44 protein-coding genes, 1 tRNA gene, 4 pseudogenes and 1 riboswitch (2 of these 50 running past the window's edge) are annotated in these 57,671 nt (G+C 68.1%); of the genes and pseudogenes, 25 read left to right on the forward strand and 24 right to left on the reverse strand.

Features of this window, described 5'->3' with window-relative positions; all coding sequences use genetic code 11:
* Nucleotides 1-861 carry the 3' portion of an ATP-dependent helicase gene (locus ACUYTF_RS10270; RefSeq protein WP_449279723.1) on the forward strand. 816 nt of this gene lie to the left of the window's left edge, so only the last 861 of its 1,677 coding nucleotides appear in the window; its start codon lies off the left edge, out of view; it ends in the stop codon at nucleotides 859-861.
* Here the strand turns inward: ACUYTF_RS10270 and ACUYTF_RS10275 are convergent.
* Nucleotides 851-1,732, reverse strand: a complete 882-nt coding sequence (locus ACUYTF_RS10275) for a hypothetical protein (protein WP_434144136.1) — start codon at nucleotides 1,730-1,732, stop codon at nucleotides 851-853. The genes ACUYTF_RS10270 and ACUYTF_RS10275 overlap by 11 nt on opposite strands.
* Nucleotides 1,733-1,896: 164 nt before the next feature.
* A complete protein-coding gene (locus ACUYTF_RS10280) occupies nucleotides 1,897-3,291 on the reverse strand; it encodes a zinc-dependent metalloprotease (protein ID WP_434144137.1) in 1,395 nt (464 codons plus the stop codon).
* A gap of 150 nt (nucleotides 3,292-3,441) precedes the next feature.
* On the opposite strand from ACUYTF_RS10280, the gene ACUYTF_RS10285 reads away from it, so the two are divergent.
* Nucleotides 3,442-4,581 carry a S16 family serine protease gene (locus ACUYTF_RS10285; protein ID WP_434144138.1) on the forward strand — a complete coding sequence of 380 codons (1,140 nt, stop codon included), beginning with the start codon at nucleotides 3,442-3,444 and terminating at the stop codon, nucleotides 4,579-4,581.
* Nucleotides 4,582-4,696: 115 nt separating this feature from the next.
* A complete protein-coding gene (locus ACUYTF_RS10290) occupies nucleotides 4,697-7,693 on the forward strand; it encodes a UPF0182 family protein (RefSeq protein ID WP_434144139.1) in 2,997 nt (998 codons plus the stop codon).
* Nucleotides 7,694-7,824: 131 nt separating this feature from the next.
* Here the strand turns inward: ACUYTF_RS10290 and ACUYTF_RS10295 are convergent, their stop codons facing one another.
* Nucleotides 7,825-8,394 carry a hypothetical protein gene (locus tag ACUYTF_RS10295; protein ID WP_449279724.1) on the reverse strand — a complete coding sequence of 190 codons (570 nt, stop codon included), beginning with the start codon at nucleotides 8,392-8,394 and terminating at the stop codon, nucleotides 7,825-7,827.
* A gap of 322 nt (nucleotides 8,395-8,716) precedes the next feature.
* Nucleotides 8,717-8,790 (reverse strand) — tRNA-Met (locus ACUYTF_RS10300).
* A gap of 146 nt (nucleotides 8,791-8,936) precedes the next feature.
* Here ACUYTF_RS10300 and ACUYTF_RS10305 point away from each other — a divergent pair.
* The 3 genes from ACUYTF_RS10305 to ACUYTF_RS10315 all read left to right on the forward strand — a co-directional run bounded on the left by ACUYTF_RS10305 (nucleotide 8,937) and on the right by ACUYTF_RS10315 (nucleotide 15,449).
* Complete coding sequence (locus ACUYTF_RS10305; protein WP_449279725.1) at nucleotides 8,937-11,309, forward strand: hypothetical protein; 2,373 nt, start codon at nucleotides 8,937-8,939, stop codon at nucleotides 11,307-11,309.
* A 51-nt stretch (nucleotides 11,310-11,360) separates the two neighbouring features.
* The gene (locus ACUYTF_RS10310) at nucleotides 11,361-12,947 is read left to right on the forward strand and encodes a S1C family serine protease (RefSeq protein WP_449279726.1); all 1,587 of its coding nucleotides are present in this window, start codon (nucleotides 11,361-11,363) and stop codon (nucleotides 12,945-12,947) included.
* Nucleotides 12,948-13,052: 105 nt separating this feature from the next.
* Nucleotides 13,053-15,449, forward strand: a complete 2,397-nt coding sequence (locus ACUYTF_RS10315) for a CDP-glycerol glycerophosphotransferase family protein (protein ID WP_449279727.1) — start codon at nucleotides 13,053-13,055, stop codon at nucleotides 15,447-15,449.
* Between the two features lie 23 nt (nucleotides 15,450-15,472).
* Here ACUYTF_RS10315 and ACUYTF_RS10320 read toward each other — a convergent pair whose 3' ends face one another.
* Entirely contained in the window at nucleotides 15,473-16,555 is a 1,083-nt protein-coding gene (locus ACUYTF_RS10320; RefSeq protein WP_449279728.1) for a glycosyltransferase family 2 protein, read from the reverse strand.
* A gap of 98 nt (nucleotides 16,556-16,653) precedes the next feature.
* Here ACUYTF_RS10320 and ACUYTF_RS10325 point away from each other — a divergent pair, with 98 nt between their 5' ends.
* A complete protein-coding gene (locus ACUYTF_RS10325) occupies nucleotides 16,654-17,904 on the forward strand; it encodes a CDP-glycerol glycerophosphotransferase family protein (RefSeq protein ID WP_449279729.1) in 1,251 nt (416 codons plus the stop codon).
* Nucleotides 17,905-17,939: 35 nt separating this feature from the next.
* Here ACUYTF_RS10325 and ACUYTF_RS10330 read toward each other — a convergent pair whose 3' ends face one another.
* Both ACUYTF_RS10330 and ACUYTF_RS10335 read right to left on the reverse strand, forming a co-directional pair.
* Nucleotides 17,940-18,680, reverse strand: coding sequence for an ATP-binding cassette domain-containing protein (locus ACUYTF_RS10330; RefSeq protein WP_434144149.1), 741 nt, complete (start codon nucleotides 18,678-18,680; stop codon nucleotides 17,940-17,942).
* A gap of 1 nt (nucleotide 18,681) precedes the next feature.
* Entirely contained in the window at nucleotides 18,682-19,470 is a 789-nt protein-coding gene (locus tag ACUYTF_RS10335; RefSeq protein WP_449279730.1) for an ABC transporter permease, read from the reverse strand.
* A gap of 64 nt (nucleotides 19,471-19,534) precedes the next feature.
* On the opposite strand from ACUYTF_RS10335, the gene ACUYTF_RS10340 reads away from it, so the two are divergent.
* The 3 genes from ACUYTF_RS10340 to ACUYTF_RS10350 are packed head-to-tail and all read left to right on the forward strand — an operon-like array spanning nucleotide 19,535 to nucleotide 22,343.
* Nucleotides 19,535-20,497, forward strand: coding sequence for an ATP-binding cassette domain-containing protein (locus ACUYTF_RS10340; RefSeq protein ID WP_434144151.1), 963 nt, complete (start codon nucleotides 19,535-19,537; stop codon nucleotides 20,495-20,497).
* Nucleotides 20,467-22,035, forward strand: a complete 1,569-nt coding sequence (locus ACUYTF_RS10345; RefSeq protein WP_449279731.1) for a hypothetical protein — start codon at nucleotides 20,467-20,469, stop codon at nucleotides 22,033-22,035. The genes ACUYTF_RS10340 and ACUYTF_RS10345 overlap by 31 nt, the downstream gene beginning before the upstream one ends.
* Nucleotides 22,036-22,067: 32 nt before the next feature.
* The gene (locus ACUYTF_RS10350; protein ID WP_449279732.1) at nucleotides 22,068-22,343 is read left to right on the forward strand and encodes a DUF3039 domain-containing protein; all 276 of its coding nucleotides are present in this window, start codon (nucleotides 22,068-22,070) and stop codon (nucleotides 22,341-22,343) included.
* A 343-nt stretch (nucleotides 22,344-22,686) separates the two neighbouring features.
* On the opposite strand, the gene ACUYTF_RS10355 is transcribed toward ACUYTF_RS10350, so the two are convergent.
* The 4 genes from ACUYTF_RS10355 to ACUYTF_RS10370 form a co-directional block, all read right to left on the reverse strand.
* Entirely contained in the window at nucleotides 22,687-24,009 is a 1,323-nt protein-coding gene (locus ACUYTF_RS10355; protein WP_449279733.1) for a nicotinate phosphoribosyltransferase, read from the reverse strand.
* A gap of 62 nt (nucleotides 24,010-24,071) precedes the next feature.
* Entirely contained in the window at nucleotides 24,072-27,527 is a 3,456-nt protein-coding gene (locus ACUYTF_RS10360; RefSeq protein WP_449279734.1) for an error-prone DNA polymerase, read from the reverse strand.
* A complete protein-coding gene (locus tag ACUYTF_RS10365) occupies nucleotides 27,527-29,125 on the reverse strand; it encodes a DNA polymerase Y family protein (RefSeq protein ID WP_449279735.1) in 1,599 nt (532 codons plus the stop codon). The genes ACUYTF_RS10360 and ACUYTF_RS10365 overlap by 1 nt, the downstream gene beginning before the upstream one ends.
* A complete protein-coding gene (locus tag ACUYTF_RS10370) occupies nucleotides 29,122-29,784 on the reverse strand; it encodes a hypothetical protein (RefSeq protein ID WP_449279736.1) in 663 nt (220 codons plus the stop codon). The genes ACUYTF_RS10365 and ACUYTF_RS10370 overlap by 4 nt, the downstream gene beginning before the upstream one ends.
* An 87-nt stretch (nucleotides 29,785-29,871) precedes the next feature.
* Between ACUYTF_RS10370 and ACUYTF_RS10375 the strand changes: the two genes are divergently transcribed.
* Nucleotides 29,872-30,195, forward strand: a complete 324-nt coding sequence (locus ACUYTF_RS10375; RefSeq protein WP_434144165.1) for a DUF2469 domain-containing protein — start codon at nucleotides 29,872-29,874, stop codon at nucleotides 30,193-30,195.
* A 150-nt stretch (nucleotides 30,196-30,345) separates the two neighbouring features.
* Nucleotides 30,346-30,876, forward strand: coding sequence for a M23 family metallopeptidase (locus ACUYTF_RS10380; RefSeq protein WP_449279737.1), 531 nt, complete (start codon nucleotides 30,346-30,348; stop codon nucleotides 30,874-30,876).
* 12 nt (nucleotides 30,877-30,888) lie between these two features.
* Here ACUYTF_RS10380 and ACUYTF_RS10385 read toward each other — a convergent pair whose 3' ends face one another.
* The gene (locus tag ACUYTF_RS10385; protein WP_449279738.1) at nucleotides 30,889-31,821 is read right to left on the reverse strand and encodes a tyrosine recombinase XerC; all 933 of its coding nucleotides are present in this window, start codon (nucleotides 31,819-31,821) and stop codon (nucleotides 30,889-30,891) included.
* A gap of 4 nt (nucleotides 31,822-31,825) precedes the next feature.
* Complete coding sequence (dprA, locus tag ACUYTF_RS10390) at nucleotides 31,826-33,070, reverse strand: DNA-processing protein DprA (RefSeq protein ID WP_449279739.1); 1,245 nt, start codon at nucleotides 33,068-33,070, stop codon at nucleotides 31,826-31,828.
* 1,221 nt (nucleotides 33,071-34,291) lie between these two features.
* Between dprA (ACUYTF_RS10390) and ACUYTF_RS10395 the strand changes: the two genes are divergently transcribed.
* The 3 genes from ACUYTF_RS10395 (at nucleotide 34,292) to ACUYTF_RS10405 (ending at nucleotide 36,469) form a co-directional block, all read left to right on the forward strand.
* Nucleotides 34,292-35,725: a hypothetical protein gene (locus tag ACUYTF_RS10395; RefSeq protein ID WP_449279740.1), complete on the forward strand. Its 1,434-nt coding sequence runs from the start codon at nucleotides 34,292-34,294 to the stop codon at nucleotides 35,723-35,725.
* 117 nt (nucleotides 35,726-35,842) lie between these two features.
* The gene (locus tag ACUYTF_RS10400) at nucleotides 35,843-35,983 is read left to right on the forward strand and encodes a hypothetical protein (protein ID WP_449279741.1); all 141 of its coding nucleotides are present in this window, start codon (nucleotides 35,843-35,845) and stop codon (nucleotides 35,981-35,983) included.
* Between the two features lie 81 nt (nucleotides 35,984-36,064).
* A complete protein-coding gene (locus ACUYTF_RS10405; RefSeq protein WP_449279742.1) occupies nucleotides 36,065-36,469 on the forward strand; it encodes a hypothetical protein in 405 nt (134 codons plus the stop codon).
* A 98-nt stretch (nucleotides 36,470-36,567) separates the two neighbouring features.
* On the opposite strand, the gene ACUYTF_RS10410 is transcribed toward ACUYTF_RS10405, so the two are convergent.
* The 3 genes from ACUYTF_RS10410 to ACUYTF_RS10420 all read right to left on the reverse strand — a co-directional run bounded on the left by ACUYTF_RS10410 (nucleotide 36,568) and on the right by ACUYTF_RS10420 (nucleotide 38,824).
* Nucleotides 36,568-37,527: a hypothetical protein gene (locus ACUYTF_RS10410; RefSeq protein ID WP_449279743.1), complete on the reverse strand. Its 960-nt coding sequence runs from the start codon at nucleotides 37,525-37,527 to the stop codon at nucleotides 36,568-36,570.
* A 189-nt stretch (nucleotides 37,528-37,716) separates the two neighbouring features.
* Nucleotides 37,717-38,562: a hypothetical protein gene (locus ACUYTF_RS10415; RefSeq protein WP_449279744.1), complete on the reverse strand. Its 846-nt coding sequence runs from the start codon at nucleotides 38,560-38,562 to the stop codon at nucleotides 37,717-37,719.
* Between the two features lie 16 nt (nucleotides 38,563-38,578).
* Nucleotides 38,579-38,824: a hypothetical protein gene (locus tag ACUYTF_RS10420; RefSeq protein WP_449279745.1), complete on the reverse strand. Its 246-nt coding sequence runs from the start codon at nucleotides 38,822-38,824 to the stop codon at nucleotides 38,579-38,581.
* A 257-nt stretch (nucleotides 38,825-39,081) separates the two neighbouring features.
* Here ACUYTF_RS10420 and ACUYTF_RS10425 point away from each other — a divergent pair, with 257 nt between their 5' ends.
* The 4 genes and pseudogenes from ACUYTF_RS10425 to dprA (ACUYTF_RS10440) all read left to right on the forward strand — a co-directional run bounded on the left by ACUYTF_RS10425 (nucleotide 39,082) and on the right by dprA (ACUYTF_RS10440) (nucleotide 41,316).
* On the forward strand, nucleotides 39,082-39,447 hold the full coding sequence (locus ACUYTF_RS10425; RefSeq protein WP_449279746.1) for a single-stranded DNA-binding protein: 366 nt from the start codon (nucleotides 39,082-39,084) through the stop codon (nucleotides 39,445-39,447).
* Nucleotides 39,444-39,821: a hypothetical protein gene (locus ACUYTF_RS10430; RefSeq protein WP_449279747.1), complete on the forward strand. Its 378-nt coding sequence runs from the start codon at nucleotides 39,444-39,446 to the stop codon at nucleotides 39,819-39,821. Before ACUYTF_RS10425 ends, ACUYTF_RS10430 begins: the two co-directional genes overlap by 4 nt.
* Nucleotides 39,818-40,402 carry a DUF4192 family protein gene (locus ACUYTF_RS10435; RefSeq protein ID WP_449279748.1) on the forward strand — a complete coding sequence of 195 codons (585 nt, stop codon included), beginning with the start codon at nucleotides 39,818-39,820 and terminating at the stop codon, nucleotides 40,400-40,402. The genes ACUYTF_RS10430 and ACUYTF_RS10435 overlap by 4 nt, the downstream gene beginning before the upstream one ends.
* Nucleotides 40,403-40,608: 206 nt before the next feature.
* Nucleotides 40,609-41,316: pseudogene (dprA, locus tag ACUYTF_RS10440) on the forward strand (DNA-processing protein DprA).
* Between the two features lie 56 nt (nucleotides 41,317-41,372).
* Here the strand turns inward: dprA (ACUYTF_RS10440) and ACUYTF_RS10445 are convergent.
* The 8 genes from ACUYTF_RS10445 to ACUYTF_RS10480 form a co-directional block, all read right to left on the reverse strand.
* A complete protein-coding gene (locus ACUYTF_RS10445; protein WP_449279749.1) occupies nucleotides 41,373-41,735 on the reverse strand; it encodes a DUF6508 domain-containing protein in 363 nt (120 codons plus the stop codon).
* Between the two features lie 20 nt (nucleotides 41,736-41,755).
* On the reverse strand, nucleotides 41,756-42,292 hold the full coding sequence (locus ACUYTF_RS10450; protein WP_449279750.1) for a DUF1643 domain-containing protein: 537 nt from the start codon (nucleotides 42,290-42,292) through the stop codon (nucleotides 41,756-41,758).
* Nucleotides 42,289-42,867, reverse strand: coding sequence for a recombinase family protein (locus ACUYTF_RS10455; RefSeq protein ID WP_449279751.1), 579 nt, complete (start codon nucleotides 42,865-42,867; stop codon nucleotides 42,289-42,291). Before ACUYTF_RS10455 ends, ACUYTF_RS10450 begins: the two co-directional genes overlap by 4 nt.
* 181 nt (nucleotides 42,868-43,048) lie before the next feature.
* Entirely contained in the window at nucleotides 43,049-45,073 is a 2,025-nt protein-coding gene (locus tag ACUYTF_RS10460; RefSeq protein WP_449279752.1) for a hypothetical protein, read from the reverse strand.
* Nucleotides 45,074-45,253: 180 nt separating this feature from the next.
* The gene (locus ACUYTF_RS10465) at nucleotides 45,254-45,751 is read right to left on the reverse strand and encodes a hypothetical protein (RefSeq protein ID WP_449279753.1); all 498 of its coding nucleotides are present in this window, start codon (nucleotides 45,749-45,751) and stop codon (nucleotides 45,254-45,256) included.
* A 110-nt stretch (nucleotides 45,752-45,861) separates the two neighbouring features.
* Nucleotides 45,862-45,979: riboswitch (SAM riboswitch) on the reverse strand.
* A gap of 792 nt (nucleotides 45,980-46,771) precedes the next feature.
* Nucleotides 46,772-49,921 (reverse strand): type I restriction endonuclease subunit R, encoded by a 3,150-nt coding sequence (locus ACUYTF_RS10470; RefSeq protein WP_449279754.1) that lies wholly within the window; start codon nucleotides 49,919-49,921, stop codon nucleotides 46,772-46,774.
* A complete protein-coding gene (locus tag ACUYTF_RS10475; protein WP_449279755.1) occupies nucleotides 49,921-51,087 on the reverse strand; it encodes a hypothetical protein in 1,167 nt (388 codons plus the stop codon). Before ACUYTF_RS10475 ends, ACUYTF_RS10470 begins: the two co-directional genes overlap by 1 nt.
* Nucleotides 51,084-52,658 carry a class I SAM-dependent DNA methyltransferase gene (locus ACUYTF_RS10480; RefSeq protein WP_449279756.1) on the reverse strand — a complete coding sequence of 525 codons (1,575 nt, stop codon included), beginning with the start codon at nucleotides 52,656-52,658 and terminating at the stop codon, nucleotides 51,084-51,086. Before ACUYTF_RS10480 ends, ACUYTF_RS10475 begins: the two co-directional genes overlap by 4 nt.
* A 251-nt stretch (nucleotides 52,659-52,909) precedes the next feature.
* Here ACUYTF_RS10480 and ACUYTF_RS10485 point away from each other — a divergent pair.
* From ACUYTF_RS10485 to tsf, 6 genes and pseudogenes are all read left to right on the forward strand, one after another.
* Nucleotides 52,910-53,125, forward strand: a pseudogene (locus tag ACUYTF_RS10485) (transposase); the annotation flags it as partial.
* 64 nt (nucleotides 53,126-53,189) lie between these two features.
* Nucleotides 53,190-54,136: pseudogene (locus tag ACUYTF_RS10490) on the forward strand (IS3 family transposase); the annotation flags it as partial.
* 91 nt (nucleotides 54,137-54,227) lie between these two features.
* Nucleotides 54,228-55,577: an IS30 family transposase gene (locus tag ACUYTF_RS10495; protein ID WP_449279840.1), complete on the forward strand. Its 1,350-nt coding sequence runs from the start codon at nucleotides 54,228-54,230 to the stop codon at nucleotides 55,575-55,577.
* 4 nt (nucleotides 55,578-55,581) lie between these two features.
* Nucleotides 55,582-55,875: pseudogene (locus tag ACUYTF_RS10500) on the forward strand (integrase core domain-containing protein); the annotation flags it as partial.
* 548 nt (nucleotides 55,876-56,423) lie between these two features.
* Entirely contained in the window at nucleotides 56,424-57,278 is an 855-nt protein-coding gene (rpsB, locus tag ACUYTF_RS10505) for a 30S ribosomal protein S2 (RefSeq protein WP_449279757.1), read from the forward strand.
* Between the two features lie 69 nt (nucleotides 57,279-57,347).
* Nucleotides 57,348-57,671 carry the beginning of a translation elongation factor Ts gene (gene tsf, locus ACUYTF_RS10510; protein ID WP_449279758.1) on the forward strand. 507 nt of this gene lie beyond the right edge of the window, so only the first 324 of its 831 coding nucleotides appear in the window; it begins with the start codon at nucleotides 57,348-57,350; the stop codon falls past the right edge of the window.

Below are 57,671 nucleotides of genomic sequence, written 5' to 3' on the forward strand. Positions count from 1 at the left end.
GAGTTTCCGCAGGCGCGCCAGATCAGGCTCGAACGCAACTACCGCTCGCGCGAGCCGATCGTGCGGGTCGCGAACCGGTTGATGCGCGACCGGCCCGGTGCGCTGCACCTGCGCGCGACCCGTGAGGAGCCGGGCGCGAAGCCGCAGTTCGAATGGTTCGCCACCGAGCAGGAGGAGGCCGCGGGGGTGGCGGAGTCGATCGCCGCGGCGATCTCCGCCGGCACTCCGGCCTCGGACATCGCGGTGCTCTACCGTACGAACTCGCAGTCCGCGCGCTTCGAGGAGCAGCTGCGCAGGCTCGGCATCGCGGTGCGGGTGCACGGGGCGCAGCGCTTCTTCGACCGCGCCGATGTGCGGCAGGCCGCCATGCTGATCCGCGGCGAATCGAAGGTCGCCGACGACCGTCCGCTGTTCCAGATCGTGAGCGACGCGCTGCGCGTGCTGGGCTGGACGGCGCAGGCGCCCGAGGGCGCCGCCGAACGCGACAAATGGGAGGCGCTCTCGGCGCTGCTCTCCCTCGTGGACGAGATGCCGACGGGCACGGGGATCGCGCAGTTCGCCGACGAGCTGACGGCGCGCCAGAAGGCGCAGCACGAGCCGACCCTCGACGCGGTCACGCTGAGCGCCGTCCATGCGGCGAAGGGGCTGGAATGGGCGCTGGTGCATCTCGTCGGGATGACGGAGGGGCTGCTGCCGATCGCCCATGCGCAGACCGAGGAGGATATCGCGGAGGAGCGCCGGCTCGCCTATGTCGCCTTCACGCGTGCGCGGGATGCGCTGCGCGTCTCCGGCGTCGCCGGTGGGGCCCGCACGCCGCGCGAGCCGTCCCGCTTCCTCTCGGAGTCGGGCATCATCGCCTGACGGGGGCGGCTTCGGCTGCGCCGGCCCCGCCTGAGGCGAAATCGGTTTCGATCGGGTCGCGGCAGCTGCACCCCGGGTGGGGCGGCACCGACTCCTCCCGTGCGGGGCCGACGGGCCGGCCGTGCACGACAGGGATCACCCAGCGGGTGCGCCGCGCCGCCGCCGCACCCGCCCGCCAGTCGCGGACCAGTCTCGAGATGTAGGCCGCCGCCGCTTCGCTCGCCGCGGCGGTCTCGCTGCGCGGGACCTTCCCGTGCAGCTGGATCGCGAGCACGGGGAGGGCCGGGTCGCGCGCGACGAGCCCGAGCGAGACGCAGCTGTGGCAGGGCGACCCGTCGGGCTCGACGATCGGCCCGATCTGCACGACGCGGTCGCTGAAGCGCAGGAGCAGGTGGGGCACGCCCATCGCCCGCCAGCGCTGGGCCCGTTCGAGCGGCTCGAGGTAGCGTTCGACGTGCACGACGAGATCGCACTTCTCGGCCCGGGCCTCGGCATCGACGTCGCAGTGCTCGAGCGCGCCGAGCACGGTGCGCAATCCGGGCGCCTCCCGGCCCTCATCGGAGACGACGAGGCGCAGGCGCGGCGGAGCGCCTTCCTGCGCGCCGCCGCCGCGCAGCGCGCGCTCGCGCCGCAGGGCCGGTCCGAGCGCGGACATGAGGTCGCGGTAATCGCGAGGTGAGACACCGCGCTTGCGCGCTTCCTCGCGCAGCTTGCGGGTCGGGATGCCGGTGCAGAGCGCGCCGAGGAGGCGCTGCACCGCAGCCGGCGGGCGCACGATACGTGCTGCAGCGCGCTCGAAGCCGATGCGCACGGTATCGGCGTCTTCCCAGCACAGCGGGAGGTCGGGGTCGATGCGGGTGATCTCGGTCATATCTCGAGTCTGCGCGAGAAAACCGATGTCCGTAGGTTATCCACAGCCGGATCCGAGAAATCCGCGATCCGCTCGGTCCGGTCGAGCTGTGGAGGAAGGTCGGCCCGGCCGCAGGCCCGCAGCGACGCCGCCGAACTGCGCTGCAGGTCGGCTACGCGGGCCGACTATGCGGTCCCGGACGAGCCGGGCGCCCCGTCCTCGCCGTCCTCGCCCTCGTGCGGCGGCAGTTCGCCGTCGAGCAGCTGCGCGAGCTGCGCGTCGAAGTCGTCGTCGCTCGACTGGGGCCCGGTGCCCGCGAGCCCGAGCCGCTCGAGCAGCCGCGCCGGGTGGTCGAGCTCCTCCGCGGTCGGCAGCAGGTCGGGATGCGCCCACAGGCCATCGCGGGTCGCCGCATCGCTGCGCTCGGCGACCAGCCGCCAGGCGGCCGCCGCATCGCGCAGCCGGCGCGGCCGCAGCTCGAGCCCGGCCAGCGCGCTGAGCGCGTGCTCCGCAGGGCCCCCCGCGGCGCGGCGCCGGCGCACCATCTCGGCGATGCCGTCCGCTCCCGGAAGGCGCTTCGCCGCATCGGCGGTGACGACGTCGACCCAGCCCTCGACGAGGGCCAGCATCGTCTCGAGCCGCGCATGGGCGGCCTGCTGCTCCTCCGTCTTCGGCGGGATCAGCGCACCGCCCGCGATGAGCTGCTGGATCTGCTCGGGGTGCGACGGGTCGATCTCGTGGGCCATCTCCTCGATACGATCGGTATCGATGCGGATGCCGCGCGCGAAATCGGTGATCGCTGTCACCAGGTGCAGACGCAGCCATTTGGCATGGCGGAACAGGCGGGCGTGGGCGAGTTCGCGCACCGCCAGGTACAGCGTCACCGCCTCGGCATCCTGGTCGAGGCCCTCGGCGAATGCGGCGACTCCGCCGGGGAGCAGCGCACCGCCCTCGCGGCCCTCGCCGGAGATCAGGGGGATGCCGATGTCGCCGGCCGAGACCACTTCGCCCGAGAGCTTGCCGACGACCGTGCCGAGCTGCACCGCGAAGAGCGCGCCGCCGACGCTGCGCAGCATCGGCGCGGCGCCCTGCAGCGCACCGCTGAACTCCTCGGGCATCTGGGTCTGCAGCGCGTCCATCAGCGCCCGACTGATCGATTCGGCGACCGGCTCGGCGAAGCTGATCCAGGTGTCGACCGTCTGCTGCACCCATTCGATGCGCGAGAGCGTGCGCGGCGAGTCGGCGGTCGCGCCGAGCTCAGTGACCTCGTCGAGCCAGAGCGTCGCTACGGGGAAAGCACGCATCGCAGGGGCGGGGTCGGCGCTCGTGCCGCCCGCGCCGGCGACATCGATCGCCGTGCGACGGGTGACCGACCAGTCGATGCCATCGCCCGGCCGCTGCATCGCGCCCTGCAGCGTGGAGAAGAGGCCCTGCAGCGTTGCCGGGTCGCCCGGAATCCCTGCGGCCTTCGCGAACTGCTCCGCATCGAGGCCGCCCTCGGGCATCCCCTGGCCCGACAGCATCTCCCGCAGAATGCGCTGCAGCTCTTCGAAATCGTCGCCGTTCTCGTTCGCGCCCATGCCGAAATCTCCTCGTCCTCGTCGCATCAACGGTACGGCACAGAGCCCGGTTCCACCTGCTAGATTGACCGCTGCAGCGCCAATTCCCATTGCGCCCACTGCGAACAGATGCCCGGGGCCCGAGCGCCCGATCCCTGTCGAGGAGCAGCAGTGCACGAATCCGAGCCCGCGCAGGGTCGCGAACGCGAACGGCGTCGATCGCGCGCGCTCCTCGTCACCGCGACCGCCGCGTGCGCCGTGCTGCTCACCGGAGTCATCCCCTCGCCCTACGCGATCGAACGGCCCGGCCCCACCGTGGACGTGCTCGGCAGCGTCGCGCTCGAGGGGGAGGAGCCGCGGCCGGTCATCGAGATCGACGGAGCGGCGCGCGAAGCCGAGCACGCCTCCGGGGCCGACGGCGCAGACGCGTCGGGCCGGGGATCGTTGCGCCTCCTGACCGTCTCCATCTCGGGCAGCCGCGAACGCCCGAAGAGCTGGCTGTCGCTGCTCCCCGGGCTCATCGACCCGGCGCAGGAGATCAAGCCGGTGGACGAGCTCTACCCCGAGGGGGTGAGCGAGAAAGCGCGCACCGAGCAGAACATGGTGCTCATGGAGAACTCCCAGGAGCAGGCGGCGGCCGCGGCCTTCGCCCATCTCGGGGAGGACGTGCCGGTGACGCTCACCGTCGCGGGCATCGCCGAGGGGAGCCCCGCCGAGGGCGTGCTCGAAGAGGGCGACGTGCTCGTCGAGGTCGCGGGGGAGTCGGACTTCGACTTCGCGCAGCTGCGCGAGAAGATCGTGGCGAACGGCGCGGACCGGCCACTCGCGCTCGCCGTCGAGCGCGACGGCGCCCGTGTCGATGTCGAACTGGTGCCGGGCGTGCCCGACGGCGGGGGAGAACCGATGATCGGGGCGGTGCTGCAGTCGGAGTACTCGCTGCCGCACGAGGTCGATATCGCGCTCGCCGATATCGGCGGCCCCAGCGCGGGCCTCGTCTTCGCCCTCGGCATCATCGACCTCATGTCGGCGGAGGCCCCGCTGGCGGGGATCGATGCCGCGGGCACCGGCACGATCGATGCCGCCGGCAACGTGGGTCCCATCGGCGGGCTCGAGCAGAAGATGTGGGCGGCCTCCCGGGCGGGCAGCCGCCTCTTCCTCATGCCGGTCGGCAACTGCGTCGACCTCCCCGAGCGCATTCCGGGCGAACTCGAGGTCGTGCCGGTAGCGACGCTCGAGGAGGCGGTCGCCGCGGTCGAGACGGTGGCGGAGGGCGGCACGCCCGCCGGTATCGAGGCCTGCGGCGCACCCTGATCGCAGGTCGCACCGAGCGTTCGCCGTCGGCGTGCGGAAGTTGTCAGTGGCGGCCGCTAGGCTGGTCGGGATCGCTTCGCAGTCGCGCGATCCCGCGCGAGGAAAGTAGAGGGACGTGACCGAGCAGAACGCTGCCCAGACGACGAATAGACGCCGGATGTCGCCATTGGCGATCACGATCGTGCTGGTCGTGATCCTCATCCTCGGCTTCCTCGGATTCGCCGCGGTGATGTCCGAGGTGCTCTGGTACCGCCAACTCGGCTTCCTGCCCGTGCTGACGACGCAGTGGATCGCCGCGGGCATCATGTTCCTCGTGGGCTTCCTCGGCATGGCCGTGCCCCTCTTCCTGTCGATCGATATCGCCTACCGCACGCGCCCGGTCTACGCGCGGCTCACGGCCCAGCTGGATCGGTACCAGGAGATCGTCGAACCGCTGCGCCGGGCGGTGAAGTGGCTGCTGCCCGCCGTCATCGGGCTCTTCGCCGGCTTCACGACCGCGGCGAGCTGGCAGCGCGTGCTGCTCTGGCTCAACAGCGCCCCCTCGGGCGAGAAGGATCCGCAGTTCGGCCTCGACGTCTCGTTCTACCTCTTCGATCTGCCCGTGCTCCAGGGCATCGCCGGCTTCGCCTCGGGCGTGGTGCTGATCTCGCTGATCGCGGGCGTCGGCACCAGCTACCTCTACGGCGGCATCGCGTTCTCGGGGCGCAATGTGCGCATCTCGAAGGCCACGCGCATCCAGACCGCGGTGCTCGCGGTCGTCTACCTGCTGCTGCAGGGCGGCAGCCTCTGGCTCGACCAGTACCGGGTGCTCAACGATCCGACCGGGCTCATGACCGGTGCCATGTTCCAGGACGTGCACGCGGTGATCCCGGGCAAGCAGATCCTCGCGGGCATCGGCGTGCTCGTCGCGCTGCTCTTCCTCATCACCGCCTTCACCGGCAAGTGGCGGCTGCCCGTGGTCGGCACCGCGCTGTTCCTCGTGTCGAGCATCGTGCTGGGCATCGGCTACCCGTGGTCGGTGCAGCAGTTCCAGGTCAAGCCCGATGAGAAGAGCCTCGAGGCCGACTACATCCAGCGCAATATCGACGCGACCCGCGCGGCCTACGGCATCGAAGACGTGAAGACCGAGCGCTACGACGCCGTCACCGACGCCGAGCCGGGCGCGCTGCGCAACGACGCAGTGACCACCGCGAACATCCGCATCATGGATCCCGAGATCATCTCGCGGACCTTCGCACAGCTCGAGCAGAGCAAGCAGTACTACAAGTTCCCGAACTCCCTGAACGTCGACCGCTACGAGATCGACGGCCAGGTCGAGGACACGGTGTCGGCCATCCGCGATATCGACATCTCGGGCCAGAACGGCTGGTACAACCGCACCCTCGTCTACACGCACGGCTACGGCCTCGTGGCGGCGTACGGCAACCAGCGTTCGCCGGGCGGCGAACCCGTCTTCCTCGAAAGCGGCATCCCGACCGCCGGCAAGCTCGGCGAGTTCGAGCCCCGCGTCTACTTCGGCATGAACTCGCCCGAGTACTCGATCGTGGGCGGCGACCGCAAGAAGTCGATCGAGATGGACTACCCGGCCGACGCCGAGAGCAACGCGGAGGCCGCGGCCGACGAGACCGCCGATTCGGCTCCGGCCGAGGAGACCCCGGCCGCCGACGAGCAGACCACGACCGAGGACTCGGGCGAGGGCAGTTCGCGCCAGAACCTCACCACGTTCTCGGGCGACGGCGGCCCCGAGCTGTCGAGCCTCTTCACGAAGCTCGTCTACGCGCTGAAGTTCCAGGACCTCGAGGTGCTGCTCTCCGGTGCGGTCGTCGACGGCTCGCAGATCCTCTACGACCGCAACCCCGTCGAGCGCGTGCAGAAGGTCGCCCCGTATCTGACGGTCGACTCTGCCCCGTACGCCTCGGTCGTCGACGGCAGACTCGTCTGGATCATCGACGGCTACACGACCTCCGCCGACTACCCGTACTCCGAGGTGCAGGACATGAACGCGCTGACGGTCGACGCCGATAACGAGCGCGTGAGCATCGCGCCGAAGCCGGTCAACTACATCCGCAACTCGGTGAAGGCGACCGTCGACGCGTACGACGGCTCGATCTCCCTGTACGCGTGGGACAGCGAGGATCCGCTGCTCAAGGCCTGGGACAAGGTGTTCCCGGGCATGCTGCAGGACGTCTCCGAGATGAGCGGCGACCTGCTCAGCCACGTGCGCTATCCGACCGACATGTTCAAGGTGCAGCGCGAGATGCTCGCCACGTACCACGTGACCGATCCCGGTGCGTACTATTCCGATGAGGACGCGTGGATCACCCCGTCGAACCCGGTCAGCCAGAGCAGCGATGGCGAGCAGGCGCCCGCGCAGCCGCCGTACTACCTGACGCTCGCAGCGGGGGCGAACGAGGAGCCCGAGTTCTCGATCTACTCCACCTACATCCCCGACGCCCGCGGCGAGGGCGCCCGAGACATCCTCACGGGATACCTCGCGGCGAATTCGAACGCCGGCAGCGAAGACGGCAAGGTGGCGGAGAGCTACGGCACGCTGAAGCTGCTCGAACTGCCGAAGGGCAACACTCTGCCCGGCCCCGGCCAGGTACAGAACAGCTTCAATACCGACCCCAAGGTCTCGACCGACCTCAACATCCTCGACCAGCGCGGCACCAAGGTGCTGAGCGGCAACCTGCTCACCCTGCCGGTGGGCGGCGGCCTGCTCTACGTGCAGCCCGTGTACATCGAGGCGTCGTCGGGCACCCGGTTCCCGCTGCTGCAGAAGGTGCTGGTCTCGTTCGGCGACGACATCGCGTTCGAGGACACGCTCGACGCCGCCCTCGACGAACTCTTCGGCGGCAACTCGGGCGCGAGCGCCGGTGACGGCGGGGTCGAGGACGCGCCTGCCGACGACGGCGGGGCCACGCCGCCCGAGGAGCCGTCGACCGGGGCGGGCTCCGGCGACAGCGGGGCGTCGCTGAAATCGACGCTGCAGGACATGCAGCAGGCGATCGAGGATCGCGACGCGGCGATGAAGGACGGCGACTGGGCCGCCTACGGCGAGGCCGATGCGCGCTTGCGCGCGGCGATCGAGGCGGCACTCGCCGCGGAGTAGCCCGCCGCGAGGGCAGGCACAGAGGCCGCTGTCCCGGAACGCGCAAGCGGACCGGGACAGCGGCCTCTGGCGTCGACGCACCCCGGAACCGATGATCGCCGCCGAGCGACCGCGTCGGCGGGCTTCTGCGTCTAGACGAGTTTCGGGAGCTGGATCGGCTCGGAGAACTTCATCGCATTGACGCTCTGACGGCATTCCGAGACGCGCGCGCCCGACGCCTGCGCGACGAGCGACACGAAGCCGTGCAGCACAGCTTCCGAGAACGGCGGGGTGCTCATGCGGAAGATCGCGTCGCCGTGCGCGTCGAGCAGCAGCACCGCGGCACCGCCGCCCTGGCCGAGCACCGTCGGGTAGAGCACGACGCCGTGCACCGATTCGAAGGGCACCGGGCGAGCCCCGGGCAGCGGAACGCGCATGGTGATGCCGGTGCCGGTGATGACGAATGCGCGCAGCGGCAGCACGGCCGCGGCGATGCCGAACACGATCGTGCCGACGATGCCGCACCCGTAGGCGAGCACCGTCAGGTTCGCGGGCACCGAGCCCAGCACCGCCATCACGAGCACGGCGATGCTCGCTGCGGCCATCACGATGCTGCCCGCCATCAGGGCCGTGGTGCGCCGCGGATTGCCGCGATACACGCCGGGAGGGAGCGGGGCGGCGGTATCCGCGGCTGAGATGGGGCGGTAGCTCAGGTTCTGCACGGGGCTCAGGCTACCAGCGAACCGAGAGGCCGTTCGGGAGCGACCTCTGCGACGTGATTTCGGTCGATGCAGCCGGATCGTCCACGTGGTCGCAATGCTCCTCCACATGGGGAAGCGTTGCATGGGTCGCAGGAGCCTCGGTCGCGGCGTGTCGGTGGCGTGTCACCGGCGTGTCGCGGGGCACCGGTTCGCGGGCCGTCGCCCGCATCTTCGGGTTGCCGTGCCGGTTCCGCGGGGGAGGCCGGGTGGTGTCCGGGGCGGAATGCAAAAGGCTCCTGATCAAGTTATCCCTGATCAGGAGCCTTTCTGTGTCGCATATCCGTTGCGGGGGCAGGATTTGAACCTACGACCTCCGGGTTATGAGCCCGGCGAGCTACCGAACTGCTCCACCCCGCGGCACAAGAAATAACTATACATGGCTTCCGGGTGCATGCCAAATCGGGGTGGAAACGGGGCTGTGGAAACCGCGGAACGCGACCCGCGGGGCTCCAGCAGCATGGGCGCTGCGGCGCAGACGGTGCCGCGGTGAGGAGTGAATGAAGATGATCTTGCACAGAGGGATCGCGCGGCGGCGCCTCTGCCCGAGCCGGGCGATCGCAGCACTCGCGGTGTTCGCCGTCATGCTCTGCGCGGCGGTGTTCGCGCACGGTGCACCGGCACAGGCGGCGGTGTCGCAGTACACCGTGAGCTTCGGCGGCTGGGTGGTCGGCGGGTTCGTGAGCTCGAACGGCCAGCTCGTCTACTGCGTCGAGCCCGGCGCGTTCGAGCCGAGCGGGCCGCAGCACCGCCCGGTCGAGGCGACGACGCTGCCCGGTTTCTCGGCGAATCAATCCGACGGGACGGGGTGGGACGGCTGGGTCGCCGGCACTCCGGTGAGCGGCGACGCCCTGCGACGGATGAACTGGCTGCTCACGACCTACGGGCAGACGGCGGACCCGGATATCGCCGCGGCCGTGCAGTTCGCGGTCTGGTTCCTCCGCGAGGACCCCGGTGCGAACGACTGGCTGGTGCACCATGTGCGCTGGGTGCAGGCCCACGGCGGTACCTGGCACACCGATCGGGCGTACGGCATGGTCGACGAGGCCTACGCGGCGGTGGCGGCCAGCATGGCCGAACCGGACGGCGCCGCGTTGTCGATCGCCCTGGGCGAGGAGTTCGCGACCGGAACGGTGGCGTACCCGGCGGGCACGACGCGCGTCGATATCGACGGAGCCGCATTCGATGGCGGCGCCCCGTCGATCGGCGTGGGGCCCGCTGCCGGCCTGGCGGCCTGGCGCGCTGTGCTCCACGAGGACGGCTGGGAGAGCGGGCGCACGGTGCGGACGTCCGGGGAATGGGTGCGCGAGGTGACGGAATGGCCGGCCGCCCTGATGCTGCACACCGCCGTCGTGCCGGGGCAGCAGGCGCTCGGTTCGATGGTCGGGCCGGTCACAGCGAACCGGCAGCTCGTGCTCGAGCCCGCGGAGATCCATATCGAATCGCAGTTCCACCCCGTGCTCGCGACTCAGGTCGAATCGCGCTTCGTGAGTCCCGACGCGGGAAGGTTCGCCGACCGCGTGACCTTCGCCGCGAGCGATGACTCGCCCGCGCCCTGGGCGGCGCGCGGTCTCGCCGGCGGGGCCGTCGAATACGCGCCCATCGCGGCGCAGGGCGTGCTCTACGGGCCGTTCGCAGACCCGATCGACACGTCGGACGCCGCGCCGGAGGGCGCCCCGGTCGCGGCCCGGGCGGAGATCATCGCGGACCGCGGCCCCGGAGAATACCTGGCGGTCGCGGACACCGCTCCGCGCGAGGCCGGCTACTACTCGTGGGTCTGGAGCATCGACGAGGCACTGCAGGCACCGGAGGTGCGCGCGGCGGCCCTGCTGCCCGAGGGGTACCGGTTCACCGACCGCTTCGGCCTCGCCGAGGAGGGGCAGATCGTTCCGATGTCTCTGCGGTGGAGCACGGCATTGGACGAACAGGAGCTGCCGCTCGACGACCTGGTGCTGCGCGATCGGATGGCGCTCTCCGTGCTCCAGGGATCGTGGCTGAACGATGCGCAGGGCGCCCCGCTTCCGATCGTGCTCAGGTTGACGGCCTACGCGATCGGCACGGAGCCCGAACGCCGGGCCGCGCCTTCCGAAGGAGCGGTCGAAGTCGCCCGCGAACTGGTGACCGTGTCGGCGCCCGGCGAGATCGAGGCGCCGCCCATACCCCTCCCGTTCGATACCCGCGGATGGGTGACCGTGCAGGCGTGCCTGTTCGCGGAAGACCAGAGCGAAGCCGTGCTCGGCCACGTCGAGGAGTGGTGCGACGACTTCGGAGTGCCGGAGGAGACGGCGCGGATCTCGGAACCGGAGGTGAGGACCGAGGCGCAGCCCGAAGCGACCGTCGGCGAGGCCTTCCACGACACCGCCATCATCGCAGGGAAAGTGCCCGCGGGGGCCGACCTCGGCTTCGTCTACTACCTCGAACCGCGCGCGGGTGCACCGAAATTCGACGCTTCCTGGAATCCGGTGACCGACGAAGAGGGGGCCGCCGCGACGTGGAGCGCCGCCGAGCTGGCCGCACTGTCCGAGGAGGAGCGGTGCCTCGCGCAGCCGGTCGCCGTGACGGCCCGCGTCGCGGTGCCGGGGCCGGGACGCGTCGATTCGCCATCGGTCCTCGCACGGTCGGCCGGGACGGGGTACTGGGTCGAAGACCTGGCGATGCCGCACCCGGAGACCGGCGAGTCCGTCGAACTGCACCGCGGGGCCTGCGGTGTCGCGAACGAACGCACCGTCGTCTCCGAGCGGATCGAGCCCCTGGCCTCCACCGGCGGCCTCGATTCGAGGCTGCTGCTGTTCGGCGCGGCGCCCGTCGCCGGCGCCGGCCTCATCGCACTGCTCGCGGCGCGCAGGCATATGCAGCGCCTGTCCAGTTCACGCAAATGAATTTCATAAGTTCGGTGGGCAGGCTGTTCTCAACGAGGAAGGGAACCGCCGATGAGCACCACCCCCGGACAGGAATCGTCCGCACCGAACCCGAACGACGGCAACCGCGCGGAGCAGGACTCGGGCGTTCAGCCCGAGTCCGCTTCGGCCGGTCTCACCCAGCCGACGGCACCGCTGCCCGACGCTTGGACCCCGGGCCAGCCGGTCGATCCGGCCGCTCCGAACCCGGCCGCTCCGAACCCGGCCGCTCCGCAGCCCGGCTCCGAGCAGACGTCCGCCGCCGTGCAGCATGCGAACCCGGCAGCGACGCAGCCGGAGTACGCGGCGCAGCAGGCCGGAACCGGTGCGGCGGCGGCCGCGCAGCCGCCCTACATCGCACCGCAGGCGAGCCCGGGCGGCTCCGCGAACCAGGCGCATCCGCGCAGCCGCTCGGGCATGCTGATCACCGGTCTCGCGCTCGGTGCGCTGATCGGCGGCGTGGTCGGCGGCGGCGTCTCGGCGATCGTCTCCTCGAACGTCGCGCAGCCGCAGGCGACCGTGCAGGGCGGCGGCACGCTCACCCTGAGCAACGGGGAGACCGCCACGAACATCTCGGGCGTCGCGGCCGTCGCGACGCCGAGCGTCGTCACGCTCGAGGTCGCGGGCGCCAACTCCGCGGGCTCCGGCTCGGGGGTCATCTACCGCGAAGACGGATACATCCTGACCAATGCGCACGTCGTCACGCTCGACGGAGCCGCCGGAACGGATGCGACCGTGCGGGTGAAGCTCAGCGACGGACGCATCCTCGACGGCGATATCGTCGGAGTCGACCCCTACGCCGATCTCGCCGTGGTCAAGATCGACGCCGATTCCCTGCCGGCGGTGAAGATCGCCGACTCCGACAAGCTCAACGTCGGCGACCTCACGGTCGCGATCGGTGCGCCGATGAATCTCGCCAACACCGTCACCAGCGGTGTGGTCAGCGCGGTCGACCGCGGTATCTCCGTCGGCAGCCCCCTCATCCCGCAGGATCCGGCGCAGGAGGACCAGTCCCAGGACAACGGGGACAACGGCTACGGCTTCCCGTGGGACTTCCGCTTCGGGGTGCCCGACGAGAACGGCGGCGAACAGCAGCAGCAGTCGGGCGGCACGGTCACGCTGCCCGTCATCCAGACCGATGCCTCGATCAATCCGGGCAACTCGGGCGGCGCCCTGCTCAACGGCAAGGGCGAGCTCATCGGCATCAACGTCGCGATCGCCTCGCCGACGAGCGCGAACGGCACTGCCGGCAGCGCCGGCCTCGGCTTCGCGATCCCCTCGAACCTCGCGACGCGCGTCGCCGATGCGCTCATCGACGGCGAGCAGCCCTCGCACGGCCTGCTCGGCGCCTCGATCGCCGATTCCAGCCAGGACACCGACGCCGACGTGAACCACGCCGGCGGGCTCATCGTCGACCTCGCGAAGGGCGGAGCCGCCGAGACCGCGGGGCTGAAGGTCGGCGATGTGGTCACCGCGATCGATGGGACCCCGGCGGCCGACGGCACCTCGGTCTCCGCGCTGGTGCGCATGCACGCCGGCGGGAGCGAGGTCAAGATCGACTACACGCGCGACGGCGTGTCGGGCGAGGCGACTGCCACGCTCGGCCAGCTCGAATGGTAGCGCGCCCGGTGCGCGGGTAGACGCGTGGCACGACGGCGGTGCGGCGACCCGAGGGTTCGCCGCACCGCCGTCGTGCTGTAAGCCGGGTGCCCTACAGTAGGTGCAATGAGCACCGGCGAGTCCAGCACGAAGAACAGCAGGTTCAAGAAGCTCTTCTCGCTTCTCGGCTACCTGCTCGCCTTCGTCTGCGCGGTGTTCGTGCCGCGCCGTGAGGGCAGGTGGGCGTTCGGCAGCTGGATCGGCGTCGGCGAAGGCGCCCTCGCCGTCGCGCGCGAGCTCCGGGACAGCGACCCCGACGCGCAGATCACCTGGATCGTCGCCGACGAGGCGGAGGCCGAGCGCGCGGCCGCGGAAGGATTCGCTACCGCGGTGCGCAGCAGCTGGGCCGGGTTCGTCGCGACGATCACCGCCCGGCAGATCGTGATCACCCACGGCTATCGGGATGTGAACCGCTTCGGCATCGCCGGGGCCTCGATCACGCATCTCGGCCACGGAGCCCCGATCAAGAACCTGCACCACCACATCGGTGCGATGACCGACGGCCCGGGCTTCATGAAGTCCGTGCTGCGCCGCGTGTACCGCATCGGCGCCGAGCGCGTCTCGCTCTACGTCGCCGGGTCGGTCACGGTCGCCGAGCGGCTGCGCGAGGCGAACCGCGTCGCGCCGGGCCGGGTGAGCGCCCTCGGCGACCCGCGCGACGACGTGCTGTGCGCCCAGGCGCGGCACCCGCATCTCGCAGCCGCCGCCCGTGCCGAGGTGCGGCGCCTGCTCGGCCTCGCCGAGGAGCGCATCGACCCGGGGGAGCGACCCGAATCGCTCGTGCTCTACGCGCCGACCTGGCGCGACGGCGAAGCGGATCCGGCGGTGCCGACCGCGGAAGAGGCCGAACTGATCCGCGCCGGCCTCGCGGCGCTCGGGGCCAGACTCGTCATCCGCTCGCATCCGATGGGCAGCGGAGCCTACGACGCCGTCTTCGGCGCCTCCGCCGAGGCGAGTCGGGTGCACGCCCTGCCCGCGAAGATCGCCCCGGACATCACTCCGTTGCTCGGCGCATTCGACGCGGTCATCACCGACTACTCGTCGATCGCGATCGACTACGCCCTGCTCGGTCGGCCGATCATCTGGTTCGCCCCCGACCTCGCGCACTACTCCGCGACGCGCGGGCTCTACGAACCGCTGGAGGTGACGGCCGCGGGGCGCGTGCTCGATTCGTGGAGCGCGACGTCGGATCGTCTGGGGGAGGTGCTGCGCCCCGGCGTGGCGGCCCGCGATGCTGCGAGCGAAGCGCGGTCGCTCGCAGCCCGGTTCCACGCGTACCCCGACGGCGGTGCCGCCGCGCGCGTGCTCGCCGAGATCCGCAGGCTCGCGCTCCCCGCGGAGCAGCGCGTCGACGCCGGCGTCTTCTTCGAGAGCTTCGAGGGCCGGCAGGCGGCCTGCAATCCGCTCGCGATCGATGCGGAGATCGTCGAGCGCTTCCCAGACCTGGTGCGCTACTGGAGCGTGACGAGCGAGCGCGTCGCAGTGCCCGCGGGCGCCGTGCCGCTGCTCGTCGGGGGCGCCGACTGGGTCGCGGCTCGAAAGCGAGCGCGCCTCCTCGTCGTGAACGACTGGCTCGGTTCGGGGTTCCGCCGCGGCCGCTCCCAGACCGTGCTGCAGACCTGGCACGGCACCATGCTCAAGCACCTCGCGCTCACCCGCCCGAACACCGGGCTGCAGACGCGCATCGCGACGCGGCGCGAGAGCCGCCGGTGGAGCCTGCTGCTCTCGCAGAACCCGCATTCGACCGCGCAGTTCGCTCGCAGCTACGCCTATCGCGGCGAGATTCTCGAAACCGGGTACCCCCGCGACGATCGTCTCGCGCGGGCGGTCGTGCCCGCGGTGGCGGCCGGGCACGGGCCCGAGCGCATCGACATCGTCGTGGAGGCGGCGCGCCGTGCGCTCGGCATCCCTCAAGGCGCCCGTGTGCTGGCGTACACGCCGACCTGGCGCGAAACGCGGCGCGGGGAGGCGAACGGGCTCGTCGACCTGCTCGACGTGCACGCGCTCGCCGAGGAGCTCGACGCGCCCGGTGATCCCTGGGTAGTCATCGTGCGCGGCCACAGTCGCACCCTCCGGTTCGGCCGCTACCTCGGCACCGATTCCCGCGTCATCGACGTGTCGCGGCACCCCGACATCAACGACGTCATCCTTGCGGCAGACCTGCTCGTCACCGACTACTCGTCGATCATGTTCGATGCCGCGGTCGCCGCGGTGCCGCTGGCGTTCTTCGTGCCCGATCTCCGCGACTACCGGGACCGCGAGCGCGGGTTCACCTTCGACTTCGCAGCGAGCGCGCCCGGGCCGCTGCTGACCACGCGCGCCGAGGTCGTCGCCGCGGCGCGGAACGGGGTGCCGTTCACCGCGGAGTACGCGCAGTGGCGCGAGCGCTTCACGCCGCACGACGACGGGTTCGCCGCCGCGCGGGTGGTCGATGCGCTCGTCGCGCGCGGCGCGCTCGGCTGACGCCCCGGGGCGTCTCCGGACGCTCAGATCCGCGAGCGGTCGACGACCTTTCCCTGGCCGAGGATGCGTCCGCCGCCGAACACGATGCCGCGCAGGAAGCCGGAGCCCCAGCTCACGTGCATGGTCATGAGCGTGGCCGCGGTGAGCAGACGGTCGAGGAATCCCTGCCGTTCGCCGAAGCTCTGCCGGCCGATGCGCAGCGTCGCATAGCCGATACCGAGCAGGTAGAGCGCGGCGGGCACGAGCAGCACCAGCCACCAGGACGCCCACGGCAGCACCCGTGCGATGAACAGCACCAGGGCGACGAGGCTCACGGCGAGGGCGATGACGAGGGTGCCCGGGGCGAAGAAGCGCCACGGATTCGCCCGACCGTATCGGCGCACGAGCACGGCGCGCCAGGTGCCGGTCGCGAAGAACTGCCGGGCGAGGTCGGCGAACGAGGAGCGCGGGCGGTACGTGACGCCGAGCACCGGTTCGAACCAGACGAGGTAGCCGGCGCGCCGGATGCGCAGATTGAGCTCCCAGTCCTCGCCGCGCAGGATCTCGGGGTCGTAGCCGCCGACCTCGTCGAGCGCTTCCCGGCGGAAGATGCCGAGGTAGGCCGATTCCGCCGGCCCCGGGGTGCCGTCGCCGTGATAGGCGCCGCCGCCGAGACCGAACGGGCTGTTGTAGCCGCGCGCGATCGCGCGCTGCACCGCCCCGTCTCCGGCGGCGCGCATGACACCGCCCACGTTCGCGGCGCCTTCGCGGCGGAGCGCTTCGATGCCGCGCGTCGTGTAGTCGGGCGTCAGCTCGGAGTGCGCATCGACCCGCACGATGACCGGGTGGCGGCTCGCCGCGACGGCGTGGTTCAGCCCGTGCGGAATGTCGCGCTCGGGGTTGGGGACGGTGCGTACCCGCGCGTCTTCGGCGGCGAGCGATGAGGCGATCTCGTCGCTGCGATCCCTGGACGGGCCGAGCGCGAGCACGATCTCCTTCTCACCCGCATAGTCCTGCGCGAGGATCGTGCGCACCGCGCGCTCCAGGAAATCCTCCTCGTTGAGCACGGGCATGACATAGCTCACTCCGGGAAGATCCGGCAGCTCGGGGAGGGGGGTGCGCGCCATGCCACGATCCTCCCACACGCCGCACCGGAAGCAGCCGGGAACGGCGCCGGAGCCGGTGCCTGAGGATACTCAGGGGGACCGCACGATATTCTCGAGGGATGCAGATCGTGAAAGATGCCAAGCGCGCGACCCGGCTGGTGAAGCGGGTACTGAAGGGTCGGCGGGCCTACGCCGAACTCATGCGGACGATCGAGCAGCGCGGGCCGCTCACTCCGGGCAAGTACCGCGTCGGCGTCTACTTCGCCGATAGCGACGTCAACATCTACCAGATGCGGCAATGGTACGCACCGCTCCAGGAGCTCTCGAAGACCCGCCCGGTGCTCGTCCTCGCGCGCAACGCCGCGGGCGCCCGGGCCCTCATGGACGAGAGCGGCCTCGATGTCGCCTTCGTGCGCAAAGTCACCGATATCGAAGACGTCGTCGAGCAGCAGCCGCTCGACGTGATCCTCTACGTGAACCAGAACACGCGCAACTTCCAGATGATGCGCTACGGCCATCGCTGGCACGTGTTCATCAATCACGGCGAGAGCGACAAGATGTACATGACCAGCAACCAGCACAAGGCGTACGACTACGCACTGGTCGCCGGCGACGCCGCACGCGCCCGGCTCTCGCAGGCGCTCTGGGACTTCGACGTCGAGACCCGCACCATCGCGATCGGCCGGCCGCAGACCGATCATCTGAGCGGCGAGCCGCCGTTCGCCCCCGACGGCCGCACCGTCGTGCTCTACGCGCCGACCTGGGAGGGCGACCGCCCGGCCGCCTACTACGGCTCGGTCGCGAGCCACGGCGAAGAACTCGTGCGGCGCCTGCTCGCCACCGGTCGGCACCGCGTCGTGTACCGGCCCCACCCGCGCAGCGGCGTTGTGAACTTCGACTTCGGCGCCGCCAATCAGCGCATCATCGCCATGATCGAAGAGGCCAACCGCGCCGACCCGTCGGCGCAGCACGTCTACGACACCGCCCCCGCGCTCGGCTGGCAGCTCAGCCTGCCCGACGTCGCGATCTGCGACATCTCCGCAATGGTGTACGACCGCCTCGCGACCGGCAAGCCGATCATGGTCACCCGACCCGTCGATCCCGAGGCCGAGATCGATACCGGCGGCTATCTGAGCGTCTGCGAATGGCTGCGGGCCGACGACACCTCCGACATCGCGAGCGTGCTCGACCGCGTCATCGGCGACGACGCCGCGCGCGAGCGCCTGGTCGAGTGGTCGAGCCGCTACTTCGGCGACACCGCACCCGGGGCGCCCACCGCGAGGTTCCACGCTGCCGTCGAGACGCTGCTCGCGCGCGCCGACCGGCATCGCGCAGCCGATGCGCGGCGCGGCGCGGCGAACGCAAGCTGACTCGAGCCGCCCCGGGCCTCGCCCGGGGCGCGCCGTCAGGCCGGGTGGTCGGCGTTGTACTGCTCGAGCACGGCGTCGATCGGGCCGTCGAGCACGAGCCTGCCGCTGTCGAGGTACAGCCCGCGCTCGCAGAAGCGCCGCAGATCGCGCTCGTTGTGCGAGACGAGGAAGAGGGTCTTTCCCTCGTCGAGCATCTCCTGGATGCGCTTGTAGCATTTCGCCCGGAACGCCTTGTCGCCGACGGCGAGCACCTCGTCGACGAGCAGTACGGGCTCGTCGAGCTGGGAGACGACGGCGAAGGCGACGCGCACCTTCATGCCGCTCGACAGGTGCTTGAACGGCGTGTCGATGACATCCGACGCTCCGGCGAAATCGATGATCGACTGGAACCGTTCGGAGATCTGCTTGCGGCTGAGGCCGTGCAGCGCCGAGGTCAGCATGACGTTGTCTCGCACGGTGAGGTCTCCCACGAAGCCGCCGGTGAGCTCGATGAGCGGGGCGACGCCGCCGAGCACCTCCACCCGGCCCTCATCGGGCAGCAGCACCCCTGCGACGAGTTTCAACAGGGTCGATTTGCCCTGGCCGTTGCGACCGACGACGCCGATGGCCTCGCCCGCCCGCACCGTGAATTCGACGTCGCGCAGCGCCCAGAATTCGCCCGGCATCGCCCGGCGCATCCGCCCGGCGAACAGGTCCTTGAAACTGCGGCGCGAGCCCCGGTTGCGCCGGAAGCGCACGCCGAGCCCCGAGGCGGTGATGATCGGTTCGTTGCTCACGTCACAGCTCCTTCAGCACGCCGCCCACCGAGCGGCGGAAGATGATGATGCCGCACACGAGCAGCAGTGCGGTGATGACCGCGCTCGAGCCGATCAGGCCCCAGTCGAGCTGGTCGGGGAAGAAGCCCGCGCGGAACAGCGAGAAGACGCCCGACAGCGGGTTGAGCCAGGCGAGCGGCGCCGCGAATTCCGGGAGGTCGCCCGCGCCGTAGATGACCGGCGACGCGTAGAAGAGCACGCGCAGCAGCAGTTTCATCGCGCGCTCGAAGTCCCGGAAGAAGACGGTGAGCGGTGCGACGATGAGGCCGATCGCCAGGATCAGCACCGCCAGCAGCAGCACGCCGAGGGGGAAGAGCACGAGCTGCCAGCCGACCGTCGCGCCCGAGGTGATGGCGAAGAGCACGAGCACCGGAATGCTGAGCAGGAACTCGACGCCCTTCGATGCGACGATCCGGCCGATCCAGATCCAGCGCGGCAGCGCGATCGACCGCACGAGCTTCACGTCGCGCAGGAAGGCGCGGGTCGAATCGCTGACCGCGCCGTTGAACCACACCCACGGCAGCATCGCGGTGAGCAGGAAGACGATGTACGGGGCTTCGCCGACCGTGCGCTGGAACACCTGGGTGAAGATGAACCAGTAGATCAGGCTCATGAGCAGCGGGTCGAGGATCGACCAGAGGTAGCCGAGCAGCGACGTCGAATAGCGCACCTTCAAGTCGCGTCGGGCCAGCAGCCACAGCGAAGACCAGGCGCTCGCGCGCCTCGGGGAGTGCTCGGTGGATGAAGTCACGGAATCTATTCTGCCGGTTCCCGCCTGGAGGAAGTACCCGGGGATGTTTTGGTAGATTAGAGGGGTGCCGCCCGAGACCCATTCAACCGCGCCCGCTTCAGCGCCCGATCTGGCGACCCGAGACGCCGATCGAGCCCCGCAGGATCAGCCCGCCGAGACGACCAGCGCCCCTTCGGACCATGCACCGCGCACCGGTCGCATCCAGGTGCCCACGCCGTCGGTCGTCCGTGCGCGCGAGCGCGGCCGCATCGCTGCCCAGAACCCGGTGGTGCTGCGCACCGAATTGCTGACCAAGACGTACGGCTCGCTCGTCGCCGCCAACGAGGTGTCGGTCGACGTGCACGCGGGCTCGTTCACCGGATTCGTCGGCCCGAACGGTGCCGGCAAGACCACGACCCTGTCGATGATCAGCGGACTGCTGCGCCCGACCTCCGGGCGCGTGACGGTGAGCGATGTCGATGTCTGGGCCGACGGCCCCGCCGCCAAGCACCTGATCGGCACGCTGCCCGACCGTCTGCGTCTGTTCGACCGTTTGACCGGTGCTCAGCTGCTCTACTACTCGGGCGTGTTGCAGGGCGTCGAGGAGTCGGTGCTCGCGCAGCGCTCGGGCGAGCTCGCCGAGGCGTTCGGGCTCGAGTCTGCGCTCGGACGCCTGGTCTCCGACTATTCGGCGGGCATGCAGAAGAAGATCGCGCTCGCCTGCTCCATGATCCACGCCCCTGCGGTGCTGGTGCTCGACGAGCCGTTCGAGGCCATCGACCCCGTGTCGGCGTCGAACGTCACCGAGATCCTCGAGAAGTACGTCGCGGGCGGCGGAAGCGTCATCATGTCGAGCCACAGCCTCGATCTCATCCAGCGCATCTGCGACCACGTCTCGATCATCGTCGACGGCAGCGTCATCGCTCAGGGCACGGTCGACGAGGTACGCGACGGCGTCAGCCTGGAGGAGCGCTTCACCCGGTTGACCGGGTTGAACGATGCGAAGAAGGGACTCGAGTGGTTGCACGGCTCTTTCGACTCCGAGTAGCGCTGCTCGGCGGCGGATTCCGGGGGTCGTTCTCGAAGGGCCTGCGCGCCGTGCTGCTGCTGGTCGTGCTCGTCGTCGCGGCGGTCGCGCTCGCGGCGCTGCCCGAACTGTTGATCCACGAAACGGCCGACCGCTCCGTCGTCGACACGGTCATCGGCGGGCTGCTGCTCGTCGGCGTCTTCATCGTCCCGTTCTTCGAGAACCGCCGCCTGCTCGGTTCGCGGCAGTTCGCGCAGTTCCCCGCGGGCTCCGGCTCGGTCGCGTTCTCGCTGCTGATCACATCGGTCGTCACGATCCCGTTCCTGCTGCTGGCCGTCTGGCTCGTCGCGCTCGCGGTGCTGCGCCCCGAATGGCGCGAGCCCGGGTGGGCGGTACCGGTGAGCTTCGTGCTCGCGGCGCTGCTCGCCATGTGCAGCGTGCGCGTGACGGCCGGCCTCTCGACGCTGCTGGTCGGCGCGCGCCACTCCGGGACGCTGCGCACCATCGGCGCGCTGCTCGCCATCGCCTTCCTGCCGGTTGGCGTGTTCGCGGTGACCACCTCGCTCGTGCCCGGCACGCGGGGCTTCTCGGATGCGGCCGAAGTGCTGTCGTGGACGCCGTTCGGCGCGCCGTTCGCGGCGCTGCCGCTGTTCGCGGCCGGCGACGAATCGGGCGGGTTCGCGCGCCTCGCGATCGCCGCCGCCGCAGTCGTGCTGCTCTTCGCTCTCTGGATGCTCATCGCGGCCGTCGCGAACCAGCGCATCGACAAGCCGATCGATCCGGGGGTCGCGCGCAGCGGGCTCGGCTGGTTCGAACGCTTCCGCGCTCGCCCGGCGCAGGCCATCGCCGCGCGAGAGCTCACCTACTGGTCCCGGGATCCGCGATATCGCGTCGCGCTCTTCGCGATCCCCGTCGCACCGGTGATCATGCTGATCGCCTTCTGGGTCGCCGGCGTCGATCTGCATACGCTCGCACTGGTACCGCTGCCCGTCATCCTCCTGTTCCTCGGCTGGTCGCAGCACAACGACGTCGCGATGGATTCGACCGCGATCTGGATGCACGTCTCGAGCGGTACGCGCGGGCGAGCCGATCGCGCCGGGCGTCTCGCGCCGGTCATGATGGTCGGCATCCCGCTCGCGCTCGTCGGCTCGAGCATCACGGTGACGCTGCTCGGCGACTGGCACGTGCTGCCGGCGGTGCTCGGCATGAATCTCGGCGTGCTGTTCGCGGCGTGCGCGTCGTCGAGCGTCTTCTCGGTGATCATGCCCTATCCCGCGACGCGTCCCGGCGACAGCCCGTTCGTGCAGCCGCAGTGGTCAGGTTCGGGCTCGGGCCTGTCGCAGACCCTCTCCATGACGGTCGCGCTGCTCCTGTCCGTGCCGGTCGTGTGGGTGTCGATCACGGCGATCGTGCAGGTCGACTTCCTCGACAACCTGTGGGCGCTGCTCGTCGGCGTCGGTTACGGCCTCGGCGTACTGCTGCTCGGGATCCTGCTGGGCGGCTGGCTCTTCGATCGCAGCGCCCCCGAACTGGTGGCGGTCACCCAGGTATTCGACTGATCCGCTCCGGCGGGAAGGCGTACAATCGCGGTATGGGAATCTTCACGCGGAACGACTCGGAACCCGCTGGCGGCGGCACGGACGTGCTCGATCGCGAACTCGAGAAGCTGCTCGAGGATGCGCAGATCGAAGACGGCGATCACGAGCGCTTCTCGCACTACGTCCCGAAGGACAAGATCCTCGAATCGGCGATGACCGGCAAGCCCGTGCGCGCGCTCTGCGGCAAGAAGTGGACGCCCTCGCGCGACCCCGAGAAGTTCCCGGTCTGCCCCGACTGCAAGAAGGTCTACGAGCGCATGAAGAAGTGACGGACGCGGTCCGTCATCCTGCGCGAGCGCAGCGAGTCGCAGGATCCCTGTCAACGGTCCCCGGTGCGGGGGAAGCAGCGACCGGGAGTCGCGAGACGCTCATCCGGGACGGACCGTCCCGTCCTCGCCGATCACCTCGAGCGGACCCTCCTCGGGCGTCGGCGGCTCGAACCTCTCGAAGTACTCGGTCGCCGTCTGCGCGGTGAGCGGCCAATCGCCCGCCCATCTGCCGTGCCGGTCGCAGATGCTTGGCGTAGGTGGTCTTCCCGGCTCCGCCCGGCCCGCACATCATGACGACGCGTGAGCCGGGAGTCCCGTTCGCCGCCGTCCGTCCGGGGCGCGCTCAGCGGTACTCGGTCGGAATCGCGGGGTCGCCGCGGGTGAGGCTCATCGCGACTGCCGGCAGCTCGGCGACGCAGGCGCGGTGGCGCTCGCGGGCGGCGGCGATCCCTGCAGAGCCGATGTGCTCGGGGATTCCCGCGCCGGCTTCGACGAGCGGCACCAGCACCTCGCGGCTGCGCGCCTCGAACTCGACCCCCTCGGCCTCGCCCGCGGGGCCGTCGCCCAGGAAGATCATCTCGGCCTCGGCGGTGCCGCGGGCGTTCAGACGGCGGCGCACGCTCTTGCGTCCGCCGACGGAGGCCTTGTCGGCCGACTTCTTCGCGACCGACACCCACTCGCCGGCGCCGTTCTCGTGCGCGACGAGCTTGTAGACCATGCTCATGGTCGGCGTGCCCGAACCGGTGACGACCGAGGTGCCGACGCCGAAGCTGTCGACGGGGGAGGCCGCGAGGGCCGCGACGGTGTGCTCGTCGAGGTCGTTCGTGACGGTGATGCGGGTCTGCGTGGCGCCGAGCTCGTCGAGCAGGCGGCGTACGCGCCCCACGACGACCGGCAGATCGCCCGAGTCGATGCGGACCGCGCCGAGACCCGTGCCGGCGACCTCGATCGCCGTGCGCACGCCCTGGTCGATGTCGTAGGTGTCGACGAGCAGCGTGGTGCCGGTGCCGAGCGCCGCGACCTGCGCGGCGAACGCCTCGCGCTCGGAGTCGTGCAGCAGCGTGAAGCTGTGGGCCGCGGTGCCCATCGTGGGGATGCCGTAGCTGCGGCCGGCCTCGAGGTTCGATGTGGCGCTGAAGCCCGCGATGTAGGCGGCGCGGGCCGCGGCGACGGCGCTGCGCTCCCCGGTGCGGCGCGACCCCATCTCGGCGAGGGGCTTGCCCTGCGCGGCGAACGCCATGCGCGATGCGGCCGTCGCGATCGCGGAGTCGGCGTTGAGGATGCTGAGCGCGAGGGTCTCGAGCAGCACGCCCTCGGCGAAGCTCGATTCGACGACGAGGATCGGGGAGCCCGGGAAGAAGGCCTCGCCTTCGGCGTAGCCCCAGATGTCGCCGCTGAAACGGAAATCGGCGAGCCAGTCGATCGTGCGGTCGGTGACGATGCGCTGCTCGCGCAGATACTCGAGCTCGGCATCGCCGAAGCGGAAGCGCTCGATCGCCTCGAGCAGGCGTCCGGTGCCGGCGACGACGCCGTAGCGCCGGGCGCCCGAGAGCCTGCGGGCGAAGAGTTCGAACACGCTGCGCCTGTGGGCGGTGCCCGCGCCGAGCGCGGCATCGACCATGGTGAGCTCGTAATGATCGGTGAGGAAAGCCGTCGAGGTGTGCACACGCTCAGTGTAGTGCGGGCGGCCCGGTCGGGGCATCGCGGGGCGCCCCGCGGATGAGACCGTCACTGGAAGTCCCGCGAGGAGACCCCTGCGGGCGAGGCGAGCGGCTCGAAGGACTCGGCGATGATGTTCACGATGCCCTCGGGCGAGCGTTCGAGCACGCCCGAGACGATGAGGGCGGGGGAGGAGACGGCGACGAGGCGGTAGCGCGCCCACACCTTCGCCCAGGCGAGCACGTTCGCGGTGCCGGATTCGTCTTCGAGGGTGAGGAAGGTGATGCCGCCCGCGGTGCGGGGGCGCTGTCGGTGGGTGACGAGCCCCGCGATCTCGATGAGGGAACCGGGCGCCGCCTCCCGCAGCCGGTCGGAGCGCACCACACCGCGCGCATCCAGCCCCGCGCGCAGCAGCGCCAGGGGATGCGCGCCCGACACGACGCCGCTGCTCCAGAGATCGAGCGCCGTCTCCTCCTCCGCGCTCAGCGCGGCGAACAGCGGCGGCTGCACGTGCACCGCGATGCCTGGGAGATAGCGTTCGCGGTTGTCCGCCGCGGGGCCCGACGCCCAGAGCGCCTCGCGGCGGTCGATGCCGAGCCCGCGGCATGCGCCCGCCGATGCGAGGGCCTCGAGACGGGTGCGGTCGAGGTCGGCTCTGCGGGCGAGATCGGCGAGGTCGGCGAAGGGGCCGCCGCTATCCCGCGCCTGCACGATGCGCCGTGCCGTCTCCGTCTCGATGCCGCGCAGCTCCGATAGCCCCAGTCGCACCGCGAAGCGGCCGTCGCGCCGGTGCGCCCCGCTCGTATCGGGCGCGTCGGGGGAGAACGGGGGGATCGGGGGCTGCTCGCGGCCGGCGCATGCGGGGAGACCGGTCGGGGGCGCCGGGCCGTCGACGGTCGCACCGGGGCGTTCGGGGCGTTCGGGATGTTCGAGTCGTTCGAGGCCGGCCGCGACGCCGGAGTGCTGCACGTCGGCGGGGCGCACCTCGACGCCGTGGCGGCGCGCATCCTCCACCAGCGACCGGGGCGAGTAGAAGCCCATCGGCTGCGAGCGGAGCAGGCCGACGAGGAACGCCGCGGGGTAGTGCAGCTTGCACCACGAGCTGACGTAGACGAGCAGGGCGAAGCTGATCGAGTGGCTTTCGGCGAAGCCGAAGTCGGCGAAGGCCGCGATCTGGTCGTAGATGCGCTGCGCCTCCTCGCCGACGATGCCGTTCTCGGCCATTCCGGCGAAGAGCTTCTCCTTCAGCCGGTCGATGCGCTCCTCGCCGCGTTTGGAGCCCATGGCGCGGCGCAGCTGGTCGGCGTCTTCGGCCGTACCCCCGCCGACGGCGGTGGCCATCTGCATGAGCTGCTCCTGGAAGACCGGGATGCCGAGGGTGCGCTCGAGCACCGGGACGAGCCTCGGATGCGGGTAGGTGGCCGGTTCGGCGCCCGCCCGCCGCCGCATGTACGGGTGCACCGCGCCGCCCTGGATGGGCCCCGGCCTGATGAGCGCGATCTCGATGACGAGGTCGTAGAACTCGCGCGGCCGCAGCCGCGGGAGCGTGTTCAGCTGGGCGCGGCTCTCGAGCTGGAAGATGCCGATCGCGTCGCCGCGGCAGAGCATGTCGTAGACCGCGGGCTCCTCCCGGGGGATGGAGTGGAGCGTCCATGCTTCGCCCGTGCTCGCGGCGATGCCGTCGAGCGTCTTCTGCAGCGCGCTCAGCATGCCGAGGCCCAGCAGGTCGAACTTCACGAGCCCCATCGCGGCGCAGGAGTCCTTGTCCCACTGCAGCACGGTGCGCCGCTCCATGCGCGCGTGCTCGATCGGGCAGACCTCGCCGACCGGCCGCTCGGTGAGCACCATGCCGCCCGAGTGGATGCCGAGGTGCCGCGGGGCCTTGAGCAGGGCGTTCGCGAGCGCGCGCACGTTCTGCGGCACGGCGCCCGCGTGGTCGTCGTCGAGGGCGCCGTGGCGTTCGAGCCCACGGCTCCAGGCCCGCTGCTTGCCCGGGCCGTGGCCGAGCGCCTTCGCCGCGTCGCGCACGGCGGCCTTGGGGCGGTACGAGATGACGTTCGCGACCTGCGCGGCGTTGCGGCGGCCGTATTTCTCGTAGACGTACTGGATGATCTCCTCCCGGCGCTCCGAATCGAAGTCGACGTCGATGTCGGGCTCCTCGTCGCGCAGGCTCGACAGGAACCGTTCGAAGGGCAGCCTGTACCTGATCGAATCGACCTCGGTGATGGCGAGGGCGTAGCAGACCGCCGAATTCGCGGCCGAGCCACGGCCTTGGCAGAGGATGCCGCGGTCCCGGGCCTCCCGCACGATGTCGTGCACGATGAGGAAGTAGCCGGGGAAATCCTTCATCTCGATGACCTCGAGCTCGCGCTCGAGCCGGGCCCGGTGCGCTTCGGGCATCGGGTCGCCGTAGCGCTCGGCGGCCCCCCGCCACACGAGCCGGCGCAACCAGCTCATCTGGGTCTGACCCGCGGGCAGGTCGAGCTTCGGCAGCTTCGGGCGTGCGGCACGCAGCGGGAAGGCGAGTTCCTGCGCGAGCGGAACGGTGCGGGCGACCGCATCGGGGAACTCGGCGAAACGGCGCAGCTGGGCCGCCCCGCTGCGCAGGTGGGCGGCGCCCGTGGCGGGGAGGTGCGCGTCGAGCTCGTCGAGGCTGCGGCGCGCGCGCACCGCCGCCATCGCCTCGGCGAGCGGTGCGGCAGACCGGGTCGCGTAGTGCACGTTGCCCGTGGCGACGGCGGGCAGGCCGCGCGCTCGGGCGAGGGCGGCGAGCCGTGCATTCATGCCGTCGTCGCCGGGGTGGCCGTGGTGGGTGAGCTCGATGAACACGTTGCCCGTGCCGAAGAGGTCGACGAGACGGTCGACCTCGGCGAGCGCCTGCGTTTCGCCGGCCTCGCGGGTCGCGCCGCGTTCGAGCGCGCGGCGCACCGTCCCCTTGCGACAGCCGGTGAGGATCGCCCACTCGCCGCCGCCGGCCGCGGCGACGGCCTCGAGATCGTAGAGCGGGCGGCCCTTCTCTCCGCCCGCGAGCTGCGCCTCGGTGATCGCCCCGGCGAGCCGATGGTAGCCGGACGCGCCGCGGGCGAGCACGAGCAGATGCGACCCGCCCGGGTCGGCGACGCCGAGCTGCGGGGCATCGAGACCGAGGGAGAGCTCCGCGCCGTAGACCGTCAGCAGCTCGGGGGCCCGGGACGCCGCCGCCTCGGCGAACTGGGCGGCGCCGTAGAAGCCGTCGTGGTCGGTGAGCGCGAGGCCCGCGAGGCCGAGGCGCTGGGCTTCGTCGACGAGGTCTTCGGGGGAGGAGGATCCGTCGAGGAAGCTGAAGTGGGAGTGCGCGTGCAGCTCCGCGTAGGGGATGACGGGCCGCGCGGTGCTCGGCGCCCCTGTCTCGGCGCCGGCGTCGGCGACGAGGGGCCCGGGCGGCTCCGGCGCGCGGGGCTCCGGCATCGTATGCGCCGCGGGGGCCCGCCCCGAGAGGATGCGCTCGACTTCGCCCCAGGAGCGGGGCGGGTTGTTCCAGCCCATCAGTCGTACTGCCCTTCGGCGCACCAGCGCCCGTGCTCGGCGCGCAGCAGCCAGGCCGTGCCGTCGGCGAGCTGCACCTGCAGGCGGAAGCGGGCTGGGCGTCCCTCCCACCAGCGCTCCCGTACGGGCCAGGGGGCGGACCAGCCCTCCACGGCGCGGGCGCCGTCGCCGTCGATGCGCACGGTCCGCGGGGTCGCCGAGAGCAGGTCGTCGGAGTCGATGCCGACGGGGGAGCCGTCGGCATCGAGCACCTCCGCGGGAGGCGGCTCGGCGAACACCGTGGCGGGGTGCGGCCCGGGGAGCGCGCCGGGCCAGGGCCCGGCGGAGGCGCTGCCGCCCCGGCGCATGCCCCAGGGGACGAAGCGCTGCCGTTCTGCGGAGAGGCGGCCGCCGTCGAGGGCGAGCGTGCCGATGCCGGTGTGCCCGAGCCGGCTCTGCACCTGGGTGAAGCGGTGGTGCACGCGCGCGTCGGGCTCGGTGCTCCACAGGGCGGGTTCGTGCGCCGCCGCGTGCTCGGTGCGTGCGGGCGAGATGCGCACCTGCGCGATGCCGGCCCCGCCCCGTTCTCCGCCGCGGGCTTCCGCCTCCGCCTGCCAGCGGATGCGGTTCACGACATCGGCGACGGTGAAATGCCGGGGGTGCTCCCAGATGCGCTCGTGGCGCACCTCGATGTCGTCGACCAGCTCGACGCGCAGGGCCGTGCAGACGAGGCGCCCCGCGGTGAGGCCCGCGACGAACCGCTCGGCGAGACGGGCGACGGCGAAGGCGAGCTGCTCGGCCGCGCCGATCGGGGGCTCGAACGCCAGCTCCGCGGAGAGTTCGCGCACGGGAGGACGGGGCCGTACTTCGGCGCCGGGCGCTGCGGGCAGTGCGCGGGCGCGGCGGTGCGCGACGGTGCCCGCCGCGCCGAAGCGCTCGCGCACCGCCGATTCGGGCAGGGCGGCCAACGCCCCGAGCGTGCGGATGCCGAGCCCGCGCAGCAGCGCGGCGAAGGCCTCGTCGCAGGCCCGCTCCACCGGGAGCGGGCCGAGGAAGGCGGCGGCGGCCCCCGCGGCGACGACCCTGACACGGGGGGCGGGGGCGTCGACCAGCGCGGCGGTGCTCGGGGCGCGGACCGCCTGCTCGGCCGCGAAGAGCCCGTCGGCGATGCCGATGCGGGCGTCCGCGAAGCCGAGCTGAGCGACGGCCGCGAGGACCGCTTCTGCGGCCTCCTCCTCCCCGCCGTAGTAGCGGGCCGGGCCGCGCCCGCGCAGCGCGCAGAGCCCCGGGCGCACCGCGTCGACGCCCGGGGCCACCTCTTCGATCGCGGCGAGCACCGGCGCGAAGCGGCGCTCGTCGATCGCGGGGTCGTGCGGCAGCAGCCCCAGATCGGGGCAATGGCTCAGCGCCTCGCGTTCGCGCATTCCGGGTCTGACGCCGTGCGCCCGGGCGTCGCCGGAGCAAGCGACCACGCGTCGGGCGGCGATGAGCGCGATCGGCGTGCGCGGGTCCAGCTCATCGCCGGTCTCGCGGCGCTCCTCGGCGTGGGCGTGCACCGGCCAATCGGGCACCCACACGACGAGGGTGCGTTCGGCCGCGGCCGTCCCTGCGCGGGTCATAGCGGCACCAGGACCGGCGGTGCGGTGCGGGGGACCTGCTGCACGGGGCCGTCGCCGAAGCGCACGGTGTGCTGCCGCACCCCGCGCCGATCGTGCGACTCCACGGTGAGGTCGCGCCCGCCGAGCAGGCCGCTGCCCGCCCCCAGTCCGTGCCAGCGGGAGGAAGTCACGCGCAGCACCGATTCGGTGCGCGGCCAATCGCCCAGCACCACGAGGGCCGAGCCGTGCTCGCGGAGTCTGGCGGCGATGCGTTCGGCGTCGCCGCCGCTCACCCGGGAGCGCGTGCCGCGCGGGGCGGCGAGCAGCACGACCGTGACGACCTCCGCGAGCGAGCCGGCGATGCCCACCGCGAACTCGCCGGGCCGGGGCACCACCGCGCAGCGATCGAGGGCGACCCCGAGCGATGCGGCGGCCTCGGCGCCGAGCGTGTCGCAGCCGATGATGCCGCACCAGGAACCTGCGGCTGAGGGCTCCGCGAGCAGCGCGAGCGCGAGCTGCCGGGAGCCCTTCACAGCGTAGCTGGAGCCGCGGCGCAGCGCGCCGCCGGGCAGCAGCGGTCGCAGCCCGGCGGCGGTCGGCAGGGCGCGATCGTCGAGCTCCAGCGGCTGCATCTCGGAGATGCGCTGCTGCAGCGACGCGACCGTTCCTGCGGAATTCATGGAGCAATATTCGAACATATGTTCGAATAAGTCAATCCGGATCGCACCCGGGTGATGTGCCGTGAGGAACCGCGTAGGATGGAGGGGATGAACGAGGACGAACTGGACGAATACGAGCGCGAGGCCGAGCTGTCGCTGTTTCGCGAATACCGGGATATCGCGAGCCAGTTCCGCTATGTGGTCGAGACCGAGCGCCGGTTCTACCTGGCGAACGAGGTCGATCTGAAGCGCCAGGATGCGGGCAGCGATTTCTACTTCGAACTGTCGATGAGCGACGTCTGGGTATGGGACGTGTACCGCTCCGATCGCTTCGTGAAGTCGGTGCGGGTGCTCACGTTCAAGGATGTGAACGTCGAGGAGCTCTCGGCGCGCGAATTCAAACTGCCGCAGGAGCTGTCGATCGACGAGTAGCGGCGCGCCGCCCCGGCAGCGCGAGGAGCCCGCACGGGAGCTTCCCGCACCCTTCCTCCACACCCGTCATTCCGCGGGCGCGGCAGAGGAGTTCTGCACAATCGCCGATTCTCGCTCGCTCCGTCCGCGCCAGACGGGCAGAGTCGGGGCATGCTCGGCAGAATCCCGCTCCTCGGCGCGCTATGCGCACTGCTCGTCCTGACACCGGTGCAGCCCGCAGCGGAACCGGAGGAGACGGCCGCCGCGCTCCCCGTCGCATCCCTCGCGGCATCGGCCCGCGAACGCTGGGCGCCGCCGCTCGCGCGCCCCGTCGACGTATCCGGACCCTACCGCGCCCCGCCGCACAAGTACGGCTCCGGCCACCGCGGCATCGACCTGCCCGCGAGGCCGGGGGAGACGGTGATCGCCCCGGCCTCGGGCGAGGTCGCCTTCGCCGGCACCGTGGTCGACCGGGGCACCGTCACCGTACGCATCGACGATCGCACCCTCGTATCGATCGAACCAGTGACCGACGCCCTCGCCGCGGGCAGCGAAGTACGGCGCGGAGCCCGGCTCGCCACGGTATCGAGCGGCGGGCACTGCGCCGCGGAATGCGTGCACGTGGGCGTGCGCATCGAGGGGGAGTACGTGAACCCCATGAGATTCTTCGCCGGGCGCCCCGTGCTGCTGCCCTGGGAATGACGGTACCCGGCCTCAGGCGCGGGGATGCGCCCGCCGATAGCTCTCGGCGAGACGCTCGGTCGAGACGTGCGTGTACACCTGAGTGCTACCGAGACTGGCATGCCCGAGCATCTCCTGCACGATGCGCAGGTCGGCGCCGCCGTTGAGCAGATGCGTCGCCGTCGTATGCCGCAGCGTGTGCGGCCCGCGCGGCCCGCTGCCCGGCTCGCCCTCGAGCTCGCGCGACACGACGCGGTACGCCATCTGCGTGGTGAATGCGGTGCCGCGGTTGCTCACGAAGAAACGGTCGCTCCCGGCTCCCGGGCCCGCCCCCGCCGCCGCTGCACGCTCGAGCAGCACTGCCCTGCCGTGCTCGAGATAGGCCTCCGCCGCCCGCGCCGCGGGCGCCCCGATCGGCACGACGCGCTCCTTCCCACCCTTGCCGAAGACCCGCACCGTGCGCTCGCGCCGATCGAGGCCCGCGAGCGGAAGCTCGCACAGCTCCGAGACGCGCAGCGCCGCCGCGTAGAGCATCTCGAGCACCGCATGGTCGCGCAGATGCTCCGGGTCGCCGGTCGCGGCCCGTTCGCCGACGCGCTGCAGAATACGCGAGACCTGCTCGTCGCCGAGCACCCGGGGCAGCGACTTCGGCACCTTCGGCGCGCGAAGACGAGAGGCGGGATTGCCGGGCATCAGGCCGTCGCGCTCGAGCCAGGAGCCGAACGACTTCAATGTGGCGACGCCCCGGGCGATGGTGCTCGCGGCGCGGCCCGCGCGCTGCCTCGCCCAGAGCCAGTCGCGCATGACCTCGAGATCGCATGCCGCGACATCGACCGGGCCGTCCGCCTGCGCATGCTCGGCGAACGAACGCAGATCGCGCTCGTAGGCGCGCTGCGTGTGCTCCGAGTAGCCGTACTCGAAACGGATCGTGTGCAGGAACCGCTCGATCGCCTCGTCCAGTCGCATACCCTCATTCTCGCCGCACCAGCGCCCAGCCGGTGCCGTCGGCACCCGGCGTTTCGCGCCGCCTCACCTGACCGAGCGCCTCCAGCTCGGCGAGGGCCCGCCCGGCCTCCTCCACGGAGAGGCCCGCATGCCGCGCCGTCTCAGCGGTCGAACGGGCACCGCGCAGCGGCAGCGCATCGATCACCCGGCGATGCCAGTGCGACTCGCGCTCGCCGCCGGGGAGGATCTCGGCCCCGTCGACGCCGAGGAGCGCTCGGATGTCGTCTGCGCCGGTGATGAGCGCCGCCCCGTACTCGGCGATCAGGCGGTGGCACCCGGTCGATGCCGGGCTCGTCACGGGCCCGGGCACCGCCCCGAGCGGGCGGCCGATCTCGGCGGCGTGCCCGGCGGTGTTGAGCGAACCGGAGCGCGCGCCCGCCTCGGTGACGAGGGTGGCATCGGCGAGGGCTGCGATGATGCGGTTGCGCATGAGGAACCGCCAGCGGGTGGGGGCGGAGCCGGGCACCATCTCCGAGCAGATGGCCCCGGCTCCCGCGATGCGTTCGAGCAGCTGCGCGTGCGCGGCGGGATAAGGGCGATCCGCACCGCCGGCGACGACGGCGACGGTCGGCGCATCGGCTGCGAGAGCGGTGCGGTGCGCGACGGCATCGACCCCGTACGCGGCGCCGGAGACGATGCCGGCTCCCGCTGCGCATGCGGCATCGGTGAACTCCGCGGTGACGTGCGTCCCGTATTCCGTGCAGGCCCGGGCGCCGACGACCGCGAGCGATGCGACCGAGAGCGCTTCGGGGTCGCCTCGCACCCAGAGGATCATCGGCGCGTGATCGCCGAGGTCGTGCAGCGCGGACGGCCAGAGCCCGGTCCCGGGGACGACGAGGCGCATGCCGTGCGCGATGCCGTGATCGAGGTTGGCGATGCTCGCCTCCTTATCGAGGCGGGGAGCCCAGCGTCTGATGCCGGCGGCGATCGTTCGGGGGCTGATCCCCGTCGTCGGGTCGATGCGCGCGGCTTCGAAGAAGCTGCGGGCGTCGGCTCCCGAGACCAGAAGGTCGAGCGCGGCTCCGGGGCCGAGGGCCGCGATGAGCGCACCGGCCGCGACATCGGCGGGCTCGGCGAGCCTGGACCAGACGACGCGCGCGAAGAGCGCATCGAACTGCTCGGGCGAGAATGCCGCGGCCTCGGGATGCAGAGACGCGAGGCGTGCTCGGGTGGCGGAGTCGGTGGCCATATGGATCTTCGTGCCGGTCATGATGCGTCGCTTCCTCTCAAGAGCAGCGCCTGGGCGACCTCGCCGCGCCCCGGCCGTTCTCTGCCTGCCAGATCGGAGATGCTCCATGCGAGGCGCAATACGACATTTTTGCGTATGTGAGAAACGGCAGGGAAACCCCAGTTCAGCGCGTGGTTCCTGCCGCTCGCAGATGCTCGGCTACTGCCGGGCAGGGGGGGTCCTCTCCTCCAGGAGGTGCTCGGCGTGAGCGACAAGGCGGCCTGGAAGCGCTCGGCGGAACCAGCGTTACGCGGGAAAGCGTAACGGAACCTAGCGTTACGCGGCGTTACGCTCCTCGACGGGTCGAAAAACCGCGGAATCATGCGGCAAAACAGGGCGTCGGAGCACGCGAGCGGCGGTGCGGCCGGATAGTAGCGTCACGGCCGCGAAACGGCGAGATCCGCGGAATCATGCGGCAGAACGGGGTGCGTAACGCTGTAACGCTGAAAGGGCGAAACCTATATATACAGAGCACGTAAGTACACATATGGCATGGTGGTTGGTCTTGATATTTAACTTCTTCTCTATGCCAATTCCTCAGAAAGAGCGTTACACCGTTACGCTCAAGAGAAAACCCTGGTCAGAGACGGGTTCTGTTGTAACTCTGCTGTAACGCCAGGAGGCCTGGCGTTACAAAACCGGCTTCCCCGCCCCGGCGAGCAGACTCCCTGCACGAAGAAACCCCTGGTAAACGAGGAGAAACGCACACCTCACGAGCCGCGGGGCCAGCGTTACACGGCCGGAAGCAGCCTTACGCAGCCGCCCGGCAGCACGCCCCATGCAGCCCGTCTGCCCGAGCAACCTCATGCCCGAGGGGCTCTCCCTCCCCAGCCCGGCCGAGGCGCAGCGGGAGCGCAGCCGCGGGCCACGAGGCGTTGCAGACCCCCTCGACGGCCTCTCCGGGGCGCAGCGGGAGCGGAGCCGAGGCCCCCTGAGACGCAGCGGCCACGCAGCGGGAGCGGAGTGGCTGCGACCCGAGGCCCCTCCGGGCGCTCGGCACGATGCGCGACACGCCGTGCCGGCCGTCGCTTCGCGATGTAGATCGACTCGTCTAACGTGAGGGGCAGTCGTTGGGACTCATACTGCGACTACCTTTTCAGAAGGCCGCTCCAAGAACTCGGACTCCACGGAGCGGCCTTCGCCTTTTCTTTCGCCTCCGGCAGTTCCCTGGGTCCTAGCCTGACCCAGGAGGAGAATGGCAGCATGCCTCGCCTCCCGCTCAACACCGCGCAGCTCGAAGTCCTGACCTGGGTGCGGGACGGCGCGCCGGACGGGGTGTACGAAGGCTACGAGCACCGGATCGTCGCCCGCGCGCTGCACAACCGCGGCCTGGTCGAGGTGAAGGGGCACGGCAAGCAATGGCAGGCGTCCATCACGGAAGACGGCGCCTACTACGCCGATCATGGCGACTACCCGCCCCAAGAAGACAGCGAGCGACCCGCCGCAGACGAGAAGGCCCCGTCACCGGCGGAACGACCCAGCCGCGACTCGGCCCCTGCTCCGGCTCCCCGCAAGCCGGCAGTCCGCAAGCAGGGCCCCACCGCAGCAATGATGACAGCGCTGCTCGCGGCCCCGGACAACCGGATCGAGATCGACTACGACGAGCATCACCGGTACGAGCAGCTCGCGAAGACCGCCGAGCGCTTCAAGAAGATCCCGGAGGGAATGCAGGTCACGGTCGAGAGTGACTGGCGTGAGAGGACCGCCTATGTGCGGCTGCACCCGCTGCCCGAGTGGCGCATGCGCGTGCTGGACCCGGTGCCCGTGCCGGCGTCCCTTCGCGGGGCCTCCGAAGTGGTCAAGAATCTCCGCGACCGGGAGGACTTCGAGATCAGCGCCAGTGAGAAGAACCGTGCCCTTCGCCTCGCGCAGGCGCTCGTCGCCGAGGCGGAGCTGCGAGGCCACAAGGCGAAGTTCATCAAGCCTCCGCCGAAGGATCGCTGGGGTTACGTGCAGAAGCACGACCGGAATCAGGGGCACCTCATGCTTGTGCTCGGGCCCGATGAATACCGGCTGAGCCTCTTCCAGATCAGCAAGAACGTCGAGCACGTCCTCTCGAAGACCGAGGCCAAGCGCGCCGAGCAGGGTCACTGGGTCCAGAAGTGGGACGTCGTGCCGACAGAGAGGCTGGGCATCCGCGTCGAGACCCACGGCGTCAGCTTCTGGGGCTCGGAGTGGAAGGACACCGCCGACCGCCCCCTTGAGGACTCCCTCGCGCAGGTGCTGCAGGAGCTGGAGCTCCGGCACGAGGCCGAAGAGCGCAGCAGGGAGGCTGCGGAGCGCGCCCGCATCGAGCGCCAGCGTAGGTGGGAGATCGCCCGCGAGCAGGCCGTGCAGGAGCTCACGGACAGCCACCGGGCCAAGGAGCTCGCCGAGCAGGCGAAGAGGTGGAAGAGGGCAGCCGACATCCGCGAGTACGCCGACGCTGTCGAGCAGCGCGCCCTCGCCGAGCCTGACGACGACGCGCGCCGCGAGGCCCTCGAATGGGCCCAGTGGGCCCGCGAATACGCCGACCGCGTCGACCCGCTCCGGCAGCGGCTGCGCCTGTCGGAGCCGCCGAAAGCCACGGAGAAAGCACTGCAGCCGTTCATGGGCGGGTGGAGCGCCTACGGGCCGGAGTCGACGTATAGGGGCTGAGGGGTGACCGCAGACGGCTCCGGCTGCGGCTACCGGGCGATGCGATGTCGGTGGTCCCGTATAGCGTGCGAGTCGCACGGGCATCACGGCGCGCGCGTATCTCACGAGGAGGCCACTATGGCTAAGAACACCAAGCAGACCAGCGCAAAGGCGGCAACCGCAGCATCCAAGGTACTGCGCGACGGCCGCACTTCGGCTGCTTCCAAGACCGCCGCGGCGAGCGCCCTGGCCCAGAAGGGGAAGGGCGGCAAGAAGTAGGTGCCCAAGCGCGCGTGGGAGGATCGTAGCCGACGCTCACGATCCTTCCGCGCGAGCACTGCGGAGAGAGGTACCACTCGCTTGACAGACGACATCCACGTCCGAGACTTCGTCCGCGTGCTCAGACGGCTTGAGCCGCACCTGCCGATCTCTGACCGGTACGAGCTCGACCGCCCGCAGAAGCGGGGCGCGTGGTGGACGAGCCAGCAGGAGCACATGGTGCGCTGGTTCTCCGACCAGTTCACGCGCGGCTCCGGCGCGTTCACGCGGCAGGAGCCGAACGCGAGCGCCCGCACGACTTACAACAGGCTTCTCTGCCCTGCGGCGTTCGTCTGGATGGCCGAGGCGCTGGGCGAGGACTCTGCGGTCGTGCAGGCCGCGGCTGACGCGGCGCGTGACGAGCCCAATGCGCGAAAACGGCCGAGACTCCTGCGCAAACAGCTGCCGTGGAGCAGGATCGCAGAGCTGACGCGCGCCCGGCTCTGAGTGGGTAGAATCGTCGCTACCGGCGATACAGCGAGTCCGCGAAGTGGGCGAGTTCTGCGATCGCCTTGTTGCTGGGTGATCAGGTTGGTACACCCCAGCTACGCGCGATTGTCCAAGGGATCGTTGTCGAGAGTGCCAGCACTGAAGTGGATCATCCATGGCAGATAGGCGCCGACGCCAAATAGCGTCCAGGCGCGCTCTTCACGCCAGACAAGTGTGAGCACATGCATCCTCATCGGGCCTCCCTCGCCAGGCAAAGTCTCTGGCAGCCTCACATAGGCGATTCGAGGAGCGGGATACCACACGTGCGGAGCCAAGTTTGATGACCTCAACATCTTGCGCAGGTCGCCGATGGCCTCCTGGGGGGTCTCGCGCCAGCCCTCAGCCTCAACAGTAAGGAGCTGATGAAAGTCGCTGTCAGTGAGGCTCTCGTCTCCTGCAGCAGTGAGAAAAGCGAAGACGGTACTCAGAGGGTTGTATCGGTTGTCTATGGGTCCGGCTTGCGCCAGCATCAGCTCGTTCGGTTCATCGGTAGCTACGGGCTGCTTTGGCCTCTTCACTCGCTTCAGCTCACCGCTGAAGGTCCTCTCCCATCGTTTGCGCTCATGGTCCGTGAACTCGATCTCCGCGAGAAGGCTGTTGAACGAGTCGTGAGCGTATTCGCCGAAGCCAAGCATTCCCATCGTTACGTCGTAGACGAACTCTCGTCGAGGAGGAAGCGTCGGGATTACTCTTGGTGCCGCAAGGGGGCCGAGCTGAACGACGCCATGCTCAGTCTGCACACCGCAGAGCGCTTCAACGTTGAACACGGGTTCATCCGACTCATTGGCAATATGGAGCTTGACCGTGCGTCTGTAGTATTCGCCGGATCCATTCGGGGCGTAAGTGTGTTCGATCCAAGCGGACACAAGAGAGGCGACCTTTCGTCGGGCAAGGAATCGACGTCTGATCGAGACCACGATCGCCACCGTTGCCTGGGTGAGCGCTACGATCAACGCGACCAGCACCGCCGCGACAGTTCCTACAGCTGTCCATAGCTCGTGATCTTGCACTGTCATGTTGCCTCCGTCGACGCGGCTCTGGTTGTTCTATGGGCATTGATCAGCCTCAGCGTTTGGAGCGCTGAACATCACCTCGGCCCCCACGAACGAGCCGAGCGCAGAATTATGGGTTAGAGGGTCCAGTCAGCACAAGCTCCGCATCATCACGGTGCGGAGCTTGTGCTTCTCATAGCCTTGCGCGGCATATCAGGTTTCGTTTCGTTCGTCCTCCGGGGCGTCCTCCTGGAGGCGCAGGGCCTCGCTGAGCCGCTGCTGGTCTATCGGCAGGTAATCGCCCCTGTCCTTACTGTCGCCGACGAACGCCGCGACGAAGGCCGCCTCGCTCTCCGCGTCGAGGAGCCCGTCGTCCTCGACGCGGATCTGGTTCACCAGGTCCGCGACTTCCTGTGTGGTGAGCTTGCCCATGGCTCGCCGGAGCTCGCGGAGGTCCTCGTCGTCCCTGATCTCGACGCCGTCCAGGGCGCGGAACTCCTCGGCGATGATCGCTGCAGCGAGCATGATCCTGAGCAGCCGCCGCTTTACCTCGGCGCTGCTCATGGGCCGACGCGCGCCTTCCAGCGCGGTCTCGATTTCCTTCGAGAAGCCCGCTGGGCTGAGCTGGATCGGCTCGGTCGCGTCGACCGCGTCGACCGCGTCGACCGCGTCGATTTGACCGTCGATGCCCTTGGTTCCGGTGATCCTCCTTAAAGCTGCCTTCGCGGATGGCAGTGCGGTGGTCTGGAACCAGCTCTGGACGACGGGTGCCGACTTCTGGACGACGACAGTGGCGACAACGCCTGCAGCGACAAGGAGCGCGTAACCGATGGCATTCGCAACAGGGCTTTGCCGTACTGGCACCCAGTCGGCCTGCCCAGAGACCTGGTTGGTGGTGTTGTCGAGCGCTGCGCCGAGCTTTGCACCCGGCACTTTGCCCGAGTCAGCGAGGTGTGTGCCCTCCGGGATGATCGGTCGGTAAACAGGCTCTTTCATCGCTCTCCTCACACCCGTGTATTTGGGGAAGAGCCTACCGGCTGCCGACAGTTGCGTCGGCATGCTGTGAAGGCGTCCCTCACCGCATTCCCTCGAACGGGTCGATGACCGAGTGCAGCCCGTGCTCCGGGCAGGCGAACGCGATTCGCGCGCCCATCCCGTCGGCGCCGGCGTGCTCCGGCTCGCAGTCCCTGCCGCACGCGCCCTGCCCGCCGTCGGGCAGAGTCACGAGCGCAGCGCACGTCCTGTACCGTTCGTTCCCGCTGCCGTCCCCGAAGCGGATCTCCAGGTCGTCCGGCAATTCGATCGGGTGCTCGTCGCTCATGCATCGACCATACGCGCACCGTACTCGCCGCTGTCAAGCACAAGCAGCGGCAGATGCTGCAGGACCTGAAAACAAGAACCCCGAGGCGCGATGCCTCGGGGTTCAGTCTTTGCTGCTCGCATGCGCGAGCGAAGAAGCGAGTGTTGGGGCCGGGGCACCCGGCCCGGGGAAGACCGCGAGAGGTGCAGCCCTACGGGCTGTCGCCTCTGTTTGGAAATCAGAAGCGCAGCAACAGAGCAGCAGAAAAGAGCACAGCCATGCCAAAGCAGATCACCGTGTCCGGCGTCGTAGGTGACGCTGTCAAATACGGCACAACCAAGAAGGGCCAGCCTTATGTCTCGTTCCAGCTCGCCGTAGAAGAGAGCCCACGCCGTGGCGAGAAGCGCACTGTCTGCTACACGGTCAACGCGTTCCGCCAGCTTGCGAGAAACGCATCGCAGAGCATCAAGCCCGGGGACTTGCTGCTCGTCACCGGCCCTGTGAAGGAGGTGCTGCTGAAACGGCCGGACCACCTCGTCACCAAGCAAGCCATCACCGCCGAGCACATGGGACACGACATGTTCTGGGGAACCAGCGAGTTCACTCGCGGCCAGGCAGACGACACTTTAGGAGCACACGCATGACCGCATCACTCACCCCTTACGACACCGGCGACCGCCTGGAACCTCAGCCGTGGCACCTCAGCGACGCTGATCACTACGGCTACGTCGACTTCGACGACGACGAGAGCGCCACTGTGTTCACGATCGTCGGCAAGCGCCCTGACCACAACACAGCCGACGGCTCACAGGGATATCTGCTGAGCGTCAGCACCTACGGCGACGACTCAGCCGTCGAGATCGACGGAGACAGAGTCCTCGTTCTCGACGAGGACACCATCGCGGGCCTCAACACTCTCGTCGAGCTCGTCGAGCAGGGTACTGCCGTCGACGCCGACGCCGACGCCTGGCGCCTCGTTCAAGGAACCATCAAGAAGATTCAAGGAGCACGACCATGAAAGCACAGCCCACCGTCCTCCGCGCCACGAGCAGCGCTGATTTCCTCGCTACCCTGCCCAGGCTCACAGGCATGACCGCGCCCGAGAGCTGCTTCGTCGTGCTGTTCGACGGCAAGCGCACGCTCGGCGCAGCCCGCATCGACCTACCCACGCTGGAGCAGCATGAGAAGCCAGGTCCCGAGATCGAGCACTGGCTCCTGCAGATCACCCAGATCGCCCTCAAAGGTGACGCGGTGGCCGTCGTGGTGCAGACAGACCATCTGCTCTCCAAGCAGCCCGTGTCGAGCCCGCACGGCGCCCTCACCGGCGTCTTGGCTGATGTCTTACACGCTGCCGGCGCCTCAGTTCGCGACGCCCTTGTGGTTGCATCCGACGGCTGGGCGAGCTTCGTTGGGACGAACTTTCCAGAGCTACATAGCCTCGACGAGATCCAGCAGAGCCCGCTCTACGACCCTGACCACGTGCTGCTCGGTGTCGACGAGTGGCGCGCCCAGCACCCCGGCCGGACGGCCGAGGACCCCAACGAGATCACAAATATGGCGGCACAGATGTGCGCCTCCGGCAGTCAGGAGAACAGATGATGAGCACCAGAGATGCAGACCTCCTCGCGCGCTTCGCCTGGAGCCGCCTTGTCGAGCCTGGCGACCGCGCGGCAGCGGTGCTGATCAACGCCTTCGGCGCGGCAGAGGCACTGCAGCGACTCGCCGCCATCGACGAGCAGATCAAGAAGCGAATAGTGAACGCGTCCTACGCGCCGCTCGCTGAGAAGTGGCTCGCCCGTCACGACATGTCGCAGGCCCAGCGCGAGCTGGAGAAGGCACTGGCCGCAGGTCTCACGGCTCTGCTGCCCGGCGACGAGCTCTGGCCTGCGCGCCTCGGCGACCAAGAAAGCGCAGACCCGCTCGCACCGGCTCAGCCCCTCATGCTCTGGGCTCGCGGCGACGTTGCGTTGCTCCAGAAGCCGAGCCTTGCGATCACCGGCGCCCGCGCCTGCACCGGCTATGGCGAGCACGTGACCCGCGAGATCGCAGATCACGCAGCGCAGCGCAGCGTCACCGTGCTGGCTGGCGCCTCCTACGGCATCGACGGCGCGGCTCACCGTGCTGCACTGGCGGCCGGCGGCAAGACCGTCGCGGTGCTCGCGAGCGGAGTGGACAGAGTCTATCCCGCAGGCCACTGAGAGCTCGTCGAGCGGATCGCTGTCGACGGCTGTGTGGTCAGCGAGACGCTCCCAGGTCTGGCGCCGACCCGCTGGCGCTTCATCATGCGCGGCAGGCTGATCGCTGCGCTCTCGGGAGCTGTAGTCGTCCCAGAAGCCGGCGTGCGCTCCGGCGCGCTCTCGGTCGCGCAGCAGGCGCACGGCATCGGCAGGCTCGTCGGCGCTGTGCCGGGGCCGGTCACAAGCGCAGCGAGTGCGGGCTGCCACATGCTCCTGCAGCAGGGCGCGGCGAGTCTCGTCATCAGCGGCGAGGACGCGCTGGCGCTGTTCGGCTGAGGGCTTCGGCCCTAGAAACCAGATACCCCGTGGCTTCGGCCACGGGGTATCTGTATTCAGCCAGCGAGCTCAGCGGCCCGGCGGAGCGCCTGCAGCACCCTGCCGTCCTTCACGAAGCCGTCGATGGCGCCGTCGCAGAACCTCTCGCTACGCAGCACCCAGGTGATGAACGTCGACAGCTGAGAGCGCGTCATCCCTAGGACGCTCAGATCGCGCACCTCGTCGACGCGGTCTGTGTAGCCGAAGTCGGTTCCCACGATCCCTGACGCGCCCCACAACGCCTCCATGAGCCGGCTGTCATATCGGGGGTACGACATCGTGTGCACTCCTGGCTCGATCTCCCGCGAGGGTTCCCACTCGACGGTGTATCCGCTCTCAAGCAGCTCGATGCCTGTGCTGATTCGCTGCAAGGCGTCCATCTGGTCCTCGTTTCTAGTCATCACGTGAGGTACCTCTTCGGCCCGAGCATCGGCAACGGCCGGCCCGGAGGGTGCGGATGCGCCGGGTTCCCTGTCTTCAGCAGTGCGTCAAGCGTGTACGCCCTCACGCTCATCCGGTCGAGCAGTGCCAGCACATCGGGTAGCGCCCGCGTCAAGGTCGCCGAGCCGCCCATGTTGCCCCAGGCTCCGAGCACCTCGGTCGCGCCCACCAGGTCGAGCACGTGCTGGATAGCGTCGCAGTTCGCAGCGGAGAGCCCCGCATCATACGGCCTGAGCGCCTTCGGCTTGGGCGACCGCTCCGGGTAGAGGTTCTGCATGATCCATCCCGAGTGCTCGCGCGTCGACACGTCGATCACGTGGTTCACGGTCCTGTCAGACTCGGTCTCGCGGGCGTGCGACGGGTTCATGCCGATCACCACGAACGGCGGCGAGCCCGGTGAGCAGGCAGCGATCCTGCCGAGCGCGAAGCGGTGCCGGGCGTCGGCCGGGTTCGGGTCCCAGAAGTCTGGCTCCTGTCCGGGTGGATAAGCGATCATGCGTCTGCTCCAGCTTTCGCGTTCTCCTCAGCGAGCACTGCGTGCACGCTACCCACCGAGACGTCGAGCACCCGGGCGATGACCCTAATCGACTCGCCCTTCTCGCGGCGTGCCAGAATGATCGCGCGCTTGTCATCGTCGATCACCCGAGGCCGCCCGCCGACCTTGCCACGCTTGCGCGCGGCTTCGAGACCGTTCTTCGTCTTGCGGCTGATGTCGCGCCGGCGGTCCTCCGCCAGTGCGAGCGCCAGATCGAGGATCAACGACCGCTCAGTGTGCTCTCCGGCTGCGATGCCATCGAGTACTTTCACTGCGATGCCGCGTTCAAAGAGGTCGTTGAGCACCACGAGGCCCTCCAGGAGGTTCCGGCCGAGCCGGTCCACTTCCTGCACCGCGAGCATGTCGCCGGGCCTGATGTAGTCCAGAGCCGCCTGGAGGCCCGGACGATCCGCGACCTTCAGCTTGCCGCTGACCTTCTCCTCGAATACTCGGATGCAGATCGGGCCGAGCGCGTCATGCTGCCGCCGAGTGTCCTGCTCCGTCTTGCTCACTCGCACGAGTCCGACCAGTGCCATGACTGCACCTCCGTTCAAGAAACCTGTTCAGTGCTACCTCACTAACCTACAGATTATTGAACGGGTTTATGAACGCTTTAGGTAGACAACTCAGTTCTCACGGTCGATCTTCAGATTTGGCACCTAACCGGCCGTTTGTTGAACAGTGAAGTCTAAGTCCGGTCCCGCTGTCCTTAGGGCCTCAGCTACTCATACGGCTTGGCAAGTGCTGGCCAATGTAGCCCACGTAGACTTTCCCGTCGATCGCTGTCGCGTCGAGCACGTGCATGCGCATCGCCTTTCCGTTGTCCTGCGAGAGGCGGAAGTGCGCGCCCATGAATGCCCTGCCTGACGGATCAACACTGGTTGGAACAGGTAGAGTCCTCGGGGCTCTGAACTTCGGGTTTTCCTTTACGCTCTTAGTCTCGTCTGCAGCGAACTCTCCCTGCGCGATCTGCGTGGTGAACCGATCGACGTACTCCCGCAGGTTGGGAGCTTTGTCGGGCGCTTCCGCGCTCGCATATCGCTCTAGCTCGCAGAAGAATCGCCATACATCTCTCAAGATGATGCCCCTCAGCTTGAGGTCGGTGATCCGAGAAGCCTCCTTCCTGTCCCCGCTGAACACAACATGATTCAGCAGCGAGATCTGCTTGAACAAGTCGTCGACGGTCGTCGGTGCCGGGGATGGGGCCGTGGCCTTTGAAGAGGCGCCCGGCACGTCCCATGCCACCGAGCCGCCTGTCGCCTGCTGTAGTCTTGCGAGCTCGCTGGCCAAATGATCGGCCCGCTTCTGCTCATCGGCTGCGATCCTGCGTTGAGATTCGAGGATGTCACTCTGAACCTCTGCCTCTTCGTCGGCAAGTCCGATGACTCCCCGTAGGACTTCGACCTCGTCCTGGAGCTCCAAGCGGTCCTGCTGCAGCTCCTCGAACTGGGACTGGATTTCAGTGAGCGTCTCCTGGTCTGTGGCGACGATCCGTATTGAGCTGCGGACTTTTTCTCGAATGCCGACGAGCATTGCATTCAGGCGTCCGAGGAGGCTGCCGTTGCGAGGAACATTCAGCTCGAACTCGTCGACGACGCCCTCTACTAGGCGTATGAGCCCGGCCTCGTCATCCGCGGGCGCTCGAACGTTTGGAACCGCATTCGAGTAGGACTCGCTTTGAGTTCCAATGCTGATGACGTCTGACTGCTGCTTCTCTTTCTGCGGAATCTCTACCAGGCTGGCGTAGTCGACCTTTGGTTGTTCCTGAAGCTGCCGCAGGTCCTGAAACGACGCAGGATCGAGTCTTACCGGAGCGTCACTCTTCTCATTCCTTGATGCTTGCGCGACAGAAAGCTGCCCGAATAGCCTGCGTGACTCCTGCTTGTCGAACAGCTGGCTGAGGCCGACAAGCTGCTCTGGCAGCGGGACCTGCAGTCCGCTCTGCATGGCCTCTACGTGCAACCGTTTGCTGAGGTCCCACGCATTAGACTGACGCACTTCGGCAGGACTGAACCACCAGTGACGCCTAGAATCCTGTTCATCTTCGGTGTCCAACCCGAATTGGAACGAGTGGATACTCCCTGAGTAGACCGAGTAGCCCGTCTTCACGAGACTGTTGAACTCATCAAAAGCGTCGTGGGCGAGCTGCCAGAACGTGCCAATGCCATGCAGCGGGGCAAGTGCGCGCTCCACGTGTTCCTCTTCCTGGAGGGACCAACTCCGCCCTCCGGAAACGAAGGCGGGCACCACGCGCCGTTCGTCGTTCAGGACCATATCGATAAACTCGCCCACCTCGTCTGCCTGCACCTTCCGAAGGCCCTCGGTGAAGCCGCTAATCCTGTCTCGAGGAGTCGCGCCCAACGCCGAGGTGAGGAGGGAAGTAAGTAGAGGCGGACTGAACCTGGAGTTATCACGGTCAGTCTCGACGTCATACCAGATCCAGCTTGCCTCATGAACCCCTTCCGCAACCAGCACGGTAATCGTTGAACGATACAGGTGCGGCGGGCTGCCTACGATGACTCGCCAGCGAAGCACCTCACCGAGGCCTTTGACGCTGATCCTCTGGAATCCGGCGGTGTAGCCACCGCCGACGAGTCTGGGGGCTCCTCGCAGATCAGAAGAAATTCGCCCACCACGTTTTGCCAGCCATTCGTTGAGAGCAGACCTCACGATCTCTTGGACGACGTCCGCGTTCCGCGACCCTCGATCGAATCTCTGGACGACGCGATGCCTGAGTACCATCTATGACAACTCCAATCCGCCCTCTGGGCATTCTGGCCTCGTACTTATGATTGTCTCTACAACGGCTGACATTAGGGAAACCTTAGCCAACACCAGCGTTGATAGCTGGCACTCGTACCTGAAGGATGCGAGTGGCTCCGGGAGCTCACAGCCGAGGGGCCATTCGAAGTAGCACCGCGCTCAGCCGCGTCGAACCTCGGTCGGATCGAACATCGGCGATCCCAGCTCCTCGCGGAGCTGTCGGTAACGCCGAGCCGTCACGCCCTTCTCGATGAGCTCTCGCGCCCGTTCGGGGTAACCGAAGACTTCTGGCAAGACGCCTGAGCGAAGCGTCGCCAGAGCTTCTGCGCGCACCTGCGAACCAGGGTGCACGAAGCCGTGCGGCTCGTAGTGGAAAAGGTTCCAGCACCAGGCTGTCGCTTCTCCCCGTGTCAGACCGGACCAGCGGCCCCGTTCCACGACGTCGCCGGCGTTCGGCTGATCGAACGCCGCCTCGAACTCGGCGAGGTCGGCCTCGCGGCGTTCGATCGAGGCGAGCTCGCGCTGCCGCTCGAGCTCCTGCGCCGCTGCTTCGATCATGGCCGCGACCTGCTCCAGGCTGAGCGGTCTGTCATCGTCCTTGGACGTAAATCCGATAGGTGGGTGCTCACGGAGCACTCGCTCGGCCTGCCCGCCCATGACGCGACCGGGTATGGCTCGCAGCCCGAGGACGCTCCACCACTCATTGTCCAGCAGTCGACGCTTTGTTGCACTGGGCATGAGAACAGCCCCTCTCCGGGGCATTGCCCCATCGAATCTTGCGGCATGAGATTTCGTGCCGCCCGTTCTTCCCCTGGGACACCCGGGAATCGATGGATTCGGGTTGTCGCGCGACCGGCCAGGTACCTACGGTCACGACTCTTGAACGTATGTGTGAGCATAGCGCACTTTCGGGCAAGCATCAGAGCAGCGTAGTTGCTGATACTAGATCGCTAGCGCACCCTTGTCCGTGCTATCGACGCTTCCCTAATGAAGGACTTCCCCCAGACACTGTCCGAACCCCGTTCACGGCGTAGATGGCTTTATCAACACCGCTTGCCTTGGGTCGGCTCTTACTTTTGCGCTTCTTACGTGCCATGGCATCAGCAACTGCTTTCTTGACTTGGGCCTTAAGCTTGCGTTCTTCCTTGCTCAGCTTGTTTCTTGGCGCGCCGTCCTTCGCTCGAACTTGATGATTGTCCGACCCATCATCGGCTTGCTTTGTGAGCGGGCCGCTAGGTCGTCGGCGCTTCGACTCCTTGATGTCCTCTGCGCTGGAGGACCCCTTGCACCGCTGTCCGCGACTATCGTGGTGAATTGACATGAGGCCTTCAGCTGTTAGGCGGTGTTCCTCTTGGCACGATCGACAAACTGCCGCGTATCGCTCTCGACGCTCCCTTGCTGTTCGGTGCGACCCGCGATTTGCCATACGTAGATCCCACTGTTGAGCTTGAACTACTTCGCGGATCACACGTTCATCCTCGGGCCGTGGTTTGGTGAGAGACGAAGCACATACATCGCCCGATGCTGAATCTCTATGGAACGAGTACTTTCCACTGCTGAGTATCACCAGCTCAGAGCACAGCGAACACCGCGCGTACTTCTCCCGTTTTTTAGAAGTCATGTCACTCCCTCGTGTCAGACATATTCGTGCCGCGTTCTACGCAGTCTGACGATTGCTCATAGAAACCTGTGTTCCTGTCTGGACCCATCGGCGAACACCTCGGCCTGCTTCAGCACGAGCTCGACCGCGGTCTCCTCCGAGTCCGGCGGATAGTCGTAGCGTGCCAGGATTCTGCGCACCTTCGAGCGCATCGTCGCGAGCACCGACTCCTTCAGGTTCCAGTCGATCGTCGCCGACTGCTGCACCGACTTCACGAGATCCCGGGCGATCGCCTTCAGCGTCTCGTCGCCGAGCTCCAGCACGGCTGCGTCGTTTTGTACGACGGCGTCGTAAAAGGCGACTTCGTCCTCGCGGAGCCCGAGAGCGTTGTGCCGGGCCTGATCGTCGCGAACCTGCTTCGCAAGCTTCACGAGCTCAGCGATGATCTCCGCAGTCGACAGAGACCTGTTCGTGTAGCGCTTCACCGCCTCGTCGAGCATCTCCGAGAACTTCCGCCCCTGCACGATGTTCTTGCGCTGCACCGTGCGGATCTGGTCGTTCAGGATTCTGCGCAGGAGCCCCATCTGCAGGTTCGGCTTGTCCTTGCCTGCGAGCGAGTCCAGGAACTCGTCGCTCAGGATCGAGATCTCAGGTGTCTCGACGCCCGCCAGCTTGTAGACGTCGACGACGTCCTCGGCGGCGACCGCCTCGTTGAGCAGCTGCCCGAGCGCAGTGTCGATCTCCACCGCGCCGGAGCCGCCCTTGCCGGAGTCTGGGTTCAGGATCTTCAGGATCGCCGCGCGCACGTCCGTGAACAGTCGCACATCATCACGGATCGCCGCTGCTTCATCGCGTGCGCCAGCGAGAGCAAACGCCTTCGCCAGCGCGAGCACCTCGTCGTTGAACCGCTTCGTGCGATCAGGGTCTGCCATCACGAAGTCGAGCACCTTCGCATACTCTGCGAGGCGTTGAGAGGACGACAGCGTGGGCGATGCGTCATACGCGACGCCGTGCAGGATGCCGCGAACGACGTCGTGCTTCTCCAGCATCGCGTTCACGATCTCCTCGATCGGCACGCCCGCCTGGTCGCGATCCGAGGGCGAGTACTCCTGCAGCGCCTCCTGGAGGTTGGCGAACAGCCCGATGTAGTCGACGATCAGCCCGCCGGGCTTGTCGCGGAACTTGCGGTTCACGCGTGCGATCGCCTGCATCAGCCCAGCGCCCTGCATCGTCTTGTCGACGTACATCGTGTGCATCGACGGCGCGTCGAAGCCGGTGAGCCACATATCGCGCACGATCACGAGCTCCAGAGAATCATCGGCGTTCTTCGCCCGGAGCTTCAGGTCCTTGCGCACGTCCTTCGAGTGGATGTGCGGCTGGAACTCCGCGGGATCAGCCGCAGACCCGGTCATAACGACTTTGATCTTGCCCTTCTCAGGGTCGTCGGAGTGCCAGTCAGGCCTGAGCGCGACGATCTTCTCGTAGAGGCGCACGGCGATGCGGCGGCTCATAGCGACGATCATGCCCTTGCCGAGCATCGCCTCGCGGCGCTTCTCCCAGTGGTCGACGATGTCCTGCGCCACACGGTCGAGACGCGATTCCGAGCCGACGATCGCCTCCAGGCGCGACCAGCGCGACTTCGCGGCGGTGGCGGTGTCTTCCTCCACGGTCTCGGTGATCTCGTCGGCGAGCTCGTCCAGCGCTGCGAGATCAGCGTCCGAAAGCTCGACGCGGGCGAGCCTTGACTCGTAGAAGATCTTCACCGTGGCGCCGTCGTCCACGGCGCGTGTGAGGTCGTAGACGTCGATGTAGTCGCCGAACACGGCACGGGTCGATTTGTCGTTCGACTCGATCGGAGTGCCCGTGAAACCGAGATAGGTCGCCCCGGGCAGCGCATCGCGCATGTGCTTCGCGAGGCCCGCCTTCAGTCTGCCATGGCGGTCGAGCGTCTCGCCGAAGCCGTACTGGCTGCGGTGCGCCTCGTCGGCGATCACGACCACGTTCCTGCGGTCGGTGAGGACCGGATTAGTATCCCCGTCCTCGCCAGGGGCGAACTTCTGGAGCGTCGTGAACACGATGCCGCCTGACACGCGCCTGAGCTTCTCGCGCAGGTCTGTGCGCGTCGATGCCTGCACCGGTGTCTCTGGCAAGATGCGCGCCGGTGCGAAGGTCTCCCCGAACAGCTGGTCGTCGAGATCGTTGCGGTCGGTAATGAACACGAGCGTCGGGTTCGCCATGCGCGGGTCCCGCATGATCTTTGCCGCGTAGAACACCATCTCGAAGCTCTTGCCCGAGCCCTGCGTGTGCCAGACCACGCCGCCTCGCCGATCGCCGTCAGGGCGCGAGGCGGACACCGTGGACTCGACCGCGGCATTGACCGCCCAGTACTGGTGGTACTTCGCCACGCGCTTCACGAGCGTGCGCGTCGGTTGGCCGGTGCTCTTGTCGGTCACGGTCTCGTCGCTGAACACGACGAAGTTCTTCAGGATGTCCAAGAACCGCTCGGGAGCAAAAACCCCCTTGACGAGCACCTCAAGCGCGGGGCGGTCGGTGACGACGTCGCGCCCCTCGATCGTCTTCCACGGCGCATAGTGCTCGAACGCGCCTGAGTAGCTGCTCATCGCGGCCGACATGCCGTCAGAGATCACCGTCACCGCGTTCGGCACGAACACCGACGGGATGTCCTGGCGGTACGTCTGCACCTGGTTCCACGCTGATTTGAGCGTCGCATTCTCCGCCGCCGGGTTCTTCAGCTCCAGCAGCGACACAGGCAGGCCGTTCAGCATTACGAGCACGTCGGGGCGGCGGTTCTTGCCGTTCTCGATGATCGTGAACTGGTTGATCGCGACCCAGTCGTTGTTGCTCGGCTCGTCGAAGTCGACGAGCTGGAGTCGCGTCGTGCGCAGCGTGCCCTCGGCGTCGCGATGCTCGACCGGCACGCCCTCGACGATCAGCCTGTGAACGCGCGCGTTCTCGTCGATCGCGCTCTGCGACTCGGCGCGCCGCAGCGTCTTGACCGCCTCAGAGATCAGCGCAGGGCTCGCGTCAGGGTTGATCCGACGAATCGCTTCCCGAAGTCGACCCCAGAGGATCACGTCCTCGTGGGACTCTCGCTCGGAGGACGGCTCGCCCGGTGCGATGTCCGGTCCGTGCAGCACTGCGTAGCCGAGTTCCGCGAAGTACTCCAGCGCGGCCTGCTCGACGACGTTCTCGTTGAAGGAGGTCATCAGGGAACCTCCACGTCTGCAACTCGGATGCGGCCTGAGAGGAGTTCGGGCAAGAGAGCGTCGCGGAGCTCAGTTAGTCGCTGGTTCTCGGACGAGAACGAATCAACGCGCGCAAGGAGCCCACGGGCAACAGACGAGAAGGCCTCCTGCTCCGCAGCTGATACAACAGGCGCCATCCAAGTTGGCATCGCATCTTTTGCAAGATGGAGCACCGTAGTTCCCGTGACGTGATTGCGGCAGTGCTGCCGGAACGATTCGCTGCTTAGAAGTCCGAGGAGATACTCGACAGGCATTGTGTCTTTCGGGCGGAGAATAGCGAGATCGAGCGAAGCGACGAGCGTGTTGTGCGCCTCGCTAATTGGGACACGCACCCCGCGACCTACCACCTCTGCTCCTTGGGTTAGGTCGGTTTGCGCCACGACGATCTCACCAGGAGCTACCACCTGCTCGGTCTTGTACGGACCAACGTAGGGCTTCAGGCCATCCTGTTTATACCCGCCGTTGCGGTCGATGCTCTTGAGCGTCACGAGCGCAACAGGTGACTCTGATAGCTCCGCACTCTTATAGGAGCGACCTCTTGTGATCGTCGCGACGTCACTCAACGGCAGATTAGAAATGGATCGTGAAGACTCCAAGAGGCGAGAAAACTGCGCACTGAAGAGCCTATCCAGGAGTGAAATCGCCCGCCGGTTCGACTCGATCTTGTCGTCGAGTGCGCCGAGCGTCGCCGCGATCGCGCGCTGCTCTTCGTAGGTGAAGTCAAGAACCTCGAAATCCTTAACGACAGACCAGGAAGCACGTGGCATTCTGGTGCCTTCGGATGAGGAGGTTGCAAGATCTGTGAACTCTTGCGAACCGGCGACGTAGAAGACAAATCGCGGATCTACCCCTGGCTTGGGTATAAAGACCCAAAGATCTGTGGAACAAATCCCGCGTAGGTTTTGGGACCAACCAACCTTACGAAAGTATGGGCGAAGTTTGCCGTAAATCGTGTCGCCCGGCAGAAACTCCTGTTTCGTGCTTGCCACTGAGGCAGGATCACCTGGTGTACTAAATCGGAGAGCGCCCGGCTCAAAGTGCTCGAACCCAAGATACGCATCATAGTCGCTGAAGTTTCTCGGTTGGACGACTGACTTCCTGATCGTGGCCAATTCTGCGAATTTCATTCGGAAAGACCACCCAGCCGACGACGGACCTCATTCTCAAGTTCTCGCCCGCGCTCGAACTCCGCAAAAAGCTCGCTGGTAAGGCGTTCGATCTTCTCGTCGATCGGCTCGTCGTCGTCATCGGCCTCCTCGGTGCCGACGTACCTGCCCGGAGTAAGCACGAAGTCGTGCTTCTCGATCTCCTCGATCGTCGCAGACCTTGCAAAACCGGGAACGTCCTCGTACTCACCGTCGTGGTTCCGCCACTCGTGATAGATGTCCGCGATTTTCGCAATGTGGTCATCCGACAGCACGCGCAGCTTGCGAGTCTCCATGTCGCCGAGCTTGCGCGCGTCGATGAACAGCACCTCGCCCTTACGAGCACGGTGACCGTTGCCGTCGCGCCCCTTCGACACGAACCACAGCGACACCGGGATGCCCGTGTTGAAGAACAGCTTGTCCGGCATCGCCACGATGCAGTCCACGAGGCCCGCTTCTACGAGCCTCTGGCGGATCTCGCCGTTCCCTCCTTCTTTGGAACTGAGTGAACCGTTCGCGAGGACGAAGCCTGCGGTTCCGTTCGGTGCCAGGTGATAGATGAAATGCTGGGCCCAAGCGAAGTTGCTCCCTACCTTGCCCGGTGCGGGCGTGCCGTACTTCCAGCGAGGGTCGTCCGCGAGGCTCGCGTCCCACCACTCCTTCTGGTTGAACGGCGGGTTCGCGATCACGAAGTCCGCACGGAGGTCAGGATGCAGGTTCTCGGTGAACGAGTCAGCCGAACGCACGCCCATGTCAGCCTCGATGCCGCGCAGCGCGAGGTTCATCTTCGCGAGCTTCCACGTCGTGTCGGTGAACTCCTGGCCGTAGACGGAGATGTCCGTGCGCTTGCCGCCGTGTGCCTTCACAAACTCGGCCGACTGCACGAACATGCCGCCGGACCCTGCCGCGGGGTCGTACACGCGACCCTTGTACGGCTCCAGCATCTCGACCAGCGTCTTGACGACCGAGCGAGGCGTGTAGAACGCGCCGGCGTCCTTGCCGGTCTCCTTGCCTGCGAACTGGCCCAGGAAGTACTCGTACACGCGGCCCAGCACGTCGTCTGCGCCATGGTCATCGGTCTTCGTGAAGCCGATCGAGCCGATGAGGTCGACGAGCTCGCCGAGGCGCTTCTTGTCGAGCCCGTCGCGGCCGTAGTTGCGCGGCAGCACGCCCTTGAGTGTCGGGTTCTCCTTCTCGATGAGATCCATCGCGGTGTCGATGAGTTCACCGATCTCAGGCTGCTTCGCCGAGTCCTGGATCGTGCCCCAACGCGCCGCGGACGGCACCCAGAAGACGTTCTGGCTCGTGTACTCGTCGCGGTCTTCCAGGAAGCCGTCGATGCGCTCGGGCTTGATGCCCTCAGCCGCGAGCTCGTCCTTGAGCTGTGCGCGGCGCTCCTCGAAACGGTCAGAGATGTACTTCAGGAACACAAGGCCGAGCACGACGTGCTTGTACTCGCTGGGCTCCTGGTTGCCGCGGAGCTTGTCCGCCGCGTCCCACAGGGTCTGCTCAAGGGTTCGTTGTGGCTTGGCCGTGGCCGACTTTCTCGCCATATTTCGTTATCTCCTTCGCGCACGATCGCGCTTCCAGATGAAGTATCAGGTGTTAGGAGCGATCCTATCGAGGGCCTACGACACTGCTAAACGAAGCGCCCGAACTGCGCTGGCGATGACCCGGGTCGTGGGCCGCGTCCCGTGGGGTGGTGTAAATCCGGGAGTTCGTGTGTCACCGAGATGACAGACGAGTCATCGTGCGATGGTCAGTGAGAACGACCAAGTTACTCACAGTTAGGACACATCACACGATGACTCTCAACCAGTCTGCCCTGATCGAGCTTTTGAAGGAACTCGAACTCACCGACACCACTGAACGCATCCGACTTCTCACCCAACGCGCCTTTCAAGAACTCATCAACGCGGAAGCCGAGACCGTGATCGGTGCGGCCCCTTACGAACGCTCCGAGAACCGCGCGACTCAACGCAATGGCACCAGGCCACGCACGCTCTCAACCACTGCGGGAACCTACCCCCATTTCTTGGACGCGCTAATCCAGCATCGCGCTGGAGAAAGCGAGAATGTCAGCGATGGCAAAGAACAACTACAGCGAGGACTTCAAGCATCGCGCGGTCGACTTGTACGAGTCGACCCCGGGCGCCACGCTCCAGGGCATCGCGAACGATCTTGGGATCTCTCGCGGCGCGTTGAAGACCTGGACGCGGAAATACGGCACTGGTCAACGCTCTGATCCACTCCCCAGGACTGAAACCACTGAGCGTCCTGAGTCGCAGTCGGCAAGGATCCTCAGGCTCGAAAGCGAACTGGCAAAATCACGGGCCGAGGCGCGCAAACTCGCTGAGGAGCGCGACATCCTCCGTCAGGCGGCGAAGTATTTCGCCGGGGAGACGAACTGGTGAACCGCTTCCAGTTCGTTGAGGACCACAAGGACGCGTGGAGCGTGAAGCGGTTGTGCGAAGTGATCGAGATCGGAAGGTCCTCGTTCTACGCCTGGGTGGCCGCAGCTGGCGGGCGGGCTGAGCGTGCTGCAGCGGATGCGGCGCTGGCCGCGAAGATCCGCACCCTGCAAGACCCCGCGCAGGGTGGTGACCGAGCCTATGGGGTGCCGAGGATCACCGCCGACCTCAACGACGGCCAGCCGTATGCCGCGCGCGTGAATCACAAGCGTGTCGCACGGGTAATGCGCGAGCACGGGCTTGCCGGGATCCGGCTCCGCAAGCGCGTGCGCACGACGATCCCGGACCAAACCGGGCGCAGGTTTCCCGACCATATCGGCCGAGACTTCAGGATCGGGGCGCCGGGCTGCCGGTACGTGGGCGACATCACGTACCTTCCGATTGCTGACGGCACGAATCTTTACCTCGTGACCGTGATCGATCTGGGAAGTCGGAAGCTTGTCGGGTGGGCAATGGCCGACCACATGCGCACCGAGCTCGTGGAAGACGCGCTGAAGCTGGCCTGGGGAGAGCGTGGCTCGCTGCGGGGAGCGATCTTCCACTCAGACCATGGATCGGTCACTGGGCTCAACCGGTGGAAGCAACACCTGATCGGAGGGTGTTGTGGGAAGACCATCGAACTGGGTGAAAGAAGTAACCGGGCGAGGACCGATGCGGTCACCCGGCGCGCCCTCGCACCCGCGAGAGAAGGAGCGTGAGTTCTGGGGCAAGATCAGCACCGGGCTACTCCCGACCGAGGCGGGCATCGCGATCGGCGTGGCGCCGGTCATGGGGTCGCGGTGGTTCCGAGAATCAGGGGGTATGTCACCGTATTCATGGCCGACGCCGTCGGGCCGCTATCTGACCCTGGCTGAGCGCGAGGAGATCGCGATCCTGAAAGCGACGGGCGCCGGGGTCCGGGCGATCGCGAGAGCGCTGGGACGCAACCCGTCGACGATCTCTAGAGAGTTACGCCGAAACGCCGCGACGCGAGGCGGGAAGCTGGACTACCGCGCCTCGGTCGCGCAGTGGAAGGCGGAGCTGTTCGCACGAAGACCGAAGATCGCGAAGCTGGCCGCGAACCCTCGGCTGCGCGAATACGTTCAGGAGCGGCTCTCCGGCCAGATCCGAAGACCGGACGGCAGCGTCGTCGCCGGGCCGGTGTCACCGCAATGGACCGGGAGGAACAAACCTCACCGGAAGGACCGCCAGTGGGTTTCGGGGTGGAGCCCGGAGCAGATCGCGAACCGGATCAAGCTCGACTTCCCCGATGATGAGAGCATGCGCATCAGCCACGAGGCCATCTACCAGGCGTTGTTCATCGAGAGCCGCGGCGCTCTGAAGCGCGAACTCATCCTCTGTCTGCGCACCGGACGGGCGCTGCGGATGCCGCGGGCGCGGTCCAAGCGAGTGCCGTGGGCTCACGTCACCGCCGATGTCCTGATCAGTGAGCGGCCCGCCGAGGCGGAAGACCGAGCCATACCTGGTCACCACGAGGGCGACCTCATCATCGGGACCAACAGGTCCGCGATCGGCACCGTCGTCGAACGCAGCACAGGGTTCACCACGCTCGTTCACCTGCCCCGCGAGGACGGCTGGCGGGAACAGCCGATCATCAAGAACGGGCCGGCACTCTCCGGTTACGGCGCACTGTCGATGAATAGGGCGCTAGCGACAGCGATGAGGGCGTTGCCAGCGGAACTCAAACGTTCCCTCACCTGGGACCGCGGGAAGGAGATGTCCGCTCATGCCCAGTTCGCGATCGAAACCGGCCTGACGGTTTACTTCGCCGACCCGCACAGTCCCTGGCAGCGTGGCACGAACGAGAACACGAACGGGCTACTACGCCAGTACTTCCCGAAAGGCACCGATCTCTCACGGTGGACCCCGGACGACCTCGCAGCCGTCGCCCACGCGCTCAACACGCGACCTCGTAAACGACTCGGCTGGCGCACTCCGGCTGAGGCTCTCGACGAGCACCTACACTTGCTGCAAACAGGTGGTGTTGCGACGACCAATTGAATCCGCCGTCTACACATCGAGGGCGTACGGGAAGCTCTGCGAGCAACTCGGCGTGATCCAGTCCATGGGCGCGGTCGGTTCATCCGCCGACAATGCTCTCGCGGAATCGTTCAACGCTGCGCTCAAACGCGAACTCCTCCACGGCGAGGCGGTGTTCGCTGACGCGCCGACCGCGTACCGGGCCGTGTTCGGGTGGGCGAACCGCTACAACACTCGAAGGCGGCACTCCGCGCTTGGCAACATTGCTCCGAACGTCTACGAGGCCAACACCTCCGCTACGCTACCCATGGCGGCATAACCACCTGTAACACCGTGTCCACGATCAAGGGTCAAGGCCCCCTGCTCCTCCAGATAGTCCGCCGCGAGCGCTTCGCCGAGGGCGCCGAGCTCCTGGTTCCTTCCCGTCCGCCGGGGCCGCACCCGGGATTCCGTGCTGTTCATCCCGCACCTCCTGCCCGCCATCGTCGGCGATCGCGAGGCAACGGGAAAGCGCAGAACGCTCGATGTGAGCAAGTAGTGCCGTAACTTCGCGATCGGCGTGCTGTGGAGGAAGAATGCGGGCAGCCCGGGGCGCGCACGGCGGCAAGCGGAGCACCCGGCGCACGCCGGGGAACGGATCGAGGCCGACGCGGCATGTCGATGTGATGAACGGGGCCGTTCTCGGTGCTAGACTATTCCGAGCACCTCGCACGAGGTGACTTCGCGTGCCCGAATGCCGTGGCCGCACCACCGGTCTTCTTCACGAAGCGGTGCGGCGCGCGGGCACCAGGATTCGGCTGCGACCGCAGCCAGAATGACAACCGCAATCGCGCGCCCGTTCGGGGTGCGCAGAACAGGAGACCGGCCATGGCCGTCGTCACCATGCGCCAGCTGCTCGACAGCGGCGTCCACTTCGGACACCAGACCCGTCGCTGGAACCCGAAGATGAAGCGCTTCATCTTCGCCGAGCGCTCGGGCATCTACATCATCGACCTGCAGCAGTCGCTCGGCTACATCGATGCCGCGTACGAGTTCGTCAAGAACACCGTCGCCCGCGGCGGCAACGTGCTCTTCGTCGGCACCAAGAAGCAGGCCCAGGAAGCGGTCGCCGAGCAGGCGACCCGCGTCAACCAGCCCTACGTGAACCAGCGCTGGCTCGGCGGCCTCCTCACCAACTTCCAGACCGTCACCGGTCGCCTCGAGCGCATGAAGGAGCTGGAGCAGCTCGACTTCGAGGGCACCACCAGCGGCTTCACCAAGAAGGAGCTGCTGCTCAAGAAGCGCGAGCTCGAGAAGCTCCAGAAGTCGCTCGGCGGCATCCGTCACATGACGAAGACCCCGGCGGCGCTCTGGGTGGTCGACACCAAGAAGGAGCACCTCGCGATCGACGAGGCGAAGAAGCTCGGTATCCCGGTCATCGCGATCCTCGACACCAACTGCGACCCCGACGAGGTCACCTACCCGATCCCGGGCAACGACGACGCGATCCGTTCGGTCGCGCTGCTCACCCGCGTGATCGCCGACGCCGCTGCCGAGGGCCTCATGGAGCGCCACCAGAAGCCGGCCGAGGGCGAAGCCGCCGCCGAGCCGCTCGCCGAGTGGGAGGTCGAGCTGCTGAACGCGGACAAGACCGAGGCTCCCGCCGAGGCCGCCGCCGAAGAGGCACCCGCCGAAGAGGCGCCTGCCGAGGCCGCTGCCGAAGAGGCACCCGCCGCCGAGTAACCTCCCGTACACCGGGATCGGGTTTACTCACTTTCGACTGAATCAACACCTCTGAAAAAGGAGTCACATATGGCTGCAGTAAGCATGGCCGCTGTGAAGGAACTGCGCGAGCGCCTCGGCGCCGGCATGGTCGACAGCAAGAACGCGCTCATCGAAGCCGAAGGCAACATCGAGAAGGCCATCGAGATCCTGCGTCTCAAGGGACTCAAGGGCGTCGCGAAGCGCGGCGAGCGCGAGGCGAGCGAGGGCCTCGTCGCGGTCAAGCAGATCGACGGCTCGGCCACGCTGATCGAGCTCGTCTGCGAGACCGACTTCGTCGCGAAGAACGCGAAGTTCATCGCGCTCTCGGAGCTCGTGCTCGACGCGATCGTCGCCGCCGGTGCGACCACCGTC

Source organism: Leucobacter sp. GX0328 (assembly GCF_053567315.1).

Coding starts and splice junctions, on each gene's coding strand:
- ACUYTF_RS10275 (WP_434144136.1), bottom strand. CDS start 1,732: ATGACCGAGATCACCCGCATCGACCCCGACCTCCCGCTGTGCTGGGAA.
- ACUYTF_RS10280 (WP_434144137.1), bottom strand. CDS start 3,291: ATGGGCGCGAACGAGAACGGCGACGATTTCGAAGAGCTGCAGCGCATT.
- ACUYTF_RS10305 (WP_449279725.1), top strand. CDS start 8,937: ATGATCTTGCACAGAGGGATCGCGCGGCGGCGCCTCTGCCCGAGCCGG.
- ACUYTF_RS10310 (WP_449279726.1), top strand. CDS start 11,361: ATGAGCACCACCCCCGGACAGGAATCGTCCGCACCGAACCCGAACGAC.
- ACUYTF_RS10315 (WP_449279727.1), top strand. CDS start 13,053: ATGAGCACCGGCGAGTCCAGCACGAAGAACAGCAGGTTCAAGAAGCTC.
- ACUYTF_RS10320 (WP_449279728.1), bottom strand. CDS start 16,555: ATGGCGCGCACCCCCCTCCCCGAGCTGCCGGATCTTCCCGGAGTGAGC.
- ACUYTF_RS10325 (WP_449279729.1), top strand. CDS start 16,654: ATGCAGATCGTGAAAGATGCCAAGCGCGCGACCCGGCTGGTGAAGCGG.
- ACUYTF_RS10350 (WP_449279732.1), top strand. CDS start 22,068: ATGGGAATCTTCACGCGGAACGACTCGGAACCCGCTGGCGGCGGCACG.
- ACUYTF_RS10360 (WP_449279734.1), bottom strand. CDS start 27,527: ATGGGCTGGAACAACCCGCCCCGCTCCTGGGGCGAAGTCGAGCGCATC.
- ACUYTF_RS10365 (WP_449279735.1), bottom strand. CDS start 29,125: ATGACCCGCGCAGGGACGGCCGCGGCCGAACGCACCCTCGTCGTGTGG.
- ACUYTF_RS10370 (WP_449279736.1), bottom strand. CDS start 29,784: ATGAATTCCGCAGGAACGGTCGCGTCGCTGCAGCAGCGCATCTCCGAG.
- ACUYTF_RS10375 (WP_434144165.1), top strand. CDS start 29,872: ATGAACGAGGACGAACTGGACGAATACGAGCGCGAGGCCGAGCTGTCG.
- ACUYTF_RS10380 (WP_449279737.1), top strand. CDS start 30,346: ATGCTCGGCAGAATCCCGCTCCTCGGCGCGCTATGCGCACTGCTCGTC.
- ACUYTF_RS10385 (WP_449279738.1), bottom strand. CDS start 31,821: ATGCGACTGGACGAGGCGATCGAGCGGTTCCTGCACACGATCCGTTTC.
- dprA (WP_449279739.1), bottom strand. CDS start 33,070: ATGACCGGCACGAAGATCCATATGGCCACCGACTCCGCCACCCGAGCA.
- ACUYTF_RS10395 (WP_449279740.1), top strand. CDS start 34,292: ATGCCTCGCCTCCCGCTCAACACCGCGCAGCTCGAAGTCCTGACCTGG.
- ACUYTF_RS10400 (WP_449279741.1), top strand. CDS start 35,843: ATGGCTAAGAACACCAAGCAGACCAGCGCAAAGGCGGCAACCGCAGCA.
- ACUYTF_RS10410 (WP_449279743.1), bottom strand. CDS start 37,527: ATGACAGTGCAAGATCACGAGCTATGGACAGCTGTAGGAACTGTCGCG.
- ACUYTF_RS10415 (WP_449279744.1), bottom strand. CDS start 38,562: ATGCCGACGCAACTGTCGGCAGCCGGTAGGCTCTTCCCCAAATACACG.
- ACUYTF_RS10420 (WP_449279745.1), bottom strand. CDS start 38,824: ATGAGCGACGAGCACCCGATCGAATTGCCGGACGACCTGGAGATCCGC.
- ACUYTF_RS10425 (WP_449279746.1), top strand. CDS start 39,082: ATGCCAAAGCAGATCACCGTGTCCGGCGTCGTAGGTGACGCTGTCAAA.
- ACUYTF_RS10430 (WP_449279747.1), top strand. CDS start 39,444: ATGACCGCATCACTCACCCCTTACGACACCGGCGACCGCCTGGAACCT.
- ACUYTF_RS10435 (WP_449279748.1), top strand. CDS start 39,818: ATGAAAGCACAGCCCACCGTCCTCCGCGCCACGAGCAGCGCTGATTTC.
- ACUYTF_RS10445 (WP_449279749.1), bottom strand. CDS start 41,735: ATGGACGCCTTGCAGCGAATCAGCACAGGCATCGAGCTGCTTGAGAGC.
- ACUYTF_RS10450 (WP_449279750.1), bottom strand. CDS start 42,292: ATGATCGCTTATCCACCCGGACAGGAGCCAGACTTCTGGGACCCGAAC.
- ACUYTF_RS10455 (WP_449279751.1), bottom strand. CDS start 42,867: ATGGCACTGGTCGGACTCGTGCGAGTGAGCAAGACGGAGCAGGACACT.
- ACUYTF_RS10460 (WP_449279752.1), bottom strand. CDS start 45,073: ATGGTACTCAGGCATCGCGTCGTCCAGAGATTCGATCGAGGGTCGCGG.
- ACUYTF_RS10465 (WP_449279753.1), bottom strand. CDS start 45,751: ATGGGCGGGCAGGCCGAGCGAGTGCTCCGTGAGCACCCACCTATCGGA.
- ACUYTF_RS10470 (WP_449279754.1), bottom strand. CDS start 49,921: ATGACCTCCTTCAACGAGAACGTCGTCGAGCAGGCCGCGCTGGAGTAC.
- ACUYTF_RS10475 (WP_449279755.1), bottom strand. CDS start 51,087: ATGAAATTCGCAGAATTGGCCACGATCAGGAAGTCAGTCGTCCAACCG.
- ACUYTF_RS10480 (WP_449279756.1), bottom strand. CDS start 52,658: ATGGCGAGAAAGTCGGCCACGGCCAAGCCACAACGAACCCTTGAGCAG.
- ACUYTF_RS10495 (WP_449279840.1), top strand. CDS start 54,228: ATGCGGTCACCCGGCGCGCCCTCGCACCCGCGAGAGAAGGAGCGTGAG.
- rpsB (WP_449279757.1), top strand. CDS start 56,424: ATGGCCGTCGTCACCATGCGCCAGCTGCTCGACAGCGGCGTCCACTTC.